This is a genomic window from Flavobacterium lacustre, assembly GCF_027474525.2.
Classification (GTDB): Bacteria; Bacteroidota; Bacteroidia; order Flavobacteriales; family Flavobacteriaceae; genus Flavobacterium; species Flavobacterium lacustre.
Genome location: NZ_CP114882.2, coordinates 1,729,249 through 1,786,919 on the forward strand (window position 1 = coordinate 1,729,249; position 57,671 = coordinate 1,786,919).

The following is a 57,671-nucleotide window of genomic DNA, read 5'->3' on the forward strand; positions in this document are numbered from 1 at the left end:
CAAAGTCAAAAAATTTGTCATGGTCTCTACGGACAAAGCGGTCAATCCGAGTAACGTCATGGGCGCCAGCAAACGCATCGCTGAAAAATATGTACAATCCTTGCAGTTAAAAAGTCAAAAGGAAGAAAGCCTTCATACCACTAAATTTATCACTACCCGTTTTGGGAATGTATTGGGGTCTAATGGTTCGGTTGTTCCTTTGTTTACGAAACAAATTGCCAGTGGTGGTCCTGTTACGATTACCCATAAAGATATTATCCGTTATTTCATGACAATTCCGGAAGCCTGTCAATTGGTATTAGAGGCCGGGTCTATGGGGAATGGCGGGGAGATTTACATTTTTGATATGGGGAAACCTGTTAAAATACTCGATTTGGCTAAAAAGATGATTAAGTTAGCCGGATTTGTTCCTGACCGTGATATTAAGATAGCCATAGTTGGTTTAAGACCAGGAGAAAAACTGTATGAAGAACTGCTTAATGATACCTCCAAAACGATTCCGACCTATCATGAAAAAATCATGATTGCAGAAGAAATTCAAGATGAATTTGAAACCTTGCATACTGATATTGATGAGCTCATTGGTATTGCCAATTTCTTTGATAATGATGATATCGTGTCTAAGATGAAGAAAATTGTTCCTGAATTTAAGAGTATGAATTCGACTTATCAGACACTGGACCAATAACTCTGGGAATCAGAATCGCTATGAATGAACGTCAAATTCAGTTTCCGATTTACTTTTACTACAAACCACTGATTTAATTCCTGCTTTATAATTATATTTGCCACCAAAAACAGATTTACATGAACTATTTTTTGTTACTAAAAAAAACAATTCCTTTTTTATTTGCTCTCTTATTTTTTTCTTGTGCGCCCAGAAAAGAAATCGTTTATTATCAGAATATTGATCGTTTGCCAACAGCAAAATCAAATACTTATGAAGTCACCATTCAACCCGATGATTTACTGCTGATTATCGTTTCAGCTGAGGATCCGGAAATTGCGTTGCCGTTTAATTTGAAATCAGTTAGTGTTGGAACAGCCAATAAACAAGATTTAGTTCGTGGACAGGAAACCATGCAGTTGTATTTGGTTGATGCTAATGGGACTATTGATTTTCCCGTTTTAGGCAAATTAAAAGTAAGTGGGCTAACCCGCTCTGCTGTACTTCAACTGTTTCAGGATAAAATTGGTATGTATATCAAAAATCCAATTGTTAATCTCCGTATCATGAATTTTAAAATTTCGATACAAGGCGAAGTAGTTGCTCCAGGGACTTACACTATTGATTCGGAACGCATCACATTGATTGAAGCCTTGAGCAAAGCAAGGGATTTGACCATATATGGTAAAAGAGATAATATCTTGATTATTCGTGAAATAGACGGGGTGAAGACCTATAATCGAGTCGATATTACCCAAGCGGATTTTATTAATTCTCCTTTTTATTATTTGGCACAAAACGATGTGGTGTATGTGGAACCTAATAAGAACCGAATTAATGCGGCAGCCGTTGGTCCTAATACCGGAGTCATTATATCAATAACTTCTTTATTGATTACCATTATCACCTTAATTATTTCTACCACAAACTAATTTTTCAATGAATCAAACAACGTCAAACGAAAATCCAGATCAAGATTTAAATTTAAAAGCTATTTTAGATAAGTATCTAATGCATTGGAAATGGTTTTTACTGGGTGTCATTATCAGTTTAACATTAGCTTTTGTTTATTTGCGATATGCTATTCCACTATATAAAGCAGCAACCACTATATTGGTCAAAGATGAGAAAAAAGGAGGGATGCTTTCTGAATTGTCTGCTTTTGCCGATATGGGATTGGGAACTGGTTTGAAAAGTAATGTTGACAACGAGGTTGAAATCTTAAAGTCCAGAACTTTAGTTGAGAGTACTGTTAAAAAACTTAATTTGAATATTTCCTTAATCGTTAAAGGGAAGGTTATTAATTCAGAATTGTTTAAAAAAGCGCCTATTGAGGTCTATTTTATTAATACTTCCCCTGAGTTTTATGAGTCTAAAATAACACTTCAATATTTAGCACTCAACCCTACTTCATTTGAACTAAAAAATGAGTCAGTTACAGATTCTGTAAAGTTGTTTCAGGGTGGTAAAAAAATATTTCGATATGGAGAATTGATTAAAACAAAGTACGGGGACCTAATAATTTCTAAATCTATTGTTCGCTCCAAACAGTTTGAGGATACTACTCCCATTAGTATTTTAATCCGTCCCTTAGAAGATGTTGCTGAAAATTTTAAAAATATATTGAAAGTAACTCCTTTGAGTAAAACCAGCAGTGTTGTTGAGTTGACCATTGTGGATCCCGTAAAAACAAAAGCAGAAGATTTTTTAGATAATCTGGTTCAGATTTACAATGAAAATGCGGTTGCAGATAAAAATTTTATTTCTGAAAATACGTCGCAATTTATCGCCAATCGTTTGAAACTGATTACGCAAGAGTTGGATGGAGTGGAACAGGACGTTGAGAGTTTTAAAAAATCCAATGATTTAACTGATATTGAATCGGAAGCGAAACTTTTTATTGAAGGCTCCAGTGAGTATAATAAAAAATTGGTGGAGACCGAAATTCAATTGAATGTGGTTTCTTCTATGTTGGATTTTATCAAGAAAAGTACTCCTTCTGATTTGTTGCCTACTACTTTAATTGATAGTAAAAGTGATGCTTCCGGATTAATCAATTCGTATAATGAATTGGTTTTGAATCGCAACCGGATTCTGAAATCGGCTACAGCGGCAAATCCTTCAGTCGTAAAAATTGAACAGGAAATAGCTTCATTAAAAGCTACAGTGTCTTCCAGCTTGGGACGATTACAGTCCAATTTAAACATCCAAAAAAGAAATTTGAACAGCACTGAAAGTCTGTTGAATGCTAAGATTGGAAAAATTCCGGTTCAGGAGCGTCAGTTTAGAGTGATTGCCCGTCAACAGAAAGTAAAAGAAGAATTGTATTTGTATTTATTGCAAAAAAGAGAAGAAACCGCTATTTCTTTATCGGCAACCGAGCCCAATGCGCGTGTCATCGATTCGGCAAAAGCGTTAAAAATTCCTGTTTCGCCTAAAAAGAATATTATCTATTTAGCCGCTTTATTGCTTGGACTTTTGATTCCTTTTGGAGTTATCTATGTGTTGGATTTATTAGATACTAAAATTAAAAGCCGATTGGATTTAGAGGGTAATACCAAAATTCCTTTTATTGGTGATGTTCCTACTTCTGATAGTCCTAACGAAATTATTCAATCGGAGAGCCGTACCAGTTCTGCAGAAGCCTTGCGTATTGTTCGAACAAATCTTGGGTTTATGCTCCGAAACGTCAAAGAAGGGGATGCTAAAACGATCTTTTTAACCTCTACTTTTCCAAAAGAAGGAAAAACGTTTGTCTCTGTTAATTTAGCAGCAACGTTTGCTTTGTCCGGTCAAAAAGTATTATTAGTCGGAATGGATATCCGAAATCCAAGGATTGATGATTATTTGGTTTTACCCAGCCGTGGAGTAACCAATTATTTATCGTCTAAGGAATTGGATTTAAAAGATCTGATTGTTAAACAAGACGGATTTGAGCATTTTGATGTATTGCCAGCCGGAATCATTCCGCCTAATCCTGCTGAATTGCTGATGAGCAAAAAAGTGAATGTGCTTTTTGAAACCCTTAAAAAAGAATACGATTATATTATTGTGGATACTGCGCCTGTCAGTTTAGTGACGGATACGCTATTGATCGCCAGTCATGCTGATTGCTTTATTTATGTAGCCAGAGCCAATTTCCTTGAAAAACGTATGTTGAGTATCGTTAACGGTCTTTACAAAGAACAAAAATTACCTAATATGTGTCTGCTTCTTAATGATACCGATTCCACCAAAGGCTACGGCTACGGGTATGGGTATGGTGTGAATGTTAAAAAAGTGGCTTGGTATAAGAAGTTGTGGCAGTAATAGGTGTTGGGTACTGGGTACTGGGTTTTGGGTACTGGGTGAGTGGTGAGAAGTGAGTTGTGAGTTGTGAAATGGTGAGTGGTGAAATGGTGAGTTGTGAGTGGTGAAAGGGTGATAAGTGAATGGTGAAAAAAGTAACAGAATTCAGGTGATAGATTTTGGTTTTGGGTGTTAGGTCTTGGGTCTTGGTACTAAGTAGCAGCATTCGGATTGCCTATTCCAATTTGAAGAATTGATTGTTAGCAATTATTTCTTTCAGTGGGGTTGTATCTTTTAATTTTACTTTAAGGTTGAAAGATTCGATGTGTTTGGTGTGGTGGACGTCACTGCCTACATAACTGTACATTCCTTTTTGAAGCAGCTGTTCTGCAATTTTGGTGATACTTTCCCCGTAATAACCTACTACTGCCAGTAAATTTAATTGAAATACGCAACCGGCTCTTTTGAGTTTTAGATATTCTTCTGTATTTTTATGGTAAAATAAATAACGTTCCGGATGCGCTAACACCGGAATATACCCCGCTACCTGCAGATCGAAAAGAATTGCATACAATTGCATTGGAGCGTTGATGTACGACATTTCCACCAATACATAATTGTCTTTCAGGGTCAACAATTCCTCTGATTTAAAACGGGTTACGAAAGAGTCATCCATCATGTATTCTGCTGCCACTTTCAGCGGGACCTTGGTGTTGTGTTGGTTTAACTTTGTAAAGGTTGCTGACGCATTGCTGCGAATTTGTTCGTGCGAATTATCCCAAACATGCTGAATGATATGTGGGGTGGTGATGAACTGTTTGAACCCCAGGTCCTGAAGACTTCGGGTGAGTTCCAAAGTATCCTCAAAATTTCTGGCTCCATCATCAATACCCGGCAACAAGTGCGAATGAATATCAATATAATTGTCTGGAATTAAATCTTTGAGTACCGGTTTTGATTTGAATAGTGTTAACATGGTGTAAAGGTAAAAAAAAAGTGTTGGTATATTGTATGGTATGATTTTTTAATACTTTGAACGGTGTAGTTTTTACCCAGATGGCTTGATTGTTTATCAATACTGACTCTCCAATTTTTTTTATGGAATATGATAGGCGATGCAAGTTGCTGTGTTGTATTTTCGGTGCAGGAAAACGTGTTTTTTTCGGTCTTGTTTCATGAAGCCTATGAATAAAAAAGTAAGGTGCAATTGGTCTCCTTTGGGTTTTTCGGTTGTAAGGGTTATCGTTTGTTTTTCGGATTCTTTGTCTAAAATACAATCCGTGCTGTAGCAAGTGTCGAAAGTTTCCTTTTCGAAATTCCAATTGGCTGTTGCGGCAGCGAAAACTACGTGAGTAGCTTCTTCCGGCCAGTCTAGCTGTTCTTTGGCTATGAAATTTTCCAGAACCACTGTTTGCGTTTCAACTAAGCATTGTTCTTTTATTTTCAACACTTGGCGCATCGGTCTTAGTTTATTGCTTTCAAAAAATAAAAGGGCTTCTTTGCCTTCGTCAGTTTTTAAGCCTTCTATCAGTGTTCTTTCCCCTTTTGGTTGTGTGGTGTCTTCCTGGAGTATTTCAAGAAGAAGTTTGTTTATTCTGCCCGCTACACTTCCGTCTTTGGCTAGTTTGTTGAATCGTGCCGCGAGTTGGCGAAATTGGAACGCTTTTTTTGAACAATGACCAAGTTCTTTTCCCTGATTCCGTATTGGATCAAAAATAGGGTTGTTTTTAAAGTCTTTGGATGTTACACCTGTTTTTCCTTTTTTACGGACATAATTGATACCGTCCGCTACGACGAAGTTTAAGTCGTCTAAAGTGCCTTGGATTTGGAATGGGGCGATTACTTTGGCCATAGGTTTTATTTTAGTTTTATGTGTTTAAATATACGGCCTTTTGTGTCAATAAGAAAGTGTTTTTCTTACATTTTTTTACCAATTTACTTGTGTGATTGAGTCTCGTTCTTTTCTTTTTTCATAGTATTTACTCACTGAATTGACCTAAATTAGCTAGTGGCAATTTTTATTTGCGTTTTTTTAACCGAATTCCTGGAGTGCTTTAAAATTAATACCAAACCAAGACGCAAATTATTATATTTGTACTTAACAATATTTTACGATAGATTTAAAATTCAAAAAGAAAAGCCAAACGTTTTTGGTTCGCTATTCCCTTATTATGAGTACTACTGAGTCTACACCTAACTCCTGGTTGTTTGAAATAACACCTAAAAACAAATTTTTTTCCCTTAATTTGAAGGAAGTGTGGCAATACCGTGATTTGTTGCTGCTTTTTGTAAAGCGCGATGTGGTTACGGTATATAAGCAAACCGTTTTGGGACCGCTTTGGTACTTGATTCAGCCGCTGTTTACTTCGGTAACTTTTACGATTATTTTCAATAGTGTGGCGGGTATTAATACCGGAACAGTACCTCCTTTTTTGTTTAATTTGGCCGGAATCACCGTTTGGAATTATTTTACAGCTTGTCTGAATGGTACTTCCAATACTTTTGGCAGCAATGCCGGAATTTTTGGTAAAGTTTATTTTCCCCGTATCATTGTTCCCCTGTCTATCGTGATTTCTAATTTGTTGAAATTTGGAATTCAGTTTTTTATCTTTATTTGTTTTTACCTGTACTATTATCTTCAAGGGGCTGCAATAGGAATGAATGCAACGACCTTATTTTTTCCGTTACTGATTGTTATGATGGGCATTTTAGGTTTGGGCTTGGGGATGTTTATATCGTCCTTGGTTACTAAATACCGTGATTTTAGTAATTTGGTTGGTTTTGGTGTGCAGTTGTTGATGTATGTATCGGCTGTTATGTATCCAATGGCATTAATCAAAGAAAAATTACCTACTTACGGCTGGCTTGTGGAATACAATCCACTGGCTTATGTGATAGAAACTACGCGCTACATGTTGCTTGATGTCGGTCATATCTCTCTCTTAGGTTTGGGGTATACTTTTTTAGTGATGATTACTGTGTTTTTTGTCGGAGTGTTGATTTTTAACAGGACGGAGAAGAGTTTTATTGATACGGTTTAGGTGTGTTGTGAATAGTGAATAGTGAATAGTGAATAGTGAATAGTGAGGAGTGAATAGTGAGGAGTGAGTGGTGAATCGTGAGTTGTGAAAGGTGAGTGGTGAGTGGTGAGTGGTGAATCGTGAATTGTGAGTAGATTAGTTTATTTTGACAACCAATCTACTCACAATTCACGATTCACTACTCACAAAAAATAAAGATATGGATCATAAAGATTTGGAGGTTTGGAAGAAGAGCATGGATTTGGTGATTATGGTCTATCAAATTACACAAATGTTTCCAGACACTGAGAAGTATGGTTTAACGAGTCAGATGAGAAGGGCAGCGGTATCTATTCCTTCTAACATTGCCGAGGGAGCAGCACGGAAGGGTGATAAGGAGCTCATGCAGTTTCTTTCTATTTCAATAGGGTCGCTTTCAGAGTTGGAAACTCAATATTTAATTGCTATACGATTGGGTTTTGTGACAAAAGAAGCCACTTTTGATCTGCAACTGATTGATGTTAAAAAGCTTTTGATTGGTTTTAAGAATTATATAAGTAGGAAGTGAATAGTGAATAGTGAATGGTGAATGGTGAGTTGTGAGTTGTGAGAAGTGAGGGGTGAGTTGTGAGTGGTGAGTTGTGAGTTGTGAAAAGTGAAAGGTGAGTTGTGAATGGTGAAAGTTGAGAAGTGAATTGTGAGTGATGATGCGCTATCTTACCAAAAAAATAAAAAAAGAAAATATTATATAGCTAAAAAACGAGTAAAATGAAACGGAATTGTGAATAGTAAGAAGTTGTTCTCTATTCACCTTTCACTATTCACTTCTCCCGAATTATGAAAGACATTATATTAAAAGCCGAAAATATCTCTAAGCAATACCGACTGGGGCAAGTGGGTACCGGTACTATGGCGCATGATTTGAACCGTTGGTGGCATCAGATCCGCGGGAAGGAGAATCCGTATTTGAAAATAGGGGATACGAATGACCGCAGTACTAAAGGCAGCAGTGATTATGTGTGGGCTTTGCAGGATATTAATTTTGAGGTGGAGCGTGGTGAAATTTTAGGGATTATAGGAAAAAATGGCGCGGGTAAATCTACTTTGTTGAAGATATTGTCCCGAGTGACTGCTCCCACTACCGGCAGTATTAAGTTTGGCGGTCGCGTGGCTTCTTTGCTTGAAGTGGGGACCGGATTTAACGGCGAAATGACGGGCAGGGAAAATATTTACCTGAATGGTGCCATTTTAGGGATGACCAAAAAAGAAATCACTTCTAAGATTGATGCCATTATTGATTTCTCCGGTTGCGAACGCTATATAGATACCCCCGTAAAGCGATACAGCAGCGGGATGTATGTGCGTTTGGCTTTTGCTGTAGCCGCGTTTCTAGAGCCTGAAATTTTGATTATCGATGAGGTTTTGGCTGTGGGTGATGCGGAGTTCCAGAAGAAAGCCATTGGGAAGATGCAGGATATTTCTAAAACAGGAGGCCGAACGGTCTTGTTTGTTAGTCATAATATGGGATCTATAGCTAGTTTGTGTAAATCAGGAATTTATATGGAAAATGGGAAGATCATTATGCAAGATAATATTTCAAAAATAATTGATGCTTATGTGAGTTCGAATTCGAATTCTGAAAGTTATAATTGTATTAAAGATGATGTTAATTTTATTTCAGGGGTTAAAATTTTAAATAAAGGTATTGAAACAAATCAATTTGGTATAAATGATAAAATTCAAATTTCTATCAAAGGTATTTTGGGTAATATTGAACCTTCTAAAGTTGGATTAGCATTGTTAGATAGAAATAAGAATAAAATTTTCACAACTCATTATGACTTGTCAAATAAAAATAAAGAAAAAAATATTTTTAATATGATTTGTGATATTCCTGAAAAAACAATTTGTCCAGGATTATATTCTTTTGATATAGCTTTGTTCAATATAGGAGGGATGGTGTTTGATTATGTTAGCGATATATGTCAAATATCTGTTTTAGAAACGGGTTCTGATATGCATTTTGATAAGAATTTTGGAAGTGTTTTTGTTAATTGTAAATGGGATGAGAAAAATTAAAAAGATATTAAGATTTTTTTTAACTAGAGCTAATATTCAAATGCAATTTGTTGATGAAATTAATACAGTTAATAGGAATAAAATTTTTTTTCCTAACGTTGAATTTATTAATTCAGAAATAGGGGATTATTCATATATAGCTAGAAATTCAATTATTCATAATACAACAATTGGTAAATTTTGTTCTATTGGTCCTAATGTTGTTGTTGGTTATGGAGATCACCCAATTCACCTTTTGTCAACTTCGCCGATTTTTTATAGTGAAAAGACAGGTTTTGATATTGGCCCAAATAAAGATTTATTTTGTGGACATTCAAAAGTTGAAATTGGAAATGATGTTTGGATTGGAGCAAATGTTTTTGTCAAGAATGGAATTAAAATTGGGAATGGAGCTGTAATTGGTGCAGGTTCAGTAATAATAAATGATGTCGTACCATATTCAGTTACCGTTGGTGTGCCTGGCAAAATAAAATCAAAAAGGTTCTCAGAAGATATAATTTTTAAATTAGAAGAATTAAAATGGTGGGAGTGGCCAAATGAAGTAATTAAAGACAATCATAATATTTTATCTTCGGAAAAAATTATTGAAAACATAGATTTATTATTTGAGATAAAAAAAGCAAATAAAATTGAATAATGATACTTAAACAGCCAAAAATAACAGTTCTGATGCCCGTCTACAATTGTGAGTTGTATATTCGAGAAGCTGTAGACAGTATCTTAAATCAAACCTTTAAGGATTTTGAGTTTTTAATAATTGATGATGCTTCATCGGATGAAACGGTTATGATTTTAAAATCATATTGTGATCCTAGAATTCAATTAATAGAAAAACAAATAAACACGGGCTACACAAACAGTTTAAATCAGGGCTTAAAATTAGCAAAAGGTGAATTTATAGCTCGGATGGATGGAGATGATATTAGTTTACCAGAACGATTTGCAAAGCAAGTATCTCTCTTAGATAAAAATCCTGAAGTAATAATGTGTGGTACATCGTATTCAATAATTGGAGAGAACGAGATTTTTTTACTACCAGAGAGCCATCAAGAAATAAAAGTTAACCTTTTAAAAGGTAATTGTATTGTGCATCCAAGTGTTATGTTAAGGAATAATATAATAGTTGCCAATAATATAAGTTATGACCAACAAACGGAACCGGCTGAAGATTATGATTTATGGGTTAGATTGTTATTATTAGGCAAACTACATAATTTGCAAGAATGTTTATTACGTTATAGAGTTCATGATTCACAGGTTTCTTCCGTTAGAAATAAACAACAAGTTCAAGTTGCTAAAAATGTTCGCTTAAAACTATTATGTTCATTAGAGAATAGTATTTTGCAAACACATAAAAACATTTATTTAAAATATATTGACGATGAAGAAGAATTAACATTTGAGGAGTTTACGGGTCTTATAGATTTAAAAATCAAATTACTTAACGCCAATGTTAATGGCTTTTTCTGTATTGACGGATTTAATAGTTATTGGGTTCAAATGGAATCAAATTTTATTAATTATTATTTTAAGAATAGAACTTCTTATTCTATTTTAATTTTAAAGCAATATGTGTCAATTTTTAGCAAATTAAATAGTAGGCTAAAGCCTAAAGAAATAATAAAATTGTTTGTAAAGACGTTGTTAAATCACAAAGTAAAATGAATGAGCTTGTTTCAATAATTGTTTCCTGCTACAATCAAGCGCAATACTTGGATGAAGCCTTACAATCGGTGTTGGGTCAAACTTACACGAATTGGGAATGTATTATTGTGAATGATGGAAGTCCTGATAATACAGAGGAAGTCGTAAAAAAATGGATAGAAAAGGATTTAAGGTTTAAATATTTTTATAAAGAAAACGGAGGTTTAAGTAGTGCCAGAAACTTAGGATTAAACAACGTAAAAGGCGAATACATTCAGTTTTTGGATTCGGATGATGTTTTAGGTAATAGAAAATTAGAATTATCAATTAAAGAATTACATCTTGATAAGAATATAAATGTTGTTATTTCTAATTTTAGAATGTTTACTATTAATCCTGATTATTCTTCTGCACCATATTGTACGTTAGATTTTGAGTTTTTTAATTTTAAGAGTGTTTTATTAAAATGGGAATCAATATTTAGTATTCCAATACATTGTGGTTTATTTAGTGCACTGTTATTTCAAGATTTCAGATTTCCAGAAGAATTAAAAGCTAAAGAGGATTGGGTTATGTGGCTGACTTTGTTTCAAAAGGAATTCAAAGTTTTTTTTGTAAATAAATCCTTAGTTTATTATCGAAAGCATCAAGAGAGTATGACTAATGATGCTAAATATATGTTAGAAAATCATATGAAAGCAATTGTATATATTAGGGATATAATCTCTGAAAAAGATTATACAGACTATCTTCATCTTGAACTCTTGCAAAAATATAATGAAACTATAAAATTGAAAACTACAATATACAATTATCAAAATTCAGCCACTTACAAAATGGCAAAAAAGATTAAAGCTACATTTTTATCAAAATATTTTTTTAAAATAATTAAAAAATAGAAAAATGCTTGCTATTATAATTCCATATTATAAGTTGACTTTTTTTGAGGATACGCTTTTTTCACTAGCCAATCAAACCGATAAAAGGTTTAAAGTATATATTGGCAATGATGCGAGTCCAGAAGACCCTCAGTTTTTATTAGATAAATATAAAGGAAGACTTGATTTTGATTATCATAGATTTGAAGAAAATTTGGGAGGAGTTTCTCTTGTTCAACAGTGGGATCGATGTATTGGCATCGCTGAGCAAGAAGAATGGTTAATGATACTTTGTGATGATGATACCCTGAGTAAGAACTGCATTGCCGATTTTTATAGTAGTTTACCAGAAATTAATAATGCTCAATGTAATGTAGTTCGTTTTGCAACACGAATAAAACAAATGGGGTTAAAAAAAATCTCAGAGTTGTATGAACACCCAGTTTTAGAAAAATCAACTGAATTCATGTTTAGACGAATGACTAATGCAACACGTAGTTCCTTATCAGAATATGTTTTTAGAAAAAGTATGTATTTGCGTTATGGTTTTTTTAATTATCGTTTGGCATGGCATTCCGATGATAGGGCTTGGCTTGAATTTTCGCAGTTTAAAAATATCTTTACTATTAATTCAGCATCTGTATGTTTTAGGCTCAGCGACGAAAATATTTCCAGAAGTGACTTTATGATTAAAGAAAAAAATCAAGCTACCTTAGCGTTTTATAATTTTGTTATATTCAAGCATATTTTAAAATTCAAGCGTTTTCAACGAAAAGAACTATTACTTATTTACGAACAATTTATTTATAAGATAAACGAAGTAGATTTTAATTTTTTTATTCGCGTCTTTGCACTCTTATTTTTTAATCTATATTTTATACAATCTATAAAGTTTACAAGAAGACTTTTAATCTATTTAAATAAGCATGCTCAAAGTTCCTAAAATAGCCATTATTATTCCGGTTTATAATCGAGAGCATTTACTAAATTATACATTAGACAGTATTATAGCGCAATCATTTACGGACTGGGAATGTATACTAGTCGATGATCATAGTACAGATGCCTCTTTTGAGGTGATGGAAGAATACCAAAAAAAAGATGCGCACTTTAAAGCCTATAAAAGACCCAGCGAATTAAAAAAAGGAGCGAATTCATGCAGAAATTTTGGATATACAAAATCGAACGCTCCTTTTATAAAATGGTTTGATAGTGACGATATTATGCTCCCCAATCATTTAGAAATTGCCTATCAAATAATAATTGAAAATAAATTGGATTTTGTAGTTACAGATACTATAAATTTTGATCATATAACTGGTGATATGATTGATAAGCCTTATAATTTTGATCGTATAAAAGCTGTTTTTACTGCTAAAAATTATGCTTTAAATCAAATAGGTTGGATTACAGATGATTTTTTAGCAACTCGAGGCTGTGTTCAAAATATTCTGTTTAATGAAATAATCACTGATGGAGACGAATATAATTTTTTTATTAAATTATTACATCATACTACTAACGGGGCATTTATCAATCAAATTCTAACTCACCGCAGAATTCATGAAAATTCAATAACTATTCAAAATAAAATAAATCAAACGAAACATATACAAATTATAGCAACATTAAAATTCCAAACAGCGAAGGATTTGATTTTTTATGATAATAAGGAATTAATATGTTGGTTTTTATCGGGGTACATGCAGCAGGCTTTCGCTTTAGCAAAGTTGAAGTCATCTATTCCTTCTGTCAAGTTAGCTTTCAAGTTGATTCATAATTATTTTTCATTTAGCAAAGCAGTAGCCTTTATATTTGCTATTATTATAGTTAAGTATTTGGGCAGGGGCTATGCTATTTTAAAATATGCTCGTACATAAAAAGAAAAAATATGATTCAAGGAGTTTCTAAAGAAAAAGCTATAAAAAATTTGGTATCTGTTGTTATACCTTGTTTTAATGATGCAAAGTATATTGAAAAGGCGGTTCTTTCCGTTTTGAATCAATCGATTGGAGATGTTGAAGTAATTGTAGTTGATGATGGTTCGGATAAAGCCACAAAGGAAGTACTTAAAAAAATAGAGCATCAAATATCCATATTAATAACACAAAAAAATAAAGGTCAAAGTGCCGCAAGGAATACGGGAATTAAAGCCGCTAGTGGAACCTATATTTTGGTGTTAGACAGTGATGATTATTTTGAAACTAGTTTTTGTGAAAAGGCAATAGATATTTTAGAAAACAGAGAGATAAAATTAGTGACTTGTTATACTAAAAGATTTAATGATTCTTATTGTGATAATCATTATCCCCAAGGAGGATATTTAAAAGATTTTTTGATGTATAACCAAGCTACAGGTAGTGTTATGTTCAGAAAAAAGGAATGTATTGCAGTCGGAGGATATGATGAAACAATGCGATTCGGTTTTGAAGATTGGGAATTTTACATTCGATTATTGGAAAAAGGGGGTTATGCATTTGTTATTCCTGAATTTTTATTTCATTATAGATTAAAAGAGAACTCTACTACATCAAGAGCAAATAAAATCAAATATCATTTACAGTCTTTTATTTATGAAAAGCATAAAGCATTATATGTATTATATTTTCAAGATTTTATCATTCATTTAATCAGTAGAATAGAAAGAGAAGAAACAGAAAAAATTAAGAATACAGAGCGCTTAGAATTTAAAATAGGTAAAGTTATTTTGGCACCTTTTCGGTGGATTAAATATTGTTTGAAATGAAAATATGTCCTAAAGTTACCATTATAATGGCTACCTATAATAGAGAAAAATATATTATAGAAACGCTAAAGTCGATTCAATCACAGTTTTTTTTAGATTGGGAATGTTTGATTATTGATGATGGTGGTTTTGATAATACCATTGAAATTATTACCCCAATACTTGAAGAAGATAAAAGATTTCAGTTTTTTAAACGACCTGAGGATTATTTAAAAGGATTGCCAGGATGTCGTAATTATGGTTTGGATCTAGCAAAAGGTGATTTTATTATTTTTTTCGATGATGATGATATTGCACATCCACAAAATTTGGAGATATGTGTTAAGGAGTTGTCAACGAGAGAGATCTCCTTCTGCAGATATATAAGAGCTGTTTTTTTTGAAGATTTTATTTATGATTTTGATTTATCAAAAAAATACACTTCGTTTTATATTGATTATACTAACATCGAAAAAATCGTCAAAAATGAACTTCTTTTTAACTCTTGTGCTGTAATGTGGAAAAAAGAATGCTTTTATGACCATCGGTTTGTCGAACATCTTATGTATGCCGAGGAGTGGGAGTTGTATTCTAGAATTATTACAGATGGGTTTTCAGGGATTTCTATAAATAAGACATTGTTTTATGGACGTAAACATCCGGAATCTAATACAGGGGAATTTTTTAGAAATAATCCAATTCGAACTGCATCAAATGCAGAAGCAATTCTTTTAGTATTAAAAAATTTACATCAAAAACAATTACTTACATATCCCATTTTGAGGTACTTTATTCAAATTTCTTTAAGTTACAAAAAATATAATTTAAAAAGAAGAATAGTGGATGCGCTCGATTTATCTACATTTGAAGTATTTAAATTAGAATTGCTATATAGTTTTTTGCCTATGCGATTATACTTTTATGGAAAGTGGAGAAAAATAAATAGATAATAACATTTACAATGAAGTTTTTAGTAATAGTACAAGATTTGAGAATATCTGGAACTAGCGAAGGTATTGTGTCTCGATCTTTTTTATCGAAGTTGAGAACTGCATATCCAGAAGCAATAATTGATTTATGTTACTTTATGGGTTATGAACATGATTATGATAAAGAGTTACTGGGGATAAACTCGATTTCAGAATATGTAATACCAAGAAGACCGCCTTTTTATATTAAATGGATAAATGCCATATACAGACGATTATTTACTAGATCTATTTATAAAAAGTATTACTTTTCTAAATTTAAAAGCCGAATTGCCAAAATCCCATATCAGGATTATAATCAGATTTTTATAAGAAGTTCTGGTTTAGAGTATGAAGCAATTTTAGCCGCTATAGATTTGCCTATACTTAGAAATGCAATCATAAATTTTCATGACCCTTATCCATTTTTTTTTGATACAAGTTCGATCAAAGAATTAACTAAGAGGGATCTTTTAGATTTTCAAGAAATGTATAAAGTTGTTCAGGCGAGTAAAGCCTGTATTACACCATCATCATTGCTTTCTAAAGATTTACAAGTAATCTATGGAAACCAAAAAAAGTTTTATACCTTACCACATCAATATGATAGCAAAGCTTTCAATTTGTCGGATGTTTCATTGATTAGAAAAAAAGAAAAAAACATTTCAATTTCATATCATGGAGGATTGCAATTTGGTAGAAATATAGATGTTCTATTAGATGCTTTCTCAAAATTGTGTGATGAAAGTCAGTATGTTAGAGATAACGTGGAAATGGTTTTTAGATTAAAAAGTGCTGAGAACAAGCGTTTATCTCTAAAATACAAGCAGTATAATAACATTCATATTTTGGATGGATTAGATTTCTCTAATTCTGCCAATGAGCAAATACATCAGGCAAATATCATAATCTTATTAGAAAGCTATTTAGATTACAGTAATATTCTATTAGGAAAAGCACCATTTGTGGCTTCATTGAATAAACCGGTTTTAGCATTATTACCCTCTGAATCTGAATTGAGAAAAATAATTAGGTATGAAAAGTATATTGCTACTTCCGATAATGTAGCGGAGGTAAAACAAAAGTTATTGAATCTTATAGACGACCATCATTCTGATCAAGTATTTACTGACCCTTTTGGTGATTACTTTTTGGATACTAATTTTAAAAGACAGTTGGATTATATAATGTCTAATGTCTAATGATATTTTAATATGTGTAAAAATAAAATTAATAGATTTTGCAGGTTAGAAGTTTCGTATTTGCTCTCTTATGATTATGAAATGATATTTCTTTCAATAAAACAGCTTTATAATTATGTTGATAGAATTGTAATTGCGATTGATAAGGATTTTAAGACATGGAGTGGTAATGACTTTATTATTCCAGATTCTTTTTTCGAAAGAATGAAGGAGATTGATTTTGAAGAAAAAATAGAATTTTACAAGGATTTCTTTTTTATTCCAACAAACTCTCCTATTGAGAATGAATCAAGAGAAAGAAATCTTGCATTAAAAAAATTAGCTAGGGGTTGGAAGATTCAATTGGATGTCGATGAGTATGTTTATGATTTTGAGGAACTGTCAAAATATTTAAAAAAATATTGGTATTTAACATTGCTTCCAAAATTTACCCCTATAAATTTTAAAGGCAATCTGATTACTTTGTTTAAAAAAATCGATAAAGGTTACTTGTATATTGAAAACAAAGAAGAGTTTGCTTTTATCACTAATCAAAGTCAAAATCAATTTACAAGGAAAAATTATAAAATAAGAAATATTAATATTAATATCAATGTAATTCACAATTCATGGGCTAGAGACAACAAGGAAATCATAAACAAAATTAAAAATTGGGGACATCGTGATGATTTTGATACCTTCGAATATTTTGAATTTTGGAAAAAATTGAATGAGGAAAATTATAAAGAAGTGAATGATTTTCACCCAACAGTTCCTAGTGTTTGGAATAGACTTCTTTTTTTAGAATGTAAAAATGAAGAAGAATTTATCCGTAATTATAGTAAAACCAATTTACAAAAGATAGTTAAGATACCATTTTCTATATTTTTAAAGGCATTGTATAATAAAGTTTTTAAGTAAATGTTAGCGATTGTTATTCCATATTTTAAGATTGATTTTTTTGAGCAAACATTAGAATCCTTATCAAATCAGACTAATAAAAAATTTACTGTTTACATCGGTGATGATGCAAGTCCTCAGGATTGTTTATGGCTATTGAAACAATTTGAAAGTAAATTTAATTTTAAATATAAAAAATTTGATATTAATTATGGTAGCAAGAGTTTAGTTCAGCAATGGAATAGATGTATTGATTTTGTAGAGAATGAGGATTGGGTAACAATTTTAGGTGATGATGATGTTTTGAGTGATGATTTTGTAGAGCAATTTTATAAAAAAAAACACATTTTTGAAAGAGAATTTAATGTTATTAGATTTAGTGTCGTAAAGATTGATGAAGCAGGAAAAACAATTTCAAATGTTTATACAAATTCTGAGATAGAAAGTTCAAAAAATATTATTTTAAATAATAAGAGAAGTTCGTTAAGTGAATATGTTTTTAAATTATCAGAAATTAGGAGTATAGGATTTAAAGATTTACCATTAGCATGGTGGTCTGATGTTTTGGCAGTTTTAGAATTTTCTAATTTTGGATATATTTATTCTATAAATGAAGCTATTGTATTTGTTAGAATATCAAGGATAAGCATTTCAGGTAATCAAAGTAATGAAGTTCAAAAAGAGAAAGCAAATTATTTATTTTTCTACTATCTTTTAAAGTATAAATCTCAATATTTTAGTTCTTCGGAGATAGACTTCCTATTTGAAAAAGTCTCTAAAAGATTTTTAAATAATCGAAAAAAAATAGAAATGTTTTATTCGATTTCAATATTATACCTTGAAAAAGGTAAGTTTTCTAACCTTTTACAATTTTTTAAAAAAATTATAAATAGTATATTATAGCTAATGCGAATAGGCTTCAATCCAAATAAAGACCAGATCACAAAAAAATCCGATTATTTACATCAGATTATAATTCCTGTTTTTATTCCTCATTTTGAAGGTTATTTTAAGGACAGTCTTGTTATTTTAAAACTGTGTTTGCAATCGCTATTCAATACAGTTCACAACAAAACTTTTATTACAATTGTAAACAACGGAAGTTGTAATGAAATTAAAAATTACCTAGACGAACTTCACAATAACAAAAAAATTCATGAAATAATTCATACCGAAAATATTGGAAAACTCAACGCAATCTTAAAAGGATTAGCAGGTAACAACATAGAGTTGGTGACCATTTCTGATTCCGATGTGTTATTTTTAGATGGTTGGCAACAAGAAACGATTAAAATTTTTAGCCATTTGCCAAAAGTAGGAGTAGTGGGTATAGTTCCACAATTTGGCATGTACAAAGTCAATTCGTCTAACGTGTTATTTGATTCTTTTTTTTCATCCAGACTTAAATTCATTCGAGTCAAAAATAATGAAGCCCTAGTGTCATTTTACGATAGTATAGGATGGAAACGAGATTACAATCCTAATTATTTAGAATATGTTTTAGGTTTTGAAGTTGATTCCAGTTTGAGTGTTTTGGTAGGTTCGGGACATTTTGTTGCTACATACAAAAAGGACATTTTTAGTCAGATTGTAAGTAATATTCCTTTTAAAATGGGAGGAATTAGTGAGCAATATTTAGATGAGTTACCACTTAAAAAAGACTATTGGCGTGTTACCACTTACGATAATTATGCTTATCATTTAGGAAATACATGGGAAGAATGGATGGATGCATTTATTAATAAAAGTAATAAAACTGAAGTTAATAATATTTTTGGAAATTTTCCAATTAATTCTAAATGCAGTACATTTAGATATGTAATGAAAAACAAGATTTTTAAAAAAATTCTTTTCAATAGTCTTGTTTTACGGTATTTCTACAAGTTAAAACAGTTGCCCAAATCAATGATTAAAAAATATTAAAATGGAAAATGGACCCGTGAAGTTTTCGATTTTAATAACCACCAAAAACCGAATAAAAGATTTGGCTTATACATTAGAAAAAAGTCGATATTTATTAGAAAGTGGTGATGTGAAGTGTATTATCTGTGACGATGGCTCTACAGATGGTACTAGCGGTTTTATACAAGCCAATTATCCTAAAATTCAACTGATTCAGAATAAAGAGAGTAAAGGACTTATATACAGCAGAAATAGATTGTTAGGTCTCGTGAATACTGAATTTGCTATTTCATTGGATGATGATGCTCATTTTATAACTGAAAACCCATTAAGCATATTAAAAGCTTATTTTGATACCAATCCGGTTTGCGGTGTAGTTGCATTACGAATTTTTTGGGGACTACATGCTCCGGCTGAAACTAATTCTAGTAAAGATAATTCGAATGTTCAAGGATTTGTTGGTTGTGCTCATGTATGGCGTATGAAAGCTTGGCGTGCTATTCCAGATTATCCAGCTTGGTTTATTTTTTATGGAGAAGAAGATTTTGCTTCCTATCAGTTGTTTAAAAATAACATTGAGATTCATTATTTACCTGAAGTTTTAGTGCATCACCGGGTGGATGTGAAAGCCCGAAAAAACAGTTCAGATTACACCCTGCGCCTGCGACGTTCACTACGGTCGGGTTGGTATTTGTACTTTTTGTTTTTTCCCTTACAAAAAATACCAATAAAAATGGCATATAGTATCTGGATGCAATTGCAATTGAAAGTGTTTAAAGGTGATTTTAAAGCATTCAAAGCGATATCTTTAGCGTTATTTGATTTGATGTTTGCTATTCCTAAAATTGTAAAATGTAGTAATAGATTGACTCAAATTGAGTATGATAGATATCAAAAGTTAGGGGAAACGAGGGTATATTGGAAGCCTGAAAAACAGTGAATAGTAATGAAGGTTTTAGATGTTGATAATTAAGATTTAAACAATAGATTATTATTGTTTACAAATTACCAGGTTCTTTTTTGAAAATCATTAAATTACACGAGCATATAATGCTAAAATTTATACACTGCTGAGACATTTTTATAAAATATACCATCACATATTGAAACATTTCACTACTTTTAGCCTATAATTCGACGGGTAACTGGAATTACTCGAGGTCTTACACTAATTAATTTGCTCAAAAAAACGGGGTTCTAGCCGGTATTTTGAGCTTTTTTTATAAAAAAAAGGTTTTTTTCTTTGATTTTTTCTACTTAGAGCTACGTTTATTTCGTTCATTTTAGGCTATTGACGGGTGTCATTTATTTATTAGGATGCTTTTTTTATCTCGTACTGACGCTTTTTTTATACCGTCCTTACGAAACAAAAGTCCGGTCAGGACGAAATGAATATAATTTTCGTTGTTAATGGACGAAAAAAAACCTCGAGTACTGGAATACTCGAGGTCTTACAATAATCAGATGCTTCTGATTACGGGGTTCTAGCCTGCTTTTCTAAATGATAAATCATTCAGCATAGTACGTAATTTTTTTCCGGGACGGAAAAGAATACGACTCTTGGTAATTGCATTAGCAGAGACTTCGGATTCTGTATCCTTGCCTACGGAACTAATTCCGACTTGAAAATTGCCCAGTCTGCCTAATTTGACAATTCTGCCTTGGCCTAATTCGCCAATGATGTTGTGTTCTAAAGACAACAATACGGCATAACAGTCAGATGCAGTAACTGTACACTGGTAGGAAATCAACTCAGCGAGTCTATCCAAATCGACATCACCGTCGGCAATTGCCGCGGCATAAAATTTTTCAGGTGCCATCGCATCCTGAGGGTTCTTTCTAGGAAGAACTTTGTACTTAACAGCCATACTTTTCATGGTATTAAATGAGTGAAAATTAATTAGTCTTAGTATACTTGTTAAAAGTACCTAACTGACTTCTCAAAGATACAATAGAATAGAGGGTTTAAAAACCAAAGTTATTCACAAACAAAGTACGTTTTTAACAAATTGATTTTTCTTCCCGTTTTTTATTTATTCTTTAAATTAAGTAATTGATAATTAGTATATTGTGATTTAATTTTTGTTTTTAATGCCTTTAAAATATACGATTTTTAAAATAGTAAATAAATAGTGTTTTTAGGAATCTGTTTACCCCCGGCCCCTAAAGGGGAGTGGTGATAGTGGGATTTCGTAGTTATGGAGGTTTTGCGTGGGGTTGATTATCATGGCCTATACCCCGGGCCCCTCAAGGGGAGTTGTAGTGGTGGGATTTTGTAGTTATGGTGGTTTTGAGTGGGGTTGATTATCATGGCCTATACCCCCTGACCCCTAAAGGGGAGTGGTGATAGTGGGATTTCGTAGTTATGGAGGTTTTGCGTGGGGTTGATTATCATGGCCTATACCCCCGGGGCCCCTAAAGGGGAGTTGTAGTGGTGGGATTTTGTAGTTATGGTGGTTTTGAGTGGGGTTGATTATCATGGCCTATACCCCGGGCCCTAAAGGGGAGTTGCATTAGTGGGATTTTATAGATTTGATGGTGTTTTATAGTTATGAATATGAGAAGTACCCATTTTCTATGACTCACTTTATGTTTATTTTGGAGTCGTTGCATCTTCGATTTCATGAGAGGAAGCGGCGGTAGTTGGATTTCGTAGATTTGTTATTTAAAGATTTAGATAAAACACTATTTTGCTATTTTTTTTTGGTCTTTGTATCTAAAGTAGTATTAAAGTTTCAGGAAGATTCTTAGAAATTAGAAAAAATAAGTATTTTTACAAGGATATAATTTCACCAATGAAAACTATTGCCATTATTCCTGCTCGTGGGAACTCCAAACGTTTGCCTAACAAGAATTTGTTGCTGTTAGATCAAATCCCTTTACTGGTACACAGTATTTTATTTGCTCAAAACAATCCATCTGTTATTGATGAAATCTATGTGACTACAGATAGTGCTACCATAAAAAAAGTGGCTTTGCAGTATGGTGTTCAAGTGATTGACCGACCTGATGCTATTTCAGGAGATTTTGAACCTACTGTAACGGCAGTACAGCATGTTTTAGATACGATTTCCTACACTCCGGATCATGTAATTGTATTGCAACCCACCAATCCGTTGCGTCCGGAGAATCTATTACAAGATGCTTTTGAAGCCTATGGGAACAGCAGTTGCGACAGTTTATTCACCGTTAGCAGGAATCATCAAAAACTGGGTAAAATTAGCAACCAATCTTTTATCCCTTTCAATTACGCTATAGGGCAGCGCAGCCAGGATTTAGAACCGCTTTATTTTGAAAATGGCTTATTGTACATTACTCAGACAAAATTGATACGGGAAGGTAAAATATTTTCTGAAAACAGCCTCCCTTATGAAGTAAATCATATTTTTGCGACAGTAGATATTGACACGCAAGATGATTTGGATTATGCAGCGTATTTAATCAATAAATCGTCTCGACTGCGCTCGACCTGACAGTTGTTGATATTGGAGAATTTTGTTGTCAAATCGAGCGCAGTCGAGATAGCTTCTTTCGGACATCGTTCAAAGCAAGCTTAGTCGAGATTAATTTAAATATTTATTTTAAAATTTAACCTAAAACCATTCATTACCAAAATGAACCCATATATTGAAATTGCAGGAAGAAAAATAGGTCCCGATTATCCACCATTGGTGATTGCTGAAATAGGGATTAATCACGAAGGTTCTTTGCAGACCGCTAAGGAAATGGTTGATGCTGCCCACAGAGCCGGTGTTGAGGTGGTCAAGCATCAAACGCATATCGTGGAAGATGAAATGAGTGGCGCTGCCAAAAAAGTAATCCCCGGCAATGCAACTGTTTCTATTTACGAAATTATGGAGCGCTGTTCGCTGAACGAAGCGGATGAGCTGGCTCTTAAAAATTATGTAGAAAGTAAGGGGATGCTATTTATATCGACTCCTTTTTCTCGAGCTGCTGCGGAACGATTGCGGAAATTTGATATCCCTGCTTATAAGATTGGTTCCGGTGAATGTAATAATTACCCTTTATTGGAACACATTGCTTCTTTCGGGAAGCCTGTTATTCTGAGCACCGGAATGAATACTATTGAAAGTATTGCCAAAGCAGTGGCGATTTTTGACCAACACAATGTACCTGTAGCACTATTGCATACTACTAATTTATATCCCACTCCCATACATTTGGTCCGGTTAGGGGCTATGGTGGAAATGCATGATGCTTTTCCGGATAAAGTTTTCGGCTTGTCTGATCATACCCTGAATAACAATGCCTGTTTGGGCGCAGTGGCTTTAGGAGGCAGTATTTTGGAGCGTCATTTTACCGACCACATGCAGCGTACCGGTCCCGACATTGTGTGCAGTATGGATGAGCAAGCCTGTGCGATGTTGATTACAAGTTCTAATGAAATTTGGCAGATGCGTGGCGGAACCAAAAAGCCCGCGTTAGAGGAACAAGTGACTATTGATTTTGCTTTTGCAACGGTTTGTTCCATTAAGCCGATACAAAAAGGGGAATTGCTTACTAAAGAGAATATTTGGGTAAAACGTCCTGGAACCGGAAAAATTTTAGCCGAACATTTTAATGATTTGATTGGGAAAATTGCTGTTCGCGACATTGATTGTGATGAACAATTGGATTTTAATGATTTTGAACAGTAGTTTGTTTATTTTCCCTTCTTTGAAGTGCCATTAGCACCTTAAAAATATAGTCAATTGTAAGAAAATGTAGCCCTCTCGAGCGCAATCGAGCGGTATTTAAGATTTAAATGTGTCTCGACTGCGCTAGACATGACAGAAAAATGATGAAGAGAATTCTTTTCCTGACAGGAACCCGAGCTGATTTTGGAAAAATAAAATCATTGATTTCAATTCTTGAACAACAAGAAGGATTTGAAGTTTTTGTTTTTGTTACCGGAATGCATATGTTGGAGCAATATGGCTATACGGTATTGGAGATTGAACGGTGTGGCTTCAAAAATATTCATACTTTTATCAATCATACTCATGAAACTACGATGGATTTGACCCTGGCCAAAACCATTGAAGGGCTATCTGCTTTTATCAAGACCGTTCCTCCTGATATGATTATAGTTCATGGGGATCGCGTAGAAACACTTGCCGGCGCCATAGTAGGCTCGCTCAATAATATTTTAGTGGCGCATATTGAAGGAGGAGAATTATCCGGTACGGTAGATGAGTTAATTCGACACAGTGTCAGTAAATTAAGTCATATCCATTTTGTTTCAAATGCTGATGCGGCCAAAAGGTTGATTCAAATGGGAGAAAAGAAGTCTTCTATATTTACCATTGGCTCTCCTGATATTGATGTTATGTTTTCGGATGCGTTACCGAATTTGAGCGTTGCCCAATCCTATTATCAGATTCCTTTTGATACGTATGCCATTGCCATGTTTCATCCCGTTACCACAGAAGCTGCCGAAATGCAGCATCATGCGGATCATTTTGTAGCTGCTTTGCTGGATGACACCCATAATTATGTTGTTGTTTTTCCTAATAATGATTTGGGAACTAACGCTATTTTGGAAGCCTATAAAAAATTAGAGAACAATACCCGTTTTCGAATATTTCCTTCTTTGCGATTTGAATATTTTCTGACTTTGCTCAAAAATGCACAATATATCATAGGGAATAGTAGTGCCGGAATTCGGGAAGCTCCTTATTATGGGATTCCTATTATTAATATTGGAACACGACAACAAAACAGAGCTGTTCATGCGGATATTATCAATGTAGATTATGGTACAGAAAATATTGCAGCCGCATTAGCGCTAATAGATACGCATAAAGTAACTGCTTCGGATACTGATTTTGGTCAAGGAAACAGTGCGCAACTTTTTCTGGAATCTATTGAAAAGGACGCTATTTGGGGCATTAATCATCAAAAACAATTTAGAGATATTTATTAGCTTTTATACCCAAGTTATAATTTGTTTAAATAGCCAAAAAAATATACATTTTATGAATTCTAAAATAGCATTAATTAGTACGATAATTAATAAAGAACTTTATAAAAAAAGTTCTCAATTATTTCCTCTAAACATTCGAAAATATGTTATTGATGGAACCAATGGTATGCATGGCCTTGACAGTATTTTTTATATGATGCATAAGCTGCAAGGCAAAGGTATTGATTGGTTAATTATGGCAGATGAAGATGTGTTGTTTGAAAATCCGGATATGGTTTTTGATATCATCCAAAAAATGGAATCTCAAAACTTTACCGTTTGCGGGGTTCGTGATGGAGGACTTATTTTACATCGAAAAGAAAACCCTTATGTGATAAATACATTTTTTTCTATAATTAATTTTAGAGAAATTGAATTAATTTGGGATAAAAAAGAAGTGTTAAAGAATAATTACACAATAGATAATGAGTTTGATGATGATTTAAGAAGTCTTAAAGGAGCATTTGATGTTAAAAGCATATATGAACCTTATTATTGTTTTTATCTTTGGCTACGAAGAAATAAAAAACAGTTTCTTTTTTTAGATACTTATCACCCTTTTGTTGATGATGAAATTACCAATGCCGTATATTTTGAAGATAAAGTGCTGTTGTATCACACTTGGTATGCACGTTCTTATGGTATCAATAAAAAGCATACTAATAGGATCAACAAAATATTGGAATTGCTTAAATTCGAAAACAAAATTATTCCTAATCCCATAGTTTTTAAGCATAAAACTTTTTTCATAATCAAAAGTATCAGAAAATTATATAAAAGATTGCTGATGAGAATTCAAATGAAACGAAACAACAAAAATAACAGTGTTTAATATATTTATATAAATGAAAAAACTAGGCATAGTCATCACTGATGGTGTTGGATTCCGGAATTTTGTTATGAGTGATTTCTTAACCGAAGCCAGACTCCAATTTGATACTATTATTATCTATTCGGGCTTGCCTATTAGTGCTTATCCTGCTGTTTTGCCATCAGGGGTTACTATAAAGGAATTGGATGTTTTTGTAGAAGGCAAATGGACCTGGTTCTTCAGGAAATGGAAAGAGTTGGCTCATCTACACCAATTTAAGTCTTTTTATGGGATGAAAGACAACTTGCATTCCGGGTATCCCAAAACCAACTCTGCCCGATCTCTTTTAGTCAAAATCATTTATTTTTTTACCCAAACCGTTCACTCTTCTGCCAGTATTTTGTTTGCGGAAAAGCTACAGTTTTTGTCTTTTTCAAAACATACGATTACTAAAGGATATCTTCAATTGGTACAAGAAGACCAACCGAGCCATGTTTTTTTCACCCATCAAAGACCCCCATATTTAGCCCCATTTTTATATGCGGTTATTCAATCTAAAATACCGGTCAGCAGTTTTATTTTCAGTTGGGATAATTTAGCCTCTAAAGGAAGGATGTTAGGGACTTTTGATTATTTTTTGGTATGGAGTGATTTAATGAAAAAGGAGTTGTTGTATTTTTATCCTAATGTAAAAGAGGAACAGGTAAGGGTGGTTGGTACGCCGCAATTTGAGCCCTATGTTATGGACAAATACAAAACCGAAAAACAGGATTTTTATACTAAGTTTGCCTTAGAAGGCAATCAAAAAATAATTTGTTTCAGTTGTGCTGACGCCAGTATCGGAGCCAATGACCCCATTGTAATTCGGACTATTGCCAATGCCATACGAGAAAATAAAATGGGATTCCCTGTTCAGTTTTTGGTGCGGACTTCTCCAGCAGAAGGACCAGAGCGATTTGCTGCTATACAAAAAGATTTTCCTGAGATTATCTGGAATAGCCCCAAATGGATTCTTACCCGGGAAAATCATGCGGAAAGCTGGTCGCAACGCATTCCCAGTGATGAGGATATCAAAGATTTACGTTCTTTGTTGGAATATGTTGATTTGAATATTAATATGTGTTCTACGATGAGTTTGGATTTTATGTTATTTGACAAACCAGTAATTAATACCGTTTTTGGGAATCCTGAAAATGGGTTGTATGATGACCAACGGTTTTTAGGATATGATCATTTCAAAAAAGTAGTCGACAGCCAATCCGTAACCATTGCCAAAAATCCGACAGAGTTAATTGACCAAATCCAGGAGGCTTTAGCCCATCCTTCTGCAAGAACCAAAGAAAGAAAGGCCCTGATTGAATTGCAAATAAGTGAGGATTTAGTAGGAACCAGTAAGCGAATTGCCGCTACTTTATCAGAATGGAATGACAGAACCTAAAACAATAGCGGTACTCTGTAATTATGAACTGTTACCCGAAAGAGTAGGTGGAATGGACTATTTTTTTTGGCAGTTTGACCGCCAATGTGCCGCCAATGGCATTCAGGTCCATTGGTTTTTTCCGAATCATTCGGATCATGGGGAATATGCCACTTTAACTGTTTTTGACAGTGGGTACCAATCGGTCGAAAATTATTTTCTTAGTTTTTGTAAGACCAATGCAACAGCGTATACGCATATTATCACCCATTTTATTGAATTATGCACTCCTTTTTTTTATAAAATAAAGCAGTTCAGTGCTGCTAAAATAATTGCCATAGACCACAATCCAAGACCCCTTCACGGCTATCCTTTTAAAAAGAGAATCGAGAAAAGAATCAAAGGGATTTTGTTTTCCAGATATATTGCTGTTTTTGTGGGCGTTTCTGATTATACTGTAGCAGAAATTGTACGTGATTTTGGTTCTTTTGTAAAAAAGAAAACGTTGACCATTTATAATGGAGTTGTATTGGAGGGTATCTTGGAACGAACGAATCGGAGTCTGCTACATCCCCGCTTTTTGACTGCATCGCATTTGCGGGAATCCAAAGGGATTCAGGATTTAATTACTGCTGTCGCACTGCTGCCTGCCGAAATACAGAAGACCATTACAATTGATCTATACGGGGACGGGCCTTACAAAAGTGTTTTGGTTGAAAAGATGAAACAGCATGATGTAGTGTCTTGTTTTACTTTTATGGGCAGCAGTCCCAACCTGAAAACCTTGTTTTCGCATTATGATTATATGCTGCAACCTACCCACATGGAGTGTTTCAGTTTGTCCATATTAGAGAGTTTAGCAGCTAATGTTCCTGTTATTACAACGAATGTTGGCGGTAATGAAGAAGTAGTAGTCGATGGAGAAAACGGCTATATCTTTAAAGCGAAAGATGTAGTTGCTCTAAAGTATATTCTAGAAGCGATTTATTTGGGGCATCAAAGAATTGAAACGAATACCAGAATGCTGATAGAGGATTCCTTTTCATTGCATAGTATGGTTGCACATCATTTGGCTTTGGTGCTACCGAATAAATCTTAATTTTACACTGTCAAATCTGTTTCAATACTTATGTTTTTTAATTCCTTATCCTTTGCCGTTTTCCTGCCTATTGTATTTGTGTTGTATTGGTTTGTCTTTCATAAAACCAAAAGCACCCAAAATGCATTGCTTATTGTAGCCAGTTATTATTTTTATTCCTGTTGGGATTGGCGTTTCTTGTTCCTGTTGGTTTTCTCTACTTTTTTAGATTATTATACGGGTATTCGAATTGAAAAAGCTAAGACCGAAACGGGGCGAAAATTTTGGTTTTGGTTGAGTATCAGTGTTAATCTGGGTTTCTTGGGAATCTTTAAATACTATAATTTTTTTGCAGATTCTTTCTCGGACTTATTGAATGGATTTGGGTTGCAAACGAGTCCGTTATTGCTGAATGTGGTTTTGCCGGTGGGTATTTCGTTTTACACCTTTCACGGATTATCATATGTCATTGATATCTATTTAAAAAGAATCAAAGCCGAATATAACTTTGTGGATTATTCCTTGTTCGTCAGTTATTTTCCATTGCTGGTAGCCGGTCCTATTGAAAGAGCCACCCATTTATTGCCGCAAGTAAAGGTGAAACGGACCTTTGATTTTGAGAAAGCAAAAGAAGGCGTGTATCAGATCCTTTGGGGATTGGTCAAGAAAGTAGTCATAGCCGATACATGTGCCACTTATGCGAATGCTATTTTTGATCATTATACGTCAATGAACTCTTTGTCATTGATTCTTGGTGCTTTCTATTTTGCTTTCCAAATTTATGGGGATTTCTCCGGTTACTCCGATATGGCGTTGGGTATGTCCAAGTTGTTTGGCATTGATTTATTGCGCAATTTTAATTATCCGTATTTCTCCAGAGATATAGCCGAGTTCTGGAGGCGTTGGCACATCTCCCTCTCGTCCTGGTTTCGGGATTATGTGTATATTCCGTTAGGCGGAAGTAAGGGAAGTAAATTCAAACAAGTTCGAAATGTATTTGTTATTTTCTTATTGAGTGGTTTTTGGCATGGTGCCAATTGGACTTTTATCGCTTGGGGTTTTATTAATGCGTTGTATTTTTTACCGTTGTTGCTCTTGCAACGCAATCGGTCTAATATGGAAACGGTTTCACTGCATTGGGATTGGACTTCTGTAAAAGTATTCTTTAGTATTCTCAGCACTTTTCTGTTGACTTGTCTGGCCTGGGTGTTTTTCAGGGCCAAATCAATAGTAGATGCTTTCGATTACATTGCCCGTATTTTTACGAATCGCAGTTTTTTACCCCAATATTTAGAAAATGAACGCTACAGTTATGAAATACTTCTTTTGGTGCTGCTTTTTATTCTAGTCGAATGGAATGCCAGAGCTAAAATTGAACCGATTTCGGGAAAGTACAGTTGGGTGAAAGTGACTCTTTGCCTAGCGGCTCTTTTGGCATTAGGAACGTATTCTGATTATAAGGAGTTTATTTATTTTCAGTTTTAAGGTGGTGATTTTCGTTTACCCCGGCCCTAAAGGGAGCGAAAATTTGGGGAATTTGGTGTTGAATTTTCGTTTACCCCGGCCCTAAAGGGAGCGAAAATTTAGGAGGTTTTGTAGTTGATTTTCGTTTACCCCAGCCCTAAAGGGAGCGAAAATTTAGGGAGTTTTGTGGTATGATTTTCGTTTACCCCGGTCCTAAAGGGAGCGAAAATTTAGCAGGTTTTGTAGTTTGATTTTCGTTTGCCCCAGCCCTAAAGGGAGCGAAAATTTAGGAGGGTTTGTAGTTGATTTTCGTTTACCCCGGCCCTAAAGGGAGCGAAAATTAGGGGGTTTTGTGGTATGATTTTCGTTTACCCCGGCCCTAAAGGGAGCGAAAATTTAGGGAATTTGGTGTTGAATTTTCGTTTTGCCCCAGCCCTAAAGGGAGCGAAAATTTAGAATATTTTTTAGTGTAATGAGGTGTGTTTCTTTTTCCTCCTTTTAGGGTTGGGGAAGAAAAAGAAATAAAAGGATAAAAAATTTTGAAAAGTAATATTGTTTTGAATTAAAACTATTTTATAGGTTTATGGATAAAAATCCGCTTGAATCAGATAATATGTGGAAGGGAGCTTCTCCACAGATTTTTTCAAATGCTAAAAAATTAAGAGCAAACTTAACAGCAGCTGAAGAGATGTTGTGGTTAGCAGTAAAAAATAATCAGATTGATGGATATAAATTCAGGAGACAACATCCTCTTAGTATCTATATTGCTGATTTTTATTGTCATGCTCTAAAGTTAGTAATTGAGATTGATGGAGGATATCATTTGACCGAAGAGCAACAGCTATTAGATGAAAAAAGAACGAAGGATATCGAATTTCAAGGATTAAAAGTGATTCGATTCACTAATGAGGAAGTGCTAGTACAGTTGCCTGAAGTAATAGATAAAATAAAAGCTTTTATTAAGACGAGATAAATTTTCGTTTACCCCAACCCTAAAGGGAGCGAAAATTGGGGGATTGATAGTTGATTTTCGTTTACCCCGGCCCTAAAGGGAGCGAAAATTAGGGCATTTTGTGGTATGATAAGTGTGTATTTCTTTTTCCTCCCTTTAGGGTGGGGCAAGAAAAAGAAATTAAGAGGGCGTTTTATAGTTGATTTTCGTTTACCCCGGCTCTAAAGGGAGCGAAAATTTAGAATATTTTTAGTATGATGAGGGTGTATTTCTTTTTCCTCCCTTTAGGGTGGGGCAAGAAAAAGAAATAAGAGGGCGTTTAGTGTTTGATTTTCGTTTACCCCGGCCCTAAAGGGAGCGAAAATTCAGGATATTTTATTAAGGTTAAGGCATGCATAATAATTAGAAAAAATTGATAATTATAATACAGAATAAAACAACAATGAAGCAGTTTTTAATTTTTACAGTCAAAACCCTTGTGCTACTATTTTTACTTTTAGTAGTACTGGATTTTTTGTATACCACTGTTTATCTACAGTCTTCGAATAGAGGAAAAATTGATTATGTTTACAACTCAGTAGCTCGTGATTATGATGTAGTTATTTTAGGATCTTCGCGGGCTAATAATCATTTTGTTGCCCCGATGTTTGAAGCTAAAGGGTTGAAGACCTTTAATTATGGAATGAGTGGGGGGCATTTATTTGAGGCTTCTTTGCTGTTGAAATTAATGATTGAACGGAAGTATGCTATTAAAAATGTGGTATTGGAAGCCGATTTGAACTTGTCGAATGAGAATGAGTCTGAAAGTGTGGCCTCTAAATTTTTGCCATACCTGCATAATTCTACCGTTATTGCCACGCATTTTTCACAGCAGCCTGATTTTTGGAGCTTGTATTACATTCCTTTTTACCGGTATGTTGCTTTTGAACCCCGAATTGGTTTCAGGGAAATGTATGATACAGCCAGAGAAAAACCAACTAATTTGTTGGACCATTCAGGGTATTATCCTTTGGGTAAAAAACCGAATGCCAATATGAAAAATGATCTGACTAATTTAAAACCCCTACATAATAAATATTACGAAGAAATTAAAGCCATTTGTGTCCAAAACAAGATTCGCTTTATTCCTGTTATGACTCCTATGTGTACTAATACTAAAGGGATGGATTATTTTGAGAAGGTGCATGCCCTCTATCCTGAAATTCACAATTATGAAAATGTGGTCGAAGGGGATCAGTATTTTTCTTCCTGTGGGCATCTGAATGATACCGGCGCCCGAATTTTTACAGCTGTAATTATTAACGATTTTTTTAAGCACTAACCATGAAAATAGCCTTTTTGACTCCCGAATATCCTCATGCCAAAACCGGAGCCTCCGGAGGGATAGGTACGAGTATCCGAAACTTAGCTTTGGGATTGACAGCGGAGGGTTGTTCCGTACGGGTTTTGGTCTATGCTCAAAAAGAAGAGGGCATTTTTGATGATAGTGGTATTTGTATCCAACAAATCAGAAACATAAAATGTAAGGGCTTGTCGTGGTATCTTACCCGTAAAAAACTGGAGAATATTATTAATACCTTATACCGGCAACAGCAAATTGATCTGGTTGAGGCACCGGACTGGACTGGAATTACATCTTTTGTCTCTCCCCAAAAGTGTCCTGTTGTCATTCGGCTGAATGGCTCCGATACGTATTTTTGCCATTTGGATCAGCGACCTGTCAAATGGGTGAATCGGTTTCATGAAAAAAAAGCATTGAAAAATGCAGATGGTCTACTTTCTGTCAGTCAGTTTACCGCTGATTTGACCAATACAGTGTTTGGTTTGAATAAGAAATTCACCATAATTCCAAATTCTATCGCTGTTGATGCGTTTAGTTCCGATGATTCCAATACTAGAAATAAGTATACTATATTATATTTTGGCAGTTTAATCCGGAAAAAAGGATTGTTAGAGTTGCCTTTTATTTTTAATGCTGTGGTCGCCAAAAACCCGAAGGCACAATTGCTTTTGGTAGGCAGGGATGTTCCTGATATTATTTCGGGTAATGCTTCGACCTGGGAGATGATGCAAGGATTATTTACTGCAGAAGCCCAAGCGAATGTACGTTATTTGGGGAGCGTTCCGTATGAAAACATAAAAACGCACATTGATGAAGCTGCTGTTTGTGTTTTTCCTACATTTGCTGAGGCGCTGCCTGTTTCCTGGATAGAAGCCATGGCTATGCAAAAACCAATTGTAGCGTCCAATATTGGTTGGGCCACAGAAGTGATTGATGATGGGGTTAATGGGTTTTTGATACATCCTACGAACCACGACTTGTATGCCGATACGATTGTTAAAGTACTGGAAAATGAAAGTTTGCAAAAAGAATTAGGAATGCAGGCGAGAAAAAAAGTAACCCAAAAATTTAGTATAACTCCGATAGCGCAACAGAGTTTAGTGTTTTATAAAAAAGTGCTTGAAAGATAAGTACTTTACCAGCGTTGCAGAAATGGGACTATTGCCATTCACCCAACCTAAAGCAGCAGTACAGAACAGTATGCTGTCAAGTGATTAACGGATGTGCATCCTGCTAACAAAATAACTATTTATACGTTTACATTATCAGATGGAAAGAATACAATTAAAAGAATATACTACTGCCTCAGGTGAAATCCTATTGTATGCCGGGTTGCCGGATTTTCAACAGTTAGAGGTTTTGTCTGCCGGAGCAGGGGATATTTGGCATAGTTCTTTTGAACAAGGGTATAAAAATGCTTTTCCGGAATTGGTTTATCAGACAGCTGTTTTTTTTTGGTATTTAAATGATTTTGACGGTTTGGACCAATGTGTCAGCTGGAGGATTAATCCCAATGCCTTTGCGGTTCGGAAATCAGTATGGGACCTCACAAAAGGGTTTGATACCGATTATGAAAATCCTCAAATGCAGGCTTTGGATTTTGGTTTCAGATGTATCCGTTTTTTTGGTGTCGTTCCTTTATATGTCCATCATTTATTTCCTGCTGCTGCAAAAGAAACAGTCTTTATTTCGCAAAAGGATCGTCATCTTTTTTTTAGAAAAAATTATAAAATAAGCCATGCACTTTTTATGATTTACAGACTGGGCTTTTGGAAAATTTCGGAGTGGAGCACTTTATTTATCGTTAAGAATACTTTTCAAAAAAGAACCATTTCTGAACGAGTTCCATCGAGAATGCTGCTTCCTGTTCAGGGAAAACCTTCGGTGAGCTATATTATACCTACAATGTTCCGTCAAGAATATACCTTGAAATTGTTGGACGATTTATCACATCAGCACTATATTCCTACCCAAGTCATTGTGGTAGATGCCACTCCATCGAATGACAGAGATGAAACGGCCTACGAACAAAAGCCATATCCGTTTGAATTAAAAGTAATCTGGCAACAGTCTAAGGGCAGTTGCAGGGCCAGAAATGAAGCGATTGCTTTATGCACCGGGGATTATATTGTCTTTGGCGATGATGATATTCGGATTCCTGCGGATTTTATCGAAAACCATATCCGTTTTTTACAAACCTATTCGGTTGGCGCCTGTAACGGATTGGATATTCGTGCAGAGCATCACCAGCAGAATTTAGACCATTTAGCGTCTAAGTTGGACCAATTGAACCGACCGCCGTATAGTGCGGGTTGTGCTCAAATGTTTAGCAATGCTAATTCATGTGTTAAACGGGAATTTGTAAATCAGTTGGTTGGAAATGACGTCAATTTTGATGGCGGTTACGGCGAGGACAGCGATTTTGGAATGTCGTTAAGCAAAATCGGAGTAGTGGTATTGGCCAATCCATATGCTGCTAATCTGCATTTAAAACCCCCCAGCGGAGGCTATCGTTTTTGGGGAACTCAGGCTAAACTGCTTGGTAAAAAAAGAAAATCCCAGCCTTGGGAATTGGATACCCCTGTAAAAAACATAACTCCTATACCCAGTCCTACGGTGATGTATGGTATTCTGAAACATTACACGCCTAAACAGTTGACAGAATATAAGTATAAGCATTTTACGTATTATTTGTTAAGTGGATCTAAGCTTGGTTTTTTGTATCGTTTGCTGCGTCTGCCTTACAAGAATCTTCAGTTTAAGAAATCTATTTTTTATGCCCAAAAATTACGGAATTTAGGAACTCGACACGACTAAAATATGAAATTATCCTTGATTATTTGTACCTATATGCGTCCCCAATCGTTGCAGCAATTGTTGCAATCGGTTCAGGTACAAACCGTATTTCCGGATGAAATATTAATTATTGACGGATCCGTAAATCAGGAAACGGAACAGATGATTGCTCAAAAGAAGGTCGCCAATCTTCGTTATTTTTTAGTTCCGGAATCCTTTCGAGGGTTGACTAAACAAAGAAATTTTGGATTAGATCAAGTGGCTTCCACCAGTGACATAGTTGCTTTTTTGGATGATGACACTGAATTGTCTCCCACTTATTTTGAAGCATTAATTGATACCTTCTCTGCTGATGCCACTATTTCCGGTGTAGGCGGTGTTGCGGTTAATGAGAATGGTTGGAGCTTAACCGTCCCCGATACAAAATACGATGCGAATCGTTATTTTCAGTTTGAGGGATTTATTTATAAAGAAGGACAGCGCAATGTAGTGCGTAATTATTTAGGATTGCATTCCAATGTCGGACCCGGAAGAATGCCGGAGTACTCCCATGGTAAAACTTGTGGGTTTCCTTTGACAGGTCTGATTTATGAAGTGGACTTGTTAGTTGGTATGTCCTTCGCCTTTCGAAAAAGAGTATTTGATTCCCTTCGGTTTTCCACTTATTTTGAAGGCTATGGCTTGTATGAAGATGCAGATTTCAGTATCCGTGCTTTACAGTTTGGCAAAAATGTAATTAATACAAAGGTGCAGCTGAATCACTATCATCATCCATCCGGAAGACCTAATTCCTATAAATACGGCAAAATGGTGGTGCGTAACGGTTGGTACGTATGGAGAACCAAAAACGCGAATCCCGATATTTCGGCTACTTTCAAATGGCATGCTATAACGCTGTTGCTGACGTTGATTCGGTTTGCCAATGCGATTACTACCATTGCCAAAAAGGAAGCGTTTACGGAAGCTGTTGGACGAACAGTAGGTTGGTGGAGTTTGTGGTTTAGGAAACCGAAAGAAACAAAGAACGCTATCAAGTATTAAAAAAATAGGTTGCTTAATTCTAACTAATCCTAAATTAAATAATTTTCGAACTGATTATGATACCCGTTAATTGTATATGAATTCTTATTTTTACATTTTTGGAACACCGTTTTTTACTGTTAATGGGCAAATCGTATTAAAATGGCGATTAGATCCTTTTGGTATTTTGCCAGCCGGGGCAAAGGAAAAAGTGCTTTCTGAATCTTTTGTTTTTTCTCGATTTACTGCTGTTTTTCCTATATTGGTGTTTCTTACAGGTATTCTTTTTTTAGGAGAAACCTTCGCAATAGTCAGAGGAATAGGATTATTATTGATACTTTTAGAAATTTTTATCACTGTTAACTATTAAGAATGATACACGATAAGCAGCCCGTAATTTCTTTTGTAAGTCCCGTTTATAAAGCAGAAAAGATACTTGAACGATTGGTTGATGAAATCCATAAAGTGATGTTATTAATTGGTACTCCCTATGAAATTATATTAGTTGATGACAGAAGTCCTGATAAAAGCTGGGACGTAATGAAACAATTGTGTCGAGAATTTCCGGTGGTGAAGAGCATTCGATTAAGTCGTAATTTTGGTCAACACCCCGCAATTATGGCTGGTTTAGCCCATGCAAAAGGAGAATGGGTTGTGGTGTTAGATTGTGATTTGCAGGATCAACCTAAAGAAGTACTAAAACTGTATACTAAAGCACAAGAAGGATTTGATATTGTTTTAGCTAAAAGAAAAAACAGACAGGATAGCTTTTTTAAAAAAATGACATCATTTGTTTTTTCAAAGATTTATGGATTTTTTACGGATACACAATATGATAATGAAGTAGCAAATTTTGGTATTTATCATTCTAAAGTAATTGCGTCTATTTTAGAAATTTCGGATTCAATTAAATTTTTTCCATTATTTGTGAAATTTGTCGGATATCATTCCACATCAATTATTGTTGAACATGGACCAAGAGAAGAAGGAAACTCCAGTTATAGTCTATCTAAATTAATAAGTCTGGCTTTTAATTCCATCATTTCATTTTCTAATAAACCCTTAAAATTATTTGTTAAGTTTGGTTTAATTATTTCTTTGATTTCCTTTCTATTTGGTCTTTATAATGTTTATTTGACGTTAACTCACCAAATAGAAGTCTTAGGGTATAGCTCAATTATTGTTTCTATTTGGTTCTTGTCAGGTATAGTAATTACAACCATAGGGGTGACAGGAATTTATGTGGGTAAAATCTTTGATCAAACTAAAGATAGGCCTACATACCTTATAGATGAGGAAATATAATGGTTACTTTTTTGAAATGGGATTCCACTTTTTTTTCAAAAAAAATTGGTTTATTGGACTTAAAAGATAATTGTCAAAATATTGAAGACCTGAATCCAGATGATTGGGATTTAATTTATTTAGTAAGCGATGAAGACTTCTCTTTAGATATCAAAAAATTCATTACGACTTATTCAGAAACTAAGGTTGTTTTTTCAAAAAGGATAGTATCAGTAAATGAGGTGATTGATAAAAATATTAGTGTTGCCGATAATAATAGTAAAAATCAAATTTATCCTCTGGCATTAGAAAGTGGAAAGTTTAGCCGATTTAATTTAGATCAAAACTTTTCAAAGGCAGACTTTAATAACTTATATTACAAATGGGTCGATAATTCTTTTTATAAAAAGTATGCAGATGCCGTTTTAGTTTATCAATTAGAAAATAAGATTATAGGTTTTGTCACGTATACGATTTCAGAGGGTTTTGCAACTATTGGTTTAATTGCTGTTAATCCTCTATATCAAGGTAACAGAATAGGGAGGAAACTTATAAATGCAGTTGAGATTGAATTGATTAGGTGTCAGATTCGAGAATTAAGAATTCCAACTCAATTTCATAATAAAAATGCATGTGAATTTTATGTGAAATTAGGATATAAAATAATTGAAAAAAAGATAATCAAACATTATTGGAGAGTATGATTAGTTCTTACTTAAATACAAGTAAAAAAGAACTTTATTATGATGTTAAATTTAAAAAGAAGAGATTTATATAATACCGAATGGAAATAAAAAAACAATTTTTTTTAAATGGGTTGAATGAATTGAGGGCAATTGCTGCTTTATCTGTTACATATCATCATATTGAAATGCATAATGGATTGAATTCAATTTATAAGAAATATAATTATATTACTTATTTTACAGGTAACTTAGGTAAGAACGGAGTCTTTTTATTTTTTGTTTTAAGCGGATTTTTAATAACTTATTTATTATTGAAAGAAAAAGAAACGAATGGAACAGTTCTGTTAAAAAAATTCTTTTTTAGGCGAGCATACAGAATATGGCCATTATATTATTTAATTTTTATAATATCGGTTATTGTAATACCATTATTAGCTATCAATTTTGATATTTTTAAAGAGGATTCTTTGTCGTATAATCAAATTTTAAACACTCATAATTATGGAATTAAGAGTGTGGTTTTTTATTTATTTTTAATGCCAAACGTAGCGTTATATTCAGGATACTTCATCACAGGATGCTCACAAGCTTGGTCCGTAGGTGTTGAAGAACAGTTCTATATAATTTGGCCGTTTTTTATTTTACTTTTTAATAAAAGAAGAATTCTTCAGATTTTTTTTAGCGTTTTGGTTTTATTTCCTGTTTTTATTTTTTTAGCAAAAAATGATTATGTGCTGTATCCATTTTCGGTAATAATAAAGTCTATTCCGTTTCATTTTATGGCTATAGGCTCCATTGGAGGTTATTTTTTCTTTTATAAAAAACATATAATTGAAAGATATACAAAATCAAAAACCTCCTATTTTTTCTTGCTGTGTCTTATTTTAATATTTCTTTTTTATCCAATTTTTATTAATGAAATTCAAGATGTAAGTTTAAGTTTCCTTTTTTTAATCTTAATTTTATTTTCTATCAATGATGAAAATCCTTGGGTATTTAAAAATCAGTGTTTTTCTTATTTAGGTAAGATTTCATTTGGAATATATATGTATCATACATTGGTAATGTTTCTCGTTTTTCCTTTTGTCAATAAATATGTGGTCAACTTTCAAGCAGGTATCTATTACAACATTTTGTTATACCCATTAATTTTTATAATCACAATATTATTTAGTTCTTTGTCTTACAAATATTTTGAATCAAAATTTATTAAAATTAAAGATTCTAAATTTAAGGTACTTTGATATGATTCCATTCAACAAGCCCTATTTTACGGGTAAAGAGACCCAATATATTGAGGATGCTGTCAGAAAAGGCAAGATTTCCGGTAACGGGTATTACACCCAGTTGTGTCATGATTTTTTTGAACGTCGCTATGGGTTCAATAAATGTTTGTTGACGACTTCCTGTACCGATGCGCTGGAGATGGCCGCGCTATTGATTGATATAAAAGAAGGAGATGAGGTTATTATGCCTTCTTATACTTTTGTTTCTACAGCAAATGCTTTTGTTCTTCGTGGTGCAACCATCGTTTTTGCCGACAGCAGGGCAGACCATCCCGGGATGGATGAAGATTCTATTGAACGATTGATAACGGCTAAAACCAAAGCAATTGTCCCTGTGCATTATGCAGGTGTCTCCTGTGATATGGATAAAATAATGGATTTAGCTACAGCGTATCATTTGTATGTTATAGAAGATGCAGCACAGGCTATTGACAGTTTTTATACCGGAAAAGACGGAATAAAAAAGCCATTAGGTTCTATAGGGCATTTAGCTGCTTTTTCTTTTCATGAGACTAAAAATATTATTTCAGGCGAAGGAGGTATGCTGGTTGTTAATGATAATCAGTTTGCAGCAAAGGCAGAAATTATTTGGGAAAAAGGGACTAATCGTTCCTCTTTTTTTAGAGGTGAAGTTGATAAATATGGTTGGGTGGCTGTAGGGTCCAGTTTTTTGCCTTCGGAAATTATCGCAGCTTTTCTTTGGGCACAATTAGAGAATATGGATGCTATTCAGCAGGTTCGTAAACTGCATTGGGAGCATTATAATACGGCCTTGCTAAATTGGGCCAGGCAAAATGAAATTCAATTGCCTCTTATTCCATCTTATGCCAGCAATAATGGTCATATGTTTTATGTTGTTTGTCAGTCTATTGAGCAGCGACAAACGATTATTGAAAAACTCCAACGAAAAAAAATACTTTCCGTTTTTCATTACATCAGCCTGCATAGTAGTTCTTTTTATGCGGATAAACATACCGGTGGGGTATTAAATCAATCGGACAGGTATTCTAATTGTTTGTTGCGTTTGCCATTATTTTATGAATTAAATCCTCAACAAATTATAGACGCATTATGAAAGAGTGGTACTTAAAATACAATTTATCTATAGAGTGGATTTTCAAGGTTTCGGTTTTACTTTACTTTATGCTATCCTTTTATTACACCCTTTTTCTTGCTGAATGCGGAGGTGATGAATCTTTGTTTTTAAATGATTTACTTTTTATTAAAACTAACGGATGGATAGCAGCTATTGAAAAAAGCATTTCAATTCCGTACATGATTTTGGCCTATCCCTTTTCTTTTTTCTTGGATGGATACTTTTCATTGAAAGTGGCTAATGTTTTATTGTTGCTTCTTTTGCTGGTTTATTTTTTTAAAGTTGTAACTATTAAAAACTCTATATTTTATATTTATTTATTTTTTTATTTAGCCACATCAAGGTACTTTTTTGCAGGAACAAATGATGCTCTTTTTTTTACAGGCTTAGTCGTTTTTATTACAGAGGTATTTTATTTTATAGAGAATAAGAAAATGAACAGTCCGGTATTGGCATTTTCAGGATTAATTATATCGTTCTTTTCCAGAGAGTTATTTCTTGTTTATTCTCCGGTGGTATTGTTAGGATTTTATTTTTTGTTTAAAAATGGGTTTGTCTTTTTAAATAAAAGAATGCAGTTTCCTTTAGTCCTCTTTTTATTTTTCATGCTGTTCAATAGTCCTAGTCTGTTAGTGAAAGGCAAACTATCCTATGATAATAAAACACCCCCAAGTACAACAAAAGTGAGTTGGTCACAACGGCAGTATTTAGCACAACTATTAGTAAACAAAGGGGAACTGCCGAATTTTTCTCATCCCAGTTGGGAAGAAACACAAGACTATCTAAAGGTAAATGGCTCCAATTCACTGCCTGACGGTATTTTAGATGGGATGACTTTTGATTATTCAATGACGATTACAGAGTTTTTTAAAGATTTTTACTATTCTATGTTTTTTGGAGTAAGGCAATTGGGTTTAGTATTGTTATTTCCTTTTTACTTTATTGGAATTAATTTAAAAAAGACGACAGTCCTGAACCCAATGTTATTTGTACCCTATTCATTAGTACTAATGCTCAGTATTTTTTCATTGATTATTATTTCCTATATCGAGCCAAGATGGTATATTGCTATTTTTATTGTCGCCATAGTTTTTTATAATCACTATCAACTTCAGCAAAAAATTAATTATATCTTTATTTTAGTCAATTACTTGATTTTTATTTGTTTTTCTGCATATGGAATATACGGAATTTTACATAAACATATGGAGCTTTTCTGATAAAAGATAAAAATGCAGTTTATATAAAATGATCAGATTATGAAGATAATACAAGTATTGAATATTCCTAATTTTTATTCTTCCTACTATTTGTTAGGATTGAGTCAAATGTATAACGTCCAATTCAAAATGGATTCTCGTTTTACTAAGTTCAATAATAAGCCATTACTGATTTTTAAGGTTGATGACAACATTGTTGTAATTGATACTGACAATCCAACCGGGGTACATTCAGAATTATATGAATTAGCCAGCGTTTACTTTGTGACGAATAAGCTTATTAATCATGATTCTTACAAACAACCCAAAGTTAAACCACTTTACCCTCACTATCCCGTTAATATTGTGTTACTTTATTGTCGTATTTTTGGATTAGGGTTATTCCGTTATTTGAAATTTAAAGAGGTGCTGCAACAGATTTATATTCTTTGGAGAAGGCCTTTATATATTCAGTATAAAAAAAAATTTAGAAAAGATAATTTTATTTTTTTCTCTTCTAATATTTGGAAAAAAGAACCCGAAACCAATCAAATTCGTGCGGAATTTATTCGTTTTTGTAAAGCTGATCGCAGAATAACTTTTAAAGGCGGATTCATACCGCGCTCTGATGGCCATAATTACGGATTTGATAATGAGCTTAATCATGAAAAATATTCACCGAAGCTATTTTCAAAGCTAAGTGCCTCCTCTAAAATAGTTTTAAATAATCCCGCAGTTTGTGGAGCAGTGAGCTGGAGACTAGCGGAGTATTTAAATCAGGGTTTGTTTGTTTTGTCATTTCCTTTTAAAATTGAGTTGCCTCAAAATTTTAGACAGGATACTGAAGTGCGTTTTATCGAACATGTAACGGAATATAAAGCGATTTTCGATACCATAATAGCTAATCCAGCCTATCATGAAGCAGTAGCTGCAAATGGTAAATTTTATTTTGATACCTATTGCACTCCTCAAGCACAAGCAAAATATGTAGTTGAGTTTGTATTTAATAGCCCACCAAATTTAGTAGCTGATCCCAAAAATAATAGTTAAAAATGAAGTTTGTAATATTCACCCATGTTCCCCATTCACAAGCGGATAATCTGTATTATGCTTATGCGCCTTATGTTCGTGAAATGAATATATGGGGTAAACAGGTTGATGAACTGCTCGTTGTAGCTCCTTTTGTTTCCGGTAAAGCAACAGCCATTGACAGTCCTTACGAACATCAGCACCTACACTTAATTCCTGTTCCAAGTTTTGATTTATTATCGGTACAAGCTGTTTTGCTCACTTTATTTAAACTTCCCGGTTTACTTTGGACTATTTTTAAAGCGATGCAAAATGCGGATCATATTCATTTGCGGTGTCCCGGAAATATTGGTTTGTTGGGATGTTTGGTTCAAATTTTATTTCCCAATACTCCCAAAACGGCGAAATATGCCGGTAACTGGGATCCCAAATCCCAGCAGCCTTGGACGTATCGGATGCAAAAATGGATTTTGAGCAGTACCTTTTTGACCAAGAATATGCAGGTGTTAGTGTATGGAGAATGGGAAGGCAGCTCTCCCAATATTACCCCTTTTTTTACGGCTACTTATTCAGAAGCGGAGCAAGTTCCTTTTGGTTCAAAAGATTTAAAAATGCCGATTTCCTTTGTCTTTGTCGGGGCTTTAGTCTCCGGTAAAAATCCATTGTACGCGATTCAATTCGTGGAGACTCTTTTGAAAAAGGGATATGATGTGCAGTTGCATTTGTATGGGGAGGGTGTTGAACGTGTGGCATTAGAGCGCTATATTTTAGCCCGACAATTGGAAAAGGCAATTGTATTGATGGGGAACCAGTCTAAAGCAGTTGTACAGCAGGCGTATCAGGACAGTCATTTTGTTTTGTTGCCCTCTGCCAGTGAAGGTTGGCCAAAAGCCATTGCCGAAGGAATGTTTTGGGGGTGTGTTCCTATCGCAACCTCAGTTTCCTGTGTGCCATTTATGTTGGATTATGGTACAAGGGGGATTTTGCTGGAAATGAATCTTGAAAAAGATGCGGACCAAATGGAAATTATTCTAAACAATCAGTCGGTTTTTGATGCTAAGCAAAGCGCTGCCGCTGCTTGGTCGAGAATTTATACGTCGGATTTATTGGAGTCAGAAATTAAAAAACTGTTGCATTCATGAGGATTATTCAAATCATAGATTCCTTAGAAGCCGGAGGAGCGGAGCGTATGGCAGTCAGTTACGCCAATTCTTTAGTGGAAAAAATTGCGTTTTCAGGCTTGGTGGTCACCCGAAAAGAAGGTCCGCTTGTTCGCCAAATTGATGCGGGGGTTTCTTATTTGTATTTGCATAAAAAAGGCGTCCTTGATTTAAAAGCCCTTTTTCGGTTGCGGCAGTATGTAAAAGCCAACCAAGTTGCGATGGTTCAGGCACACAGCACTTCTTTTTTTCTTGCTTTTTTACTGCGATTAATTTGTCCGTCCGTGCGACTTATCTGGCACGATCATTATGGTGACAGTGAGTTTTTGGCGCAACGGCCCCGGTTTGTTTTGCGTCTGGTTCTTCCTTTTTTTAGTGGTATTATTGCGGTTAATCAAAAATTGAAAACGTGGTCGGAACAACAGTTCCATTTAAAAAATACGCTTTATTTGCCTAATTTCCCATCCGAAGAAAATACTGTTCCTGAACAGACATTATTATCTGGTATTACAGGAAAACGCATTGTTTGTCTGGCCAATTTAAGAGCTCAAAAAGATCATTTTTTGCTGCTGGAAGTGGCGAAAAGAGTGCAACAGACTCATCCCGACTGGAGTTTTCATTTGGTAGGAAAAGATTTTAATGATGTGTATTCTCAAAAAATTAAGCAATTAGTTGTTGCTTCTCATTTAGAAAAAAATGTGTTTCTTTACGGTTCAAAAGAAGATGTGTCTCACATTTTGAATCAATCCGCTATTGCGATACTGACTTCACAATCGGAAGGCTTACCGGTGGCGCTCTTGGAGTATGGATGGCATAAGAAGCCCGTTGTTGTTACGGATGTAGGTGAGATTTCGTCCTTGGTTACTCATCGTGAAAACGGTTTTTTAATCGCTTCGCAACAGGAGGGATTGTTTTATGAAGCTTTGGTTGAATTGATAGCGAATCCGTCGTTGTGTGAAAGCTTTGGTGAGCAATTGTATCAAAGTGTTGTTTTGAATTATTCTGAAAAAGCGGTTATAGCAAAGTATTTAAATTGGTGTGCCCAAATAAAATGAAAAAAGAAGACCTTTCGTATCTCTATTTAATTGTATTTCATGTGCTTATCGGCGCATTGGGCTATGCTTTTCCATTTACTTCCAAAATATATGGCTATTCTATTTTTATATTTGGTTTCTTTTATATTATAAAAAAACAGAATAAAAATAATGAAGCTCTTATGGTTGCTGCTTATGTAGTAGGCAGCGAAGTTTTTTTGAGGATGACTGACGGGAATCCTCTGTATGAGATTTCGAAGTACGGTGTGATGATTTTTCTTTTGATTGGAATGTATTACAGTGGGATTTCGAAGGGAGCCGTTCCCTATTGGCTTTTTTTACTGCTGTTGGTTCCCAGTATTGTGATTTCAACCGTTGCGCTGGATTTTGATACTAATATTCGGAAAGCGATTGCTTTTAATGTTTCGGGGCCAGTCTGTTTGGGCATTGCATCTCTTTATACGTTCAGGCGTGTTGTTTCGATGCAGCAAATCAATCAGATAATGCTTAGTTTGGGACTGCCTGTTATTACATGTATGGTGTATTTGACTTTTTATACTCCAAATATTCAGGAAGTTATTACGGGTACAGAATCTAATTTCCAGACTTCGGGAGGCTATGGTCCGAATCAGGTTGCGACTATTTTGGGTTTAGGGATGTTTATTTTCTTTTCACGGATTATATTAGCTTCCAAAACTACATCTCAGGTGCTTGTTAATTTCATTCTGGCATTGAATATTACTTATCGGGGGATGCTTACTTTTTCGCGTGGCGGTATGATTACCGGTTTTTTAATGATACTATTCCTGTTGTTATTTTTGTATTTTAAATCCAATTCAGGAGGCAGAATCAAATTGAATTATATCATCGTATTTGTTGGTCTTGCCTTGATTGCCACTTGGGGCTATACTTCTTTTACAACAGGGGGGCTTATAGATAAACGCTATGCGAATCAAGATGCTAAAGGCCGTGTAAAAGAAAGTAAGTTTACCGGAAGGGAAGATGTGGCACAAAATGAAATCAACACTTTTTTGAATAATCCCATTTTTGGAGTTGGTGTCGGAAAAGGGGTTGAAGTCCGAAAAGCAGAAACAAATGTTGAAGTGCAGTCGCATGATGAAATCACCCGAATGTTAGCGGAACATGGTCTTTTTGGTGTTGTTGGATTGCTTATTTTATTCTTTACTCCCTTAATTTTATATTTAGAAAATCAATTCAATATGTTTTTATTGTGTTTTCTTTTGTTTTGGTTGTTGACTATTAATCATGCCGCTATGCGAACCGCAGCGCCCGCTTTTGTCTATTCCTTGTCTTTGCTGAATGTCCAGTTGGGGCTTCCTAAAAAGCGCGTGAGACATTAATCGTGTTTTCGATAGGGTTCGGGTTTGTTTTTCCTTGTCAAGAAAGGATATGACTACGAAATTCTTATTTTTCAGTTTCTATTCTAAGCATTGTTTATTTATGGTCCTCTATTTCTAAAAAACCCCAAAAAGCGCATTTATTAATGTTCCGTTCAATTTATATATTAAACAAAATGCCTAAATTGCACCCAAATAGCTAAATAATACCATGTCCTCTAAATATAAGATTCATTTTGAAATTTCAGAACGGAAAATTATCCTGCGCCTTTTTGACGTTGCCTTTGTTTTGAGTGCTTTGTATTTAGTAGGGTATTTTTTTAATTTTAGTTACTTCAGTATTTCCTCCACCAATTTTTCCTGGACTTTTGTTTTAGGTATTTATATCATGTTTTTTGGTGCTATTTTCGAGATGTATAATCTACAGGTGGCCAGTAATCAGTTTCAGATTTTCAGAAGTACGGTTCTTACTGCCTCCACGACTGTTGTGGTTTATTTGTTGACTCCTGTTTTTTCTCCGGAACTGCCTTCCAACCGAATACAAATGTTGATTTTTTATCTTACCGTATTTTTGGCTTTACTTTTTTGGCGAATGGTTTATGTGCTTTTTTTGGCCTCCAACCGATTTATTCAAAATGCGGTACTGATTTGTGATAAAGAGCAAGTCGAAGAATTGATTCTGGGCTTGGAAAATATTGATCCCCATTATAAAATTGTTGCCTATGTTAATTCGGATTGTAATGGTGTTGAAGATTTTGAATACCATTATGTAAAAAACATAAAGAAAGATACCTTAACTTCCTTCGTAAAAGAGCATGCCATTTCCGAAATTGTAATTGCTTCCCAAAAAAATGACAGTATTACAGCAGATTTGTACCATCAGCTGATTGGTTTGTTGGAGTCCGGAAATATTATTCGGGAATATACGCAGGTCTATGAAAGCAAAACCCAGCGTATTCCGGTACAGTATATCTCCCGCGATTTTTATCGGTTTTTCCCGTTTAGCAGGAGTAATAACAATAAGTTGTATTTGTTGATGGTGCGGGTTTTTGAAATTATAATTTCAGTATCCGGATTGTCTATAGGTATTCTCTTTCTTCCTTTCATCCTTATCGGAAATGCTGTGGGCAACAGAGGTACCCTGTTTTATACCCAAGAACGTGTTGGAAAAGACTCAAAGGTTTTTAAGATATTCAAATTCAGGACCATGGTAAAAAATGCGGAGTCTAACGGTGCGGTTTTTACCACGATTAATGACGCCAGAATCAACGTTTTCGGCAAGTTTTTGAGAAAAACACGTATCGATGAATTTCCTCAATTTATCAATATTTTAAAAGGGGAAATGGCTGTTATTGGTCCAAGACCCGAGCGTCCCGTTTTTGTTGATGAAATTGCGGCATTAATGCCTTTTTATGAGACCCGTCACGTTATAAAACCCGGACTTACCGGATGGGCACAAGTGAATTATTCTTACGGAGAAACCATTGATGACAGTTTAATTAAGCTGCAATACGATTTGTATTATATTAAGCACCGCAGTATTTTTCTGGACTTGAACATTATGTTTAAAACGGTGACTACGGTAGTTTTTTACAGGGGGCAATAGGTTTTTTGGGTTTTGGGTGTTGGGTTTTGGGTATTAGGTTATAGGTTCTGGGTGTTGGGTTTTAGGGATTTTAGTATTGGTTTTAGTAGAATGACCGTGCTTGTAATTATCATTGGCAGTACGATTAAGAAATGGGCTTTGTTTATCAAAATTACAGCATAAACGGCTAATGAAAGCAGATTGAAAAGTGCTGTATAATAGATTCCTTTTTCCTTTTTTACGGCATAAAAATAAAGCAATGCCAGTAGCGCCGGATTGAATAACAATATGTTGTAATTGTATTCTAATTCCCGGTGCAATGAATAGCTTCCCGCAAAAATAAAAAATAAGCCTATTACCGCCAGTAATCCGAGGTAACCAAAATTCACACTTCTTTTGTTTAGTATCAGGATGCCTCCCAAAATCAGCAGGTAGGTGTAGCCATTATTCCACCAAGAAAAAGGAACTTCTTTTTCGAATTCCAACAGTGTTTTTGTTTCTTTTGCTAGCAGTTGCTTTTTAAAGTGTACTGTTTTTAAACTTTTTTCTAACTCAAAAGGTAAGAACAGTTGCGTCCCCATTCCGTCCACTTTTTTTCCGAAAATGATGCTGGTTCCTAATTTTTCATAAAAATGATGGTCAAAATACGGGTACAGAATTGTTCTGTACGTAATGTCAGTATCGGCGTTTTTTACAATGGCCGTGGTGTCGAGTGTTTTGTTGATGATGTCCACCACCATCGAAGTACAGTTTTTATCGATAAATTTATAGGTGTAGTGGCTTTCCCCTGAGGCTAAAGAAGTATTTAAATTATCAAATAATTGTTGTTTCAGCGTATTGGGAATTTCTAATTCCTGTTCGTAAACCGACCTTTTTTCATACGTATATTCGTTTATAAAATCAGCATACGGATGCACTACGGCAAAATACTGTAAGTCGCCTTTGATGAATTTTAATACAAAATTGGGTGTTCCAAAATCAAAAGCCCCATAATTGTAAACCCAATCGATGTTGTTGAACGGGTCGTTGATACGGATGGCAGTATGTCCGAACATGGAATAGGATTCGTTGCCCGTTCCGCAAGTAATTACGCTTACTTTTGCTTCTTTTGACAATAAATGGTTTTGTCCGAAACTATAGTTTATGGTGGTAAATAGGAGTATAAAAAGAACTAATTTTTTTAAAAGGTAAAGATTCATTTGGCAAAAAGTGTTAGCGTGCAACAAGCGTTAGTTTGCTATTCAGGTGTCTTGTTTTATCCTTTTTTAGCAGGTTTGTTTTGCAAAGATACTCAAAGTAACTAAAGTACTTCACACTGTTTTTGGGTGGTTTTTTTGAATGACAGCAAATAGTACGCTTTCGATTACCACTTAGTTTCTGAACATTCCCAACTCTACTTTTACCGAAAATATATTCGAATATAAAGCGGTACTTTGGTTTCCTAAATCGGTTAGCGCATAATCAATTTGAATGCCTTTGTATTTAAAACCTACTCCTATATTTGGTTGGAACCCTACTTTTTCGGTGTTGTCTATTTGTGTTACTTTTTGAAAATTTCCAACACCCGCTCTGAGAAAAACTAAGTCGGTATAACCGAATTCGAATCCCAAAGCCGGATCGATACTTACTGCATCGGTCGCCAATATATCATTGGTTTTGGTCAATCGCATGTTCATATTGGCTGCAGCCAAAATGCTGTAATCGTAGTGAATATTGAATTTTTTAGCTACTCCCAGTTGTATTTTTGGTGCGGTAATCTCCGTGCTTTCCGGTAATTCCTGATTTTCACCTGGAATCGCATTCGCTACTTTTTGGTATTCTTGTTCGTCAATACTCCACACATTATAAGTAGTCGTAATGTCGCGGACCATCAGTCCAAATTGCCAATCGTTCCTTTCTAATTGGAGTCCAACATCAAAACCAAATCCCCAAGAATTCGCAAATTTACCGATTACGCGTCGGATTATTTTGGCATTCACGCCATATTGAAATCCGGGAACCGGTAATTTTCGAGCATAAGAAAAGGTGAATCCATAATCGGCTGTCGAGAATAAGCTGATGCGGTTGTAGTCGATATTGCCTTCGCTGTCAATTAATTCGGTCGTATTGAGGATGTCGTCGACCCCAAAACGGATCATCGAAATTCCCCAGGCGCTCCGGTCATCTATCGGGCTGGCATAGGCTATGTAATCGTATTGGGCAATATTGGCAAAATAATTGGCGTGCATCAGGGATACCTGATGGTCTTCGAGATGGATTAAACCTGCAGGATTCCAATAGCCCGAATTGACATCAGTTGTCGCTGCCACAGCGGTATTGGCCCTGCCCAAAGCGGCGGCATCAACACCAATGTTCATGAACTCATTGGAGTATTTCCGGACTGCCTGGCTGTACATGCTTAGGCTTATCAAAAATACAAACAGGAACGTTTTTTTCAAAAGGATTATTTTTAGCTCCCCAAAGGGCGTTACATTTTCATCAAAAATATAATTTTTTACCGAGCTTATTTCTTCCTTTTGCTAAATAATATAAAAGGGACCGGCTTGATGAAAAATCTCTATTAAAAACGCACGGCTCTTGAACTTATTATATTAAATTTGTCGCTCTTGACGCTAAATTAAAATTACTATGACAATTAAAAAGCATATTCCAAATCTGATTACCTTATTGAATCTTTTTTGTGGTTGTATTGCCCTTGTTTTTGCGGTTGACCGGAATTATGAAATGGCCTTTTATTTTGTATGTCTAGGTATTTTCTTGGATTTTTTTGATGGTTTTTTTGCCCGATTGTTTCAGGTTTCCAGTCCGCTTGGTTTGCAATTGGATTCTTTGGCCGATATGGTTACCAGTGGCGTAGTTCCCGGATTTGTTATGTTTACTTTGATGGAAGACAGTTCTAATCCGAATCACTATTTGTCCTTTTTGGGATTTCTGATTGCCTTAGGGTCTTGTTATCGTTTGGCAAATTTTAATATTGATACCCGTCAAACCGACTCTTTTATAGGCTTGCCGACTCCTGCCAATGCGCTCTTTATTTTAAGTTTGCCTTTAGTTTTACAGTATTCAGATTCTATGATTGTATTAGAGATTTTAACTAACTATGGCGTTTTGTTGGGGATTACTTTGTTGAGCGTTTATATTTTGAATGCTGAAATTCCGTTATTTTCCCTAAAAATCAAAAAATTTAATTTGAAGGACAATGCACTTCAAATTGTCTTTCTTTTCTTGTCTTTGTTGCTGTTGGTTTTCTTTCAGTATTTAGGTATACTTTTGGTCATTGTTTTTTATGTCCTTCTTTCTGTGGTGAATAATATATTTTTTTCTAAGTAGTTTTCGTTGCATGAGAAGAAAACCTGTTCCAAGAAAACCAGTACCATTCCGTAAATCCAAAAAGAAATCCTCTTTTTTTTCGGGAAAAGTAGGGTGTTATTCAGGAATTCTTTTTCTTGTTGTATTTGTTCTTGGTACCGCCTATCATTATCGGGAGGGACTGGCTTATTATTTGGGTTTTAAGTCTGATAAAGTATTGCAATCGGCTACTTCCAAGCATTTGTCGGATGTTCGTAATTTTCAGGTTTTAGAAAAACACGAAGGCAAGTCCATTGGTTTGGATGTTTCTGAGTATCAGGAAAAAATCAGTTGGTCTTATGTCGATACTTTGGAACAAAAATACCGACTGGATTTTGTTTTCATCCGGGCGACCGTGGGGAAAGACAGGGTGGATCGTCAGTTTAAACGGAATTGGCTTGGCGCCAAAGAAAATAAAATGATTCGTGGCGCTTATCATTATTACCGTCCCAATGAAAATTCTATCGAGCAAGCGGAATTGTTTATCAAAACGGTGACGCTCCGAAAAGGGGATTTGCCTCCGGTTTTAGATATTGAAAAACTTCCTAAAAATCAATCGATAGACAGTTTGAAAGTTGGCTTGAAGCGCTGGCTTCATAAAGTAGAATCCCATTATAAAGTGAAGCCTATTATTTATACCGGCGAGAAATATTATGATGATTTTTTGAAAGAAGAATTCAGCGCGTATTTGTTTTGGATCGCCAATTATAATTTTTACCGAGAATCTATAGAAGAGGATTGGCTGTTTTGGCAATTTACGGAGAAAGCTACTGTGCCGGGTATTAAAACTTCGGTGGATATTAATATTTACAACGGCGATTTAGAGCAGTTGGGGTTTATTACGGTGGAGTAGGGTTTTTTTGGGTGTTGGGTATTGGGTTTTAGGTGTTGGGTCTTTGGTGTTTGGTGTTGGGTTTTAGATGTTGGGTCTTTGGGTGTTTTGCGAATTATTTTTTTGTTTCGATTATGAATACAATGAATAAAAAGAACGCCAAGAAAATTATAAAAAACAGTACTGAATTTCGGTTGGCGAAGTTGACGGTAAAGCCCATCCAAGCGATTCTTTTTGGAGGAAAAATTCGTTTGTCATCTTTGTTATAATAGAACATTCCCCATTTCCAGTTGTTTGGATCTTTATGCCATTTGTTCAGAGTTTCCTGACTGGGTTCTTCTTGATTTCCCATTTTTTATGGATTTTGTTTCAACGGACTGTTGATTGTTTTACTAAAACTCTAATTTTTTCTTTCTTAATTCGAAGTTTTGTCCAAGGTACACGCGGCGTACCATTTCGTCTTCTACTAATTCTTCCGGAATTCCGGCTTTCAAGATTCCACCTTCAAACATCAGGTAGGTTTTGTCAGTGATGGCTAAGGTTTCCTGTACGTTGTGGTCGGTAATCAGGATTCCGATATTTTTATTTTTTAACTGAGCTACAATACGTTGGATATCCTCTACAGCAACCGGATCGACCCCTGCGAATGGTTCGTCGAGTAGTATGAATTTTGGATCCGTCGCAAGACAACGCGCAATTTCGGTACGGCGGCGTTCTCCACCCGAAAGTAAATCCCCTCTGTTGGTGCGAATGTGTTGTAAACCAAACTCCTCAATCAAACTTTCCATTTTGGCTTCTTGTTCCGCTTTGGTGTGTTTGGTCAATTGTAAAACACTCAGGATATTGTCTTCAATGCTTAATTTTCTGAACACCGAAGCTTCTTGTGCCAAATAGCCAATTCCTTGTTGGGCTCTTTTGTACATCGGGTAATCGGTAATGTCTAAATTATCAAGGTAAATGTTTCCTGAATTGGGTTTTACCAATCCAACAATCATATAAAAAGAAGTCGTTTTACCAGCTCCATTTGGACCCAGCAGCCCCACAATTTCACCTTGATTTACTTCTACCGAAATGCCTTTCACGACACTACGACCTTTATAGGTTTTTATAAGATTTTCGGCTCTTAATTTCATTTTTTAGTTTATCGTTTGATTGTTTAACGGAGTAATGTTGATTCGTTTGGCCGTCAAATAAACGAATAAACAAATCAATACCTTGTCCTGTTAACAATTATTTAGTTTCTTCTAAAGCTTCCCAGAATTCATACGCTCTACGCAAATGCGGAATTACAATGGTTCCGCCAACGAGTGTGGCAATTCCCATGGCTTCCATCATTTCCTCTTTGGTCACTCCTTCTTTGTAGCTGGTTTCCAAATGGTATTTTACACAATCGTCACAACGTAAAACGGTTGAAGCCACTAGGCCTAACAATTCTTTTGTTTTTACGTCTAAAGCTCCAGCAGCGTAGGCATTGGTATCTAAATTGAAAATTCGTTTGACAATTTTATTGTTGTCTGCCAATAATTTTTCGTTCATTTTAGAACGGTACTCGTTGAATTCCTGAATGCTATTGTCCATTTACTTTCTTTTGATTTCTTACTACAAGTACCGAAATAAAGATACTCGCTTCGTAGATTACTAACATCGGTAAGGCCACAATTATCTGACTTACTACATCCGGAGGTGTCACAATAGCGGCTACCACAAGGATTATAATTACTGCATATTTCCAATATTTTCTCAAAAAGACAGGAGTTACTAAGCCCAGTTTCGTTAAGAAATAAATGATAATGGGCAATTCAAAAAACAATCCGCAGGCAATAACGCTCGTTTTTACCATACCAATATAGGAATCGATGCTAAACTGATTTTTTACTACATCACTGACTTTGAACGTGGCAAAAAAGTTTACCGACATTGGGACGATTACAAAATAACCGAACAAAACGCCCAAAAAGAACAATAATGAGGATACAAAAATAAAGAGTTTGGCATGTTTTTTTTCTTTCTCATACAAAGCAGGACTGATGAATTTCCATATTTCCCAAAGGATTATTGGGAATCCTAATATAAAACCGGCGGTGATACACGTCCAAACTAAGATGTTTACCTGTCCTTCCATATCCGTATTCTGGATGATAAAAGGCATTTCGGTGACGCAAATACTGTCGGCAAATCCTAATTGATGTGATAAATCACAAAAAAATCGGTAGGTGATGAAATCGGGACTTGTTGGTCCGAAAATAATGACATCAAAAATATAATCACTCACAAAGAAAGTAATCGTAGCCATTATTAAAATAGCAATTGTACTGCGCACTAACAGCCATCTCAATTCCTCCAGATGGTCCAGAAAGGACATTTCGTTTAGGTTCTTCTTACTCATTATACGATTCCTTCTTTTAGAATGTCATGTATATGCAGTACGCCTTTGTATTCCATGTCGTCTACAACCACTAATTGGGTGATGGAGAAATCTTCCATACTATTAAATGCATCTACTACCATTGCGGCAGAGGAAGTCATTTTTGGATTCTTAGTCATAATATCTTTAGCGGTTAAATCAGCAAAAGTGTCTCTTTCGTTCAGCATTCTTCTGATGTCGCCATCGGTAATAATTCCGATGACTTTATTGTCTTCCACAACAGCAGTAACGCCTAATCGTTTTTCCGAAATTTCGAAAATTACCTGTTTGATGGAAGCTTCCGGAGCGACCATCGGTTTCAATGAATTCTCTAACATGTCTTTGACACGGAGTAGTAGTTTTTTGCCCAAAGCGCCACCGGGATGATAGATGGCAAAATCTTCGGCTTTGAAATCCCGCATTTCCATCAGGCAAACGGCAATTGCATCGCCCATTACTAATTGAGCTGTTGTGCTGTTTGTTGGTGCTAAGTTAATTGGGCAGGCTTCGGCTTCTACAGTAGTGTTCAAAACAAAATCGGATCCTTTGGCCAGAAACGAACTTGTATTGCCTGTTATTGCAATCAGCGTATTGCCAAACCGTTTTAATAAGGGGACCAAAACTTTGATTTCGGGGCTGTTGCCGCTTTTTGAAATGCATATAATCACATCGTCATTTTGAATCATTCCTAAATCGCCATGTATGGCTTCGGCAGCATGAAGAAAAAGCGATGGTGTTCCGGTAGAATTAAAAGTAGCTACCATTTTTTGAGCAATAATGGCGCTTTTTCCTATTCCGGTAACGACCAATCTGCCTTTTGAATTGTAAATACACTGTGTGGCATTGCTGAAATTTTCGTCTACAAAATCAGCTAGTTTTGCAATGGCTTTACTTTCCGATAAAATTGTTTTTTTGGCACTAGCCAATATATTTTCTTTAGTTATCAAAACAGAATGGTTAAAATTTGTATGTGTAAAAGAAAGTTGTATCTTTATGTAATGCAAATTTATACAAAATACCACATAATATAGAATGAATTCAAACGAAATTGACATACACAAAGAATTAAAGAAGTATTTTGGCTTCAGCCAATTTAAAGGGTTACAGGAACAAGTCATAAAAAGTATCCTTAATAAACAAAATACATTTGTGATTATGCCAACAGGTGGCGGGAAGTCACTCTGTTACCAATTGCCGGCTTTGGTTCAACCCGGAACTGCGATTGTAGTATCTCCCTTGATCGCCTTGATGAAAAATCAGGTGGATGCCATTCGAAGCTTATCTTCAGAAAATGGTATTGCGCACGTATTGAATTCTTCATTAACTAAAACAGAAATTGCCCAGGTTAAGAAGGATATCACTTCCGGATTGACTAAATTATTATATGTAGCGCCGGAATCTTTAAATAAAGAGGAGTATGTAACTTTTCTTAAAACGGTGACTATTTCTTTTGTTGCCATTGATGAAGCCCACTGTATCTCAGAATGGGGGCATGATTTCAGACCGGAATACCGAAATTTAAGACATATCATTAAGCAATTGGGAGATGTTCCCATTATAGGATTGACGGCTACAGCCACTCCAAAAGTTCAGGAAGATATCCTGAAAAATTTGGACATGTCGGATGCGACTACTTTCAAAGCCTCTTTCAACAGACCTAATTTATATTACGAAGTGCGTACAAAAACGAAGAATATCGAATCTGATATTATTCGTTTTATCAAACAGCACAAAGGGAAATCCGGAATTATTTATTGTTTAAGCCGTAAAAAAGTAGAGGCTATTGCCGAAGTTTTACAAGTAAACGGTATTAGTGCGGTTCCGTATCATGCGGGACTGGATGCTAAAACACGTGCCAAACATCAGGATATGTTTCTGATGGAAGATGTAGATGTGGTGGTGGCTACTATTGCTTTTGGAATGGGAATTGACAAACCCGATGTGCGTTTTGTTATTCATCATGATATTCCAAAGTCCTTAGAGAGTTATTATCAAGAAACCGGTCGTGCCGGAAGAGATGGTGGTGAAGGGCATTGTTTGGCCTATTATTCGTATAAAGATGTTGAAAAACTAGAAAAATTCCTGTCGGGAAAACCCGTAGCAGAGCAAGAAATTGGTTTTGCATTGTTGCAGGAAGTAGTAGCTTATGCCGAAACTTCAATGTCCAGAAGAAAGTTTCTGTTGCATTATTTCGGAGAAGAATTCGACAGCGAAACCGGAGAAGGCGCCGATATGGACGATAATGTCCGCAATCCAAAAACGAAAATAGAGGCAAAAGATCAAGTTGTTAAACTGTTAGAGATTGTTCGGGATACCAAACATTTGTACAAATCAAAAGAAATTGTATTTACCTTGATAGGACGTGTCAATGCCGTAATAAAAGCGCATCGAACCGACTCTCAATCATTCTTTGGTTCCGGAGCGGATCATGATGAAAAGTATTGGATGGCCTTGCTTCGACAAGTATTGGTAGCCGGATTTTTGACTAAAGATATAGAAACCTATGGTATCGTAAAAGTCACTAAAAAAGGGTTGGATTTCATTCAAAACCCATTTTCTTTTATGATGTCAGAAGATCATGAATACAACGAATCTGAAGATGAAGCTATTGTTACCGCCTCAAAATCTACCGGTACTGCCGATGAAGTTTTGATGAGTATGTTGCGCGACTTGCGTAAAAAAGAAGCTAAGAAACTCGGAGTTCCGCCGTTTGTTGTTTTTCAAGATCCATCGTTGGAGGACATGGCTTTAAAATATCCTATTTCTCAAGAGGAATTGATTAATATTCATGGTGTCGGAGAAGGAAAAGCCAAGAAATACGGTGCTGCATTCGTGGCCTTAATCAGCCGTTATGTAACCGATAATGATATTATCCGCCCGGATGATTTGGTGGTGAAATCTACCGGAGTTAATTCGGCCAATAAATTATACATCATTCAAAATATCGACCGAAAATTATCTCTTGATGATATTGCTTCCGCCAAAGGGATGAAAATGGATGATCTGATTAAAGAAATGGAACAAATTGTTTATTCCGGAACGAAGTTAAACATCAAATATTGGGTTGATGAATTGTTGGATGACGATCAGCAAGAAGAGATTCATGATTATTTTATGGAATCCGAATCGGATAAAATAGAAGATGCTTTAAAAGAATTTGATGGCGAATATGATATTGATGAATTGCGTTTAATGCGTATAAAATTTATTAGTGAGGTAGCTAATTAGGGTTTTTGGGTGTTAGGTATTGGGTATTGGGTGTTGGGTGTTGGG

The 57,671-nt window shown here is 34.9% G+C and carries 54 protein-coding genes (1 of these 54 running past the window's edge); 43 read left to right on the plus strand and 11 right to left on the minus strand.

What is annotated here, in order from left to right; genetic code table 11:
• The 3 genes from O6P34_RS07525 to O6P34_RS07535 all read left to right on the plus strand — a co-directional run.
• Window positions 1–688 carry the 3' end of a polysaccharide biosynthesis protein gene (locus O6P34_RS07525; RefSeq protein WP_349293433.1) on the plus strand. Its footprint begins 1,280 nt before the window's first position, so only the last 688 of its 1,968 coding nucleotides appear in the window; its start codon lies off the left edge, out of view; its stop codon occupies window positions 686–688.
• Window positions 689–807: 119 nt separating this feature from the next.
• Entirely contained in the window at window positions 808–1,599 is a 792-nt protein-coding gene (locus O6P34_RS07530; RefSeq protein ID WP_269686707.1) for a polysaccharide biosynthesis/export family protein, read from the plus strand.
• Between the two features lie 7 nt (window positions 1,600–1,606).
• The gene (locus O6P34_RS07535; protein WP_269686708.1) at window positions 1,607–3,976 is read left to right on the plus strand and encodes a GumC family protein; all 2,370 of its coding nucleotides are present in this window, start codon (window positions 1,607–1,609) and stop codon (window positions 3,974–3,976) included.
• Window positions 3,977–4,190: 214 nt separating this feature from the next.
• On the opposite strand, the gene O6P34_RS07540 is transcribed toward O6P34_RS07535, so the two are convergent.
• A complete protein-coding gene (locus O6P34_RS07540) occupies window positions 4,191–4,931 on the minus strand; it encodes a tyrosine-protein phosphatase (protein WP_269683901.1) in 741 nt (246 codons plus the stop codon).
• A gap of 120 nt (window positions 4,932–5,051) precedes the next feature.
• Window positions 5,052–5,807, minus strand: coding sequence for a hypothetical protein (locus O6P34_RS07545; protein WP_269683902.1), 756 nt, complete (start codon window positions 5,805–5,807; stop codon window positions 5,052–5,054).
• Between the two features lie 319 nt (window positions 5,808–6,126).
• Here O6P34_RS07545 and O6P34_RS07550 point away from each other — a divergent pair, with 319 nt between their 5' ends.
• The 15 genes from O6P34_RS07550 (at window position 6,127) to O6P34_RS07620 (ending at window position 20,192) form a co-directional block, all read left to right on the plus strand.
• Window positions 6,127–6,996, plus strand: a complete 870-nt coding sequence (locus O6P34_RS07550; protein WP_269683903.1) for an ABC transporter permease — start codon at window positions 6,127–6,129, stop codon at window positions 6,994–6,996.
• A 199-nt stretch (window positions 6,997–7,195) separates the two neighbouring features.
• Complete coding sequence (locus tag O6P34_RS07555) at window positions 7,196–7,543, plus strand: four helix bundle protein (protein ID WP_269683904.1); 348 nt, start codon at window positions 7,196–7,198, stop codon at window positions 7,541–7,543.
• Window positions 7,544–7,812: 269 nt separating this feature from the next.
• Window positions 7,813–9,054 (plus strand): ABC transporter ATP-binding protein, encoded by a 1,242-nt coding sequence (locus O6P34_RS07560; protein ID WP_269683905.1) that lies wholly within the window; start codon window positions 7,813–7,815, stop codon window positions 9,052–9,054.
• A complete protein-coding gene (locus O6P34_RS07565; RefSeq protein WP_269683906.1) occupies window positions 9,041–9,691 on the plus strand; it encodes a CatB-related O-acetyltransferase in 651 nt (216 codons plus the stop codon). Before O6P34_RS07560 ends, O6P34_RS07565 begins: the two co-directional genes overlap by 14 nt.
• Window positions 9,691–10,719 (plus strand): glycosyltransferase family 2 protein, encoded by a 1,029-nt coding sequence (locus tag O6P34_RS07570; RefSeq protein WP_269683907.1) that lies wholly within the window; start codon window positions 9,691–9,693, stop codon window positions 10,717–10,719. Before O6P34_RS07565 ends, O6P34_RS07570 begins: the two co-directional genes overlap by 1 nt.
• On the plus strand, window positions 10,716–11,597 hold the full coding sequence (locus O6P34_RS07575) for a glycosyltransferase family 2 protein (RefSeq protein ID WP_269683908.1): 882 nt from the start codon (window positions 10,716–10,718) through the stop codon (window positions 11,595–11,597). The genes O6P34_RS07570 and O6P34_RS07575 overlap by 4 nt, the downstream gene beginning before the upstream one ends.
• 4 nt (window positions 11,598–11,601) lie before the next feature.
• Window positions 11,602–12,519 (plus strand): glycosyltransferase family A protein, encoded by a 918-nt coding sequence (locus tag O6P34_RS07580; protein ID WP_269683909.1) that lies wholly within the window; start codon window positions 11,602–11,604, stop codon window positions 12,517–12,519.
• Window positions 12,503–13,456 (plus strand): glycosyltransferase family 2 protein, encoded by a 954-nt coding sequence (locus O6P34_RS07585; protein WP_269683910.1) that lies wholly within the window; start codon window positions 12,503–12,505, stop codon window positions 13,454–13,456. Before O6P34_RS07580 ends, O6P34_RS07585 begins: the two co-directional genes overlap by 17 nt.
• A gap of 11 nt (window positions 13,457–13,467) precedes the next feature.
• The gene (locus O6P34_RS07590; protein ID WP_269683911.1) at window positions 13,468–14,322 is read left to right on the plus strand and encodes a glycosyltransferase; all 855 of its coding nucleotides are present in this window, start codon (window positions 13,468–13,470) and stop codon (window positions 14,320–14,322) included.
• Window positions 14,319–15,251, plus strand: a complete 933-nt coding sequence (locus O6P34_RS07595) for a glycosyltransferase family 2 protein (RefSeq protein ID WP_269683912.1) — start codon at window positions 14,319–14,321, stop codon at window positions 15,249–15,251. The genes O6P34_RS07590 and O6P34_RS07595 overlap by 4 nt, the downstream gene beginning before the upstream one ends.
• A 92-nt stretch (window positions 15,252–15,343) precedes the next feature.
• Window positions 15,344–16,471 (plus strand): glycosyltransferase family protein, encoded by a 1,128-nt coding sequence (locus O6P34_RS07600; protein WP_269683913.1) that lies wholly within the window; start codon window positions 15,344–15,346, stop codon window positions 16,469–16,471.
• Between the two features lie 12 nt (window positions 16,472–16,483).
• On the plus strand, window positions 16,484–17,371 hold the full coding sequence (locus tag O6P34_RS07605) for a hypothetical protein (RefSeq protein ID WP_269683914.1): 888 nt from the start codon (window positions 16,484–16,486) through the stop codon (window positions 17,369–17,371).
• Window positions 17,372–18,253: a glycosyltransferase gene (locus O6P34_RS07610; protein WP_269683915.1), complete on the plus strand. Its 882-nt coding sequence runs from the start codon at window positions 17,372–17,374 to the stop codon at window positions 18,251–18,253.
• Between the two features lie 3 nt (window positions 18,254–18,256).
• Window positions 18,257–19,273, plus strand: a complete 1,017-nt coding sequence (locus O6P34_RS07615; RefSeq protein WP_269683916.1) for a glycosyltransferase — start codon at window positions 18,257–18,259, stop codon at window positions 19,271–19,273.
• Window position 19,274: 1 nt separating this feature from the next.
• Window positions 19,275–20,192, plus strand: a complete 918-nt coding sequence (locus O6P34_RS07620) for a glycosyltransferase family 2 protein (RefSeq protein WP_269683917.1) — start codon at window positions 19,275–19,277, stop codon at window positions 20,190–20,192.
• 544 nt (window positions 20,193–20,736) lie between these two features.
• Here the strand turns inward: O6P34_RS07620 and O6P34_RS07625 are convergent.
• Window positions 20,737–21,120 (minus strand): HU family DNA-binding protein, encoded by a 384-nt coding sequence (locus O6P34_RS07625; protein WP_269683918.1) that lies wholly within the window; start codon window positions 21,118–21,120, stop codon window positions 20,737–20,739.
• Between the two features lie 927 nt (window positions 21,121–22,047).
• On the opposite strand from O6P34_RS07625, the gene O6P34_RS07630 reads away from it, so the two are divergent.
• The 12 genes from O6P34_RS07630 to O6P34_RS07685 all read left to right on the plus strand — a co-directional run bounded on the left by O6P34_RS07630 (window position 22,048) and on the right by O6P34_RS07685 (window position 36,118).
• On the plus strand, window positions 22,048–22,725 hold the full coding sequence (locus tag O6P34_RS07630; RefSeq protein WP_269683919.1) for an acylneuraminate cytidylyltransferase family protein: 678 nt from the start codon (window positions 22,048–22,050) through the stop codon (window positions 22,723–22,725).
• 141 nt (window positions 22,726–22,866) lie between these two features.
• On the plus strand, window positions 22,867–23,910 hold the full coding sequence (locus O6P34_RS07635; protein ID WP_269683920.1) for an N-acetylneuraminate synthase family protein: 1,044 nt from the start codon (window positions 22,867–22,869) through the stop codon (window positions 23,908–23,910).
• A gap of 143 nt (window positions 23,911–24,053) precedes the next feature.
• Window positions 24,054–25,178, plus strand: coding sequence for a UDP-N-acetylglucosamine 2-epimerase (gene neuC, locus O6P34_RS07640; RefSeq protein ID WP_269686744.1), 1,125 nt, complete (start codon window positions 24,054–24,056; stop codon window positions 25,176–25,178).
• Between the two features lie 52 nt (window positions 25,179–25,230).
• Complete coding sequence (locus tag O6P34_RS07645) at window positions 25,231–26,049, plus strand: hypothetical protein (protein WP_269683921.1); 819 nt, start codon at window positions 25,231–25,233, stop codon at window positions 26,047–26,049.
• Window positions 26,050–26,062: 13 nt separating this feature from the next.
• Window positions 26,063–27,466 carry a hypothetical protein gene (locus O6P34_RS07650; protein ID WP_269683922.1) on the plus strand — a complete coding sequence of 468 codons (1,404 nt, stop codon included), beginning with the start codon at window positions 26,063–26,065 and terminating at the stop codon, window positions 27,464–27,466.
• On the plus strand, window positions 27,453–28,544 hold the full coding sequence (locus O6P34_RS07655; RefSeq protein WP_269683923.1) for a glycosyltransferase family 4 protein: 1,092 nt from the start codon (window positions 27,453–27,455) through the stop codon (window positions 28,542–28,544). The genes O6P34_RS07650 and O6P34_RS07655 overlap by 14 nt, the downstream gene beginning before the upstream one ends.
• Window positions 28,545–28,574: 30 nt before the next feature.
• Complete coding sequence (locus tag O6P34_RS07660; protein ID WP_269683924.1) at window positions 28,575–30,008, plus strand: MBOAT family O-acyltransferase; 1,434 nt, start codon at window positions 28,575–28,577, stop codon at window positions 30,006–30,008.
• Between the two features lie 562 nt (window positions 30,009–30,570).
• Entirely contained in the window at window positions 30,571–30,960 is a 390-nt protein-coding gene (locus O6P34_RS07665; protein ID WP_269683925.1) for an endonuclease domain-containing protein, read from the plus strand.
• A gap of 421 nt (window positions 30,961–31,381) precedes the next feature.
• A complete protein-coding gene (locus tag O6P34_RS07670) occupies window positions 31,382–32,260 on the plus strand; it encodes a hypothetical protein (RefSeq protein ID WP_269683926.1) in 879 nt (292 codons plus the stop codon).
• 2 nt (window positions 32,261–32,262) lie between these two features.
• Window positions 32,263–33,411 carry a glycosyltransferase family 4 protein gene (locus O6P34_RS07675; RefSeq protein ID WP_269683927.1) on the plus strand — a complete coding sequence of 383 codons (1,149 nt, stop codon included), beginning with the start codon at window positions 32,263–32,265 and terminating at the stop codon, window positions 33,409–33,411.
• A 139-nt stretch (window positions 33,412–33,550) separates the two neighbouring features.
• Entirely contained in the window at window positions 33,551–35,098 is a 1,548-nt protein-coding gene (locus O6P34_RS07680; protein WP_269683928.1) for a glycosyltransferase family 2 protein, read from the plus strand.
• A 3-nt stretch (window positions 35,099–35,101) separates the two neighbouring features.
• A complete protein-coding gene (locus O6P34_RS07685) occupies window positions 35,102–36,118 on the plus strand; it encodes a glycosyltransferase family 2 protein (RefSeq protein WP_269683929.1) in 1,017 nt (338 codons plus the stop codon).
• A gap of 90 nt (window positions 36,119–36,208) precedes the next feature.
• Here the strand turns inward: O6P34_RS07685 and O6P34_RS07690 are convergent, their stop codons facing one another.
• Window positions 36,209–36,454, minus strand: a complete 246-nt coding sequence (locus O6P34_RS07690; RefSeq protein WP_269683930.1) for a hypothetical protein — start codon at window positions 36,452–36,454, stop codon at window positions 36,209–36,211.
• Window positions 36,455–36,469: 15 nt separating this feature from the next.
• Here O6P34_RS07690 and O6P34_RS07695 point away from each other — a divergent pair, with 15 nt between their 5' ends.
• The 10 genes from O6P34_RS07695 (at window position 36,470) to O6P34_RS07740 (ending at window position 47,835) form a co-directional block, all read left to right on the plus strand.
• Window positions 36,470–37,402 (plus strand): glycosyltransferase family 2 protein, encoded by a 933-nt coding sequence (locus O6P34_RS07695; RefSeq protein WP_269683931.1) that lies wholly within the window; start codon window positions 36,470–36,472, stop codon window positions 37,400–37,402.
• An 11-nt stretch (window positions 37,403–37,413) separates the two neighbouring features.
• Window positions 37,414–38,085, plus strand: a complete 672-nt coding sequence (locus O6P34_RS07700) for a GNAT family N-acetyltransferase (protein ID WP_269683932.1) — start codon at window positions 37,414–37,416, stop codon at window positions 38,083–38,085.
• An 80-nt stretch (window positions 38,086–38,165) separates the two neighbouring features.
• Window positions 38,166–39,311 carry an acyltransferase family protein gene (locus tag O6P34_RS07705; protein WP_269683933.1) on the plus strand — a complete coding sequence of 382 codons (1,146 nt, stop codon included), beginning with the start codon at window positions 38,166–38,168 and terminating at the stop codon, window positions 39,309–39,311.
• 1 nt (window position 39,312) lies between these two features.
• Window positions 39,313–40,428, plus strand: coding sequence for a dTDP-4-amino-4,6-dideoxygalactose transaminase (gene rffA / locus O6P34_RS07710; RefSeq protein ID WP_269683934.1), 1,116 nt, complete (start codon window positions 39,313–39,315; stop codon window positions 40,426–40,428).
• Window positions 40,425–41,669, plus strand: coding sequence for a hypothetical protein (locus O6P34_RS07715; RefSeq protein WP_269683935.1), 1,245 nt, complete (start codon window positions 40,425–40,427; stop codon window positions 41,667–41,669). Before rffA ends, O6P34_RS07715 begins: the two co-directional genes overlap by 4 nt.
• A 39-nt stretch (window positions 41,670–41,708) precedes the next feature.
• Window positions 41,709–42,698 (plus strand): glycosyltransferase family protein, encoded by a 990-nt coding sequence (locus O6P34_RS07720; protein ID WP_269683936.1) that lies wholly within the window; start codon window positions 41,709–41,711, stop codon window positions 42,696–42,698.
• A gap of 2 nt (window positions 42,699–42,700) precedes the next feature.
• Complete coding sequence (locus O6P34_RS07725; protein WP_269683937.1) at window positions 42,701–43,819, plus strand: glycosyltransferase; 1,119 nt, start codon at window positions 42,701–42,703, stop codon at window positions 43,817–43,819.
• Window positions 43,816–44,892 (plus strand): glycosyltransferase family 4 protein, encoded by a 1,077-nt coding sequence (locus tag O6P34_RS07730; protein ID WP_269683938.1) that lies wholly within the window; start codon window positions 43,816–43,818, stop codon window positions 44,890–44,892. Before O6P34_RS07725 ends, O6P34_RS07730 begins: the two co-directional genes overlap by 4 nt.
• Window positions 44,889–46,232, plus strand: a complete 1,344-nt coding sequence (locus tag O6P34_RS07735) for an O-antigen ligase family protein (protein ID WP_269683939.1) — start codon at window positions 44,889–44,891, stop codon at window positions 46,230–46,232. The genes O6P34_RS07730 and O6P34_RS07735 overlap by 4 nt, the downstream gene beginning before the upstream one ends.
• A gap of 208 nt (window positions 46,233–46,440) precedes the next feature.
• Window positions 46,441–47,835, plus strand: coding sequence for an exopolysaccharide biosynthesis polyprenyl glycosylphosphotransferase (locus tag O6P34_RS07740; protein ID WP_269683940.1), 1,395 nt, complete (start codon window positions 46,441–46,443; stop codon window positions 47,833–47,835).
• 38 nt (window positions 47,836–47,873) lie between these two features.
• On the opposite strand, the gene O6P34_RS07745 is transcribed toward O6P34_RS07740, so the two are convergent.
• Window positions 47,874–49,013 (minus strand): lipoprotein N-acyltransferase Lnb domain-containing protein, encoded by a 1,140-nt coding sequence (locus O6P34_RS07745; RefSeq protein WP_269683941.1) that lies wholly within the window; start codon window positions 49,011–49,013, stop codon window positions 47,874–47,876.
• 171 nt (window positions 49,014–49,184) lie between these two features.
• On the minus strand, window positions 49,185–50,252 hold the full coding sequence (locus O6P34_RS07750) for a putative type IX sorting system protein PorV2 (protein WP_489886161.1): 1,068 nt from the start codon (window positions 50,250–50,252) through the stop codon (window positions 49,185–49,187).
• A gap of 190 nt (window positions 50,253–50,442) precedes the next feature.
• On the opposite strand from O6P34_RS07750, the gene O6P34_RS07755 reads away from it, so the two are divergent.
• Together O6P34_RS07755 and O6P34_RS07760 are read left to right on the plus strand one after the other, a co-directional pair.
• Window positions 50,443–51,144 carry a CDP-alcohol phosphatidyltransferase family protein gene (locus O6P34_RS07755; protein ID WP_269683942.1) on the plus strand — a complete coding sequence of 234 codons (702 nt, stop codon included), beginning with the start codon at window positions 50,443–50,445 and terminating at the stop codon, window positions 51,142–51,144.
• Between the two features lie 10 nt (window positions 51,145–51,154).
• Entirely contained in the window at window positions 51,155–52,015 is an 861-nt protein-coding gene (locus O6P34_RS07760) for a glycoside hydrolase family 25 protein (protein ID WP_269683943.1), read from the plus strand.
• A gap of 94 nt (window positions 52,016–52,109) precedes the next feature.
• On the opposite strand, the gene O6P34_RS07765 is transcribed toward O6P34_RS07760, so the two are convergent.
• From O6P34_RS07765 to O6P34_RS07785, 5 genes are all read right to left on the minus strand, one after another.
• Window positions 52,110–52,346, minus strand: a complete 237-nt coding sequence (locus tag O6P34_RS07765; protein ID WP_269683944.1) for a DUF5808 domain-containing protein — start codon at window positions 52,344–52,346, stop codon at window positions 52,110–52,112.
• 40 nt (window positions 52,347–52,386) lie between these two features.
• Window positions 52,387–53,127, minus strand: a complete 741-nt coding sequence (gene lptB / locus O6P34_RS07770) for an LPS export ABC transporter ATP-binding protein (protein WP_269683945.1) — start codon at window positions 53,125–53,127, stop codon at window positions 52,387–52,389.
• Between the two features lie 97 nt (window positions 53,128–53,224).
• The gene (locus O6P34_RS07775) at window positions 53,225–53,572 is read right to left on the minus strand and encodes a carboxymuconolactone decarboxylase family protein (RefSeq protein WP_269683946.1); all 348 of its coding nucleotides are present in this window, start codon (window positions 53,570–53,572) and stop codon (window positions 53,225–53,227) included.
• Window positions 53,562–54,380 carry a twin-arginine translocase subunit TatC gene (gene tatC / locus O6P34_RS07780; protein ID WP_269683947.1) on the minus strand — a complete coding sequence of 273 codons (819 nt, stop codon included), beginning with the start codon at window positions 54,378–54,380 and terminating at the stop codon, window positions 53,562–53,564. Before tatC ends, O6P34_RS07775 begins: the two co-directional genes overlap by 11 nt.
• Window positions 54,380–55,345, minus strand: a complete 966-nt coding sequence (locus tag O6P34_RS07785) for a KpsF/GutQ family sugar-phosphate isomerase (protein ID WP_269683948.1) — start codon at window positions 55,343–55,345, stop codon at window positions 54,380–54,382. Before O6P34_RS07785 ends, tatC begins: the two co-directional genes overlap by 1 nt.
• 85 nt (window positions 55,346–55,430) lie before the next feature.
• Here O6P34_RS07785 and recQ point away from each other — a divergent pair, with 85 nt between their 5' ends.
• The gene (recQ, locus tag O6P34_RS07790; RefSeq protein WP_269683949.1) at window positions 55,431–57,626 is read left to right on the plus strand and encodes a DNA helicase RecQ; all 2,196 of its coding nucleotides are present in this window, start codon (window positions 55,431–55,433) and stop codon (window positions 57,624–57,626) included.
• The last annotated feature ends 45 nt before the right edge of the window (window positions 57,627–57,671 follow it).

Excerpts from the sequence above, each read along its gene's own strand:
- recQ (WP_269683949.1), top strand. The coding sequence starts at position 55,431 with ATGAATTCAAACGAAATTGACATACACAAAGAATTAAAGAAGTATTTT.
- O6P34_RS07605 (WP_269683914.1), top strand. The coding sequence starts at position 16,484 with ATGTGTAAAAATAAAATTAATAGATTTTGCAGGTTAGAAGTTTCGTAT.
- O6P34_RS07670 (WP_269683926.1), top strand. The coding sequence starts at position 31,382 with ATGAAGCAGTTTTTAATTTTTACAGTCAAAACCCTTGTGCTACTATTT.
- O6P34_RS07715 (WP_269683935.1), top strand. The coding sequence starts at position 40,425 with ATGAAAGAGTGGTACTTAAAATACAATTTATCTATAGAGTGGATTTTC.
- O6P34_RS07535 (WP_269686708.1), top strand. The coding sequence starts at position 1,607 with ATGAATCAAACAACGTCAAACGAAAATCCAGATCAAGATTTAAATTTA.
- O6P34_RS07595 (WP_269683912.1), top strand. The coding sequence starts at position 14,319 with ATGAAAATATGTCCTAAAGTTACCATTATAATGGCTACCTATAATAGA.
- O6P34_RS07695 (WP_269683931.1), top strand. The coding sequence starts at position 36,470 with ATGATACACGATAAGCAGCCCGTAATTTCTTTTGTAAGTCCCGTTTAT.
- O6P34_RS07620 (WP_269683917.1), top strand. The coding sequence starts at position 19,275 with ATGGAAAATGGACCCGTGAAGTTTTCGATTTTAATAACCACCAAAAAC.
- O6P34_RS07570 (WP_269683907.1), top strand. The coding sequence starts at position 9,691 with ATGATACTTAAACAGCCAAAAATAACAGTTCTGATGCCCGTCTACAAT.
- O6P34_RS07660 (WP_269683924.1), top strand. The coding sequence starts at position 28,575 with ATGTTTTTTAATTCCTTATCCTTTGCCGTTTTCCTGCCTATTGTATTT.
- O6P34_RS07635 (WP_269683920.1), top strand. The coding sequence starts at position 22,867 with ATGAACCCATATATTGAAATTGCAGGAAGAAAAATAGGTCCCGATTAT.
- O6P34_RS07630 (WP_269683919.1), top strand. The coding sequence starts at position 22,048 with ATGAAAACTATTGCCATTATTCCTGCTCGTGGGAACTCCAAACGTTTG.
- O6P34_RS07585 (WP_269683910.1), top strand. The coding sequence starts at position 12,503 with ATGCTCAAAGTTCCTAAAATAGCCATTATTATTCCGGTTTATAATCGA.
- O6P34_RS07645 (WP_269683921.1), top strand. The coding sequence starts at position 25,231 with ATGAATTCTAAAATAGCATTAATTAGTACGATAATTAATAAAGAACTT.
- O6P34_RS07555 (WP_269683904.1), top strand. The coding sequence starts at position 7,196 with ATGGATCATAAAGATTTGGAGGTTTGGAAGAAGAGCATGGATTTGGTG.
- O6P34_RS07610 (WP_269683915.1), top strand. The coding sequence starts at position 17,372 with ATGTTAGCGATTGTTATTCCATATTTTAAGATTGATTTTTTTGAGCAA.
- O6P34_RS07530 (WP_269686707.1), top strand. The coding sequence starts at position 808 with ATGAACTATTTTTTGTTACTAAAAAAAACAATTCCTTTTTTATTTGCT.
- O6P34_RS07650 (WP_269683922.1), top strand. The coding sequence starts at position 26,063 with ATGAAAAAACTAGGCATAGTCATCACTGATGGTGTTGGATTCCGGAAT.
- rffA (WP_269683934.1), top strand. The coding sequence starts at position 39,313 with ATGATTCCATTCAACAAGCCCTATTTTACGGGTAAAGAGACCCAATAT.
- O6P34_RS07680 (WP_269683928.1), top strand. The coding sequence starts at position 33,551 with ATGGAAAGAATACAATTAAAAGAATATACTACTGCCTCAGGTGAAATC.
- O6P34_RS07655 (WP_269683923.1), top strand. The coding sequence starts at position 27,453 with ATGACAGAACCTAAAACAATAGCGGTACTCTGTAATTATGAACTGTTA.
- O6P34_RS07575 (WP_269683908.1), top strand. The coding sequence starts at position 10,716 with ATGAATGAGCTTGTTTCAATAATTGTTTCCTGCTACAATCAAGCGCAA.
- O6P34_RS07685 (WP_269683929.1), top strand. The coding sequence starts at position 35,102 with ATGAAATTATCCTTGATTATTTGTACCTATATGCGTCCCCAATCGTTG.
- neuC (WP_269686744.1), top strand. The coding sequence starts at position 24,054 with ATGAAGAGAATTCTTTTCCTGACAGGAACCCGAGCTGATTTTGGAAAA.
- O6P34_RS07765 (WP_269683944.1), bottom strand. The coding sequence starts at position 52,346 with ATGGGAAATCAAGAAGAACCCAGTCAGGAAACTCTGAACAAATGGCAT.
- O6P34_RS07760 (WP_269683943.1), top strand. The coding sequence starts at position 51,155 with ATGAGAAGAAAACCTGTTCCAAGAAAACCAGTACCATTCCGTAAATCC.
- O6P34_RS07540 (WP_269683901.1), bottom strand. The coding sequence starts at position 4,931 with ATGTTAACACTATTCAAATCAAAACCGGTACTCAAAGATTTAATTCCA.
- O6P34_RS07625 (WP_269683918.1), bottom strand. The coding sequence starts at position 21,120 with ATGGCTGTTAAGTACAAAGTTCTTCCTAGAAAGAACCCTCAGGATGCG.
- tatC (WP_269683947.1), bottom strand. The coding sequence starts at position 54,380 with ATGAGTAAGAAGAACCTAAACGAAATGTCCTTTCTGGACCATCTGGAG.
- O6P34_RS07745 (WP_269683941.1), bottom strand. The coding sequence starts at position 49,013 with ATGAATCTTTACCTTTTAAAAAAATTAGTTCTTTTTATACTCCTATTT.
- O6P34_RS07615 (WP_269683916.1), top strand. The coding sequence starts at position 18,257 with ATGCGAATAGGCTTCAATCCAAATAAAGACCAGATCACAAAAAAATCC.
- O6P34_RS07590 (WP_269683911.1), top strand. The coding sequence starts at position 13,468 with ATGATTCAAGGAGTTTCTAAAGAAAAAGCTATAAAAAATTTGGTATCT.
- O6P34_RS07705 (WP_269683933.1), top strand. The coding sequence starts at position 38,166 with ATGGAAATAAAAAAACAATTTTTTTTAAATGGGTTGAATGAATTGAGG.
- O6P34_RS07740 (WP_269683940.1), top strand. The coding sequence starts at position 46,441 with ATGTCCTCTAAATATAAGATTCATTTTGAAATTTCAGAACGGAAAATT.
- O6P34_RS07580 (WP_269683909.1), top strand. The coding sequence starts at position 11,602 with ATGCTTGCTATTATAATTCCATATTATAAGTTGACTTTTTTTGAGGAT.
- O6P34_RS07720 (WP_269683936.1), top strand. The coding sequence starts at position 41,709 with ATGAAGATAATACAAGTATTGAATATTCCTAATTTTTATTCTTCCTAC.
- O6P34_RS07675 (WP_269683927.1), top strand. The coding sequence starts at position 32,263 with ATGAAAATAGCCTTTTTGACTCCCGAATATCCTCATGCCAAAACCGGA.
- O6P34_RS07565 (WP_269683906.1), top strand. The coding sequence starts at position 9,041 with ATGAGAAAAATTAAAAAGATATTAAGATTTTTTTTAACTAGAGCTAAT.
- O6P34_RS07775 (WP_269683946.1), bottom strand. The coding sequence starts at position 53,572 with ATGGACAATAGCATTCAGGAATTCAACGAGTACCGTTCTAAAATGAAC.
- lptB (WP_269683945.1), bottom strand. The coding sequence starts at position 53,127 with ATGAAATTAAGAGCCGAAAATCTTATAAAAACCTATAAAGGTCGTAGT.
- O6P34_RS07560 (WP_269683905.1), top strand. The coding sequence starts at position 7,813 with ATGAAAGACATTATATTAAAAGCCGAAAATATCTCTAAGCAATACCGA.
- O6P34_RS07665 (WP_269683925.1), top strand. The coding sequence starts at position 30,571 with ATGGATAAAAATCCGCTTGAATCAGATAATATGTGGAAGGGAGCTTCT.
- O6P34_RS07725 (WP_269683937.1), top strand. The coding sequence starts at position 42,701 with ATGAAGTTTGTAATATTCACCCATGTTCCCCATTCACAAGCGGATAAT.
- O6P34_RS07545 (WP_269683902.1), bottom strand. The coding sequence starts at position 5,807 with ATGGCCAAAGTAATCGCCCCATTCCAAATCCAAGGCACTTTAGACGAC.
- O6P34_RS07735 (WP_269683939.1), top strand. The coding sequence starts at position 44,889 with ATGAAAAAAGAAGACCTTTCGTATCTCTATTTAATTGTATTTCATGTG.
- O6P34_RS07730 (WP_269683938.1), top strand. The coding sequence starts at position 43,816 with ATGAGGATTATTCAAATCATAGATTCCTTAGAAGCCGGAGGAGCGGAG.
- O6P34_RS07550 (WP_269683903.1), top strand. The coding sequence starts at position 6,127 with ATGAGTACTACTGAGTCTACACCTAACTCCTGGTTGTTTGAAATAACA.
- O6P34_RS07755 (WP_269683942.1), top strand. The coding sequence starts at position 50,443 with ATGACAATTAAAAAGCATATTCCAAATCTGATTACCTTATTGAATCTT.